Raw genomic sequence first — 57671 nt, 5'->3', positions numbered from 1 at the left:
GCGGCGCCGTGGCGGTGGTCCACGCCCGACAGGCACGAGTCAGGAGAAGTGTTTTCGGTGGGAAAACTGAGCAACAGGATGTGGCGCCTTCTGGGGTCCCAGTCGTCGCGCAACCAGTCCAAATCCGTCGCCCTGATCAAGGACGCGGACGCCCACACGACCTGGGCCGCGGAACTCGAGGACGACGCCTTCGCCGCGGAGGCGCAGAAGTTGGACATCGGGTCGAACCGCGAGGATCGTGCCAAGTTCCTGGCCCTGGTGCGTGAGGCCGCCGACCGCACGCTGGACATGCGGCCGTTCGACGTCCAGCTGCAGGGCGCGTTGCGGTTGCTGGAGAACGATGTCGTCGAGATGGCCACCGGTGAGGGCAAGACCTTGGCCGGGGCGATCGCGGCCATCGGCCATGTGCTCGAAGGACACCGGGTTCACGTCATCTCGGTGAACGACTACCTCGCGACTCGCGACGCGGAGTGGATGGCACCGTTGTTCGCCGCCTTCGGGCTGGTCGCACGGGCCGTGTCGGAGAACTCCGGTCGCGACGAGCGAAAGGCGGCATACGCCGCCGACATCACCTACGGGTCCGTCAACGAGATCGGCTTCGACGTCCTGCGTGACCAACTCGCCCTGTCACCGGACGACCTGGTCTCGCCGAAGCCGGACGTCGCGATCATCGACGAAGCGGACTCCGTGCTGGTGGACGAGGCGCTGGTGCCGTTGGTGCTCGCCGGCTCCACCGAGGCCGAGGTGCCGGATCAGGCGATCCACGACGTGGTGGCGCGGATGAAGAACAAGCACTACGACGTCGACGCGGAAGGCCGCAACGTCACCCTCACCGAGGAAGGGGCCTCGTACGTCGAGGAAGAACTCGGCGGCATCAACCTCTACGACGAGGAACACGTCGGAACGACATTGGTGCACGTCAACATCGCGATGCACGCGCACTATCTGCTCGAACGCGACATCCATTACATCGTCCGCGACGGCGGGGTGCACCTCATCAATGCGTCGCGCGGACGAGTCGCACAGCTGCAGCGCTGGCCCGACGGCGTCCAGGCGGCCGTGGAGATCAAGGAAGGTCTCAGCCAGACCGACTCGGGCGAGGTGATCGACACCATCACGGTCCAGGCGCTGATCAGTCGCTACCCGACGGTGTGCGGAATGACCGGCACCGCGCTGGCCGCCGGTGAACAGTTCCGCCAGTTCTATGAGCTGCTGGTCTCGCAGATCCCGCCCAACACGGAGAACGTTCGTGTCGATGAGCCGGACCGCGTCTACGACACGAAGGCGAACAAGGTCGAGGCGATCGTCGGATATGTGCAGGAGGTGCACGAGACCGGGCAACCGATCCTGATCGGCACCCACGACGTCGCCGAGTCCGAGGAGCTGGCCTACTTCCTGGACAAGGCCGGGGTCTCGACCGTGGTGCTCAACGCAAAGAACGACGCCGAGGAGGCGAAGATCATCGCGGAGGCCGGTGCGCGCGGCGCGGTGACGGTCTCCACGCAGATGGCCGGGCGCGGCACCGACATCCGGTTGGGCGGCTCCGCCGACGACGAAGAGGCGCGAGCCGAAGTCGTCGAGCTCGGGGGACTGTGCGTGATCGGCACCGGCCGGCACGACACCCAGCGCCTCGACAACCAGTTGCGTGGCCGTGCCGGACGGCAGGGCGACCCCGGTCGGTCGGTGTTCTTCTCCAGCCTCGAGGACCCTGTCGTCACCAAGAACCTGGCGTTCAAGCGTGATCCCGTGTCGCAGTCCGACGACGGGTCGATGGGGGCCAAGGGCATCGACCTGATCGAGCAGGCCCAGCGGGTGGCCGAGGGGGTGATGCTCGAGTTGCATGCCAACACCTGGCGCTACAACAAGCTGGTCAACCAACAGCGCGACATCGTCGTGTCGCGCCGCATGGAGGTCCTCACCACCGACATCGCCCTCGACGAACTCGCCGAGAAGGAGCCGCAGCGGTACGCCCAACTCACCGGTGACACCGATTCGAGTGCCACCGAATCGACCGACGCCGAATCTGCAACCACCGAACCCGCTGAGGGCGCATCGGAGCGCGAGTCGGTCGAGGGTGCCTCGGCCGCCGACTCGAGTCCGGTCGCACCGGTCGAGCCCGTCGACCGAGACGTGCTCGCGCAGGCCGCGCGGGAGATCATGCTGTATCACCTCGACCGCGCCTGGGCGGATCACCTCGCGTTCGTGTCCGATGCCCGGGCCAGCATCCATCTCCGGTCCATCGGCAAGGAGAGCCCGCTCGACGAGTTCCACAAGCTGATCCTCGACGAGTTCGCGAACCTGCCCACCGACGCGGTCGAGAACGCGCGCACCACCTTCCGAGAGGCGACGATCACCGCCGACGGGGTGGACCTCGGTACGGCGGATCTGCACCGTTCGACGACGACGTGGACCTACATGGTCCACGACAACCTCTTCGCGTCGGGCGGCGCGAAGACCCTGCAGGGCATCATCGGTATCTTCCGGTGACCGCCGGCGGGCCGGGCGGTCCGGGCGAGGAGGTGGGTCACGACGAGCCGGTGACCGCCGAGAGCGATCGGTGGCTGACCGTGCCGAACGCGCTGAGCATGCTGCGGTTGGCGCTCATCCCGGTCTTCCTGTGGCTACTGCTGGTCGAAGAAGCCGACGGGTGGGCGTTCGCCATCCTGATGTTCTCGGGATTCTCCGACTGGGCCGACGGGAAGATCGCCCGCTGGCTCGATCAGTCGTCGCGGATCGGTGCGCTGCTGGATCCGGCGGCCGACCGGCTCTACATCGTCATCATCCCGATCGCCTTCGGTCTCCGAGAGTTCGTGCCCTGGTGGCTGATCGCGGTGATCATCGGGCGCGACCTGGCGCTGTTCGCCACCGCGCCGCTGCTGCGGTCACGGGGACTAATGGCGCTCCCGGTCCTCTACATCGGCAAGGCCGCCACCTTCGCGTTGATGAGCGCGTTCCCGTGGCTGCTTGCCGGACAGCTGGATTCGGTCGTCGGCACCATCTGCTACCCGATCGGCTGGGCGTTCATGATCTGGGGCGTCGGGCTCTATCTGTGGTCGTTCGTGCTGTACGCGTACCAGACAGTCCTCGTGCTGCGGCAGATGCCGCCGCAGCAAAGTCCCGGCAACGTACCCTGAACACCCGGATACGTCGCCGATTCCGCACTTTCGATCAGCGCTGCAACCGACGAACACCACAGATGCGACAGACCAGAAAGGTACGACTGTGACCGAAACCAATGTTCCCGTAGGCCTGCGCTATACCCCCGAACACGAATGGGTGGAGCGGACCGGGCCGACCAGCGTGCGAGTGGGAATCACCGACTTCGCCCAGGACGCGCTCGGCGACGTGGTGTTCGTCCAACTGCCGACCGTGGATGACGCGGTGGAGAACGGTGAGTCCTTCGCCGAGGTCGAGTCGACCAAGAGCGTCTCGGACATCTACGGGCCGCTCGAGGGCACCGTCGCCGAGGTCAACGGGGATCTCGAGGCGACGCCGGAATTGGTGAACTCCGACCCGTACGGCGCGGGGTGGCTCGTCGTGATCAACGTCGCCGACGAGGCGGCGCTCGACTCGGCGCTGGCGGAGACGCTCGACGCCGACGGTTACCGAGCGGTCATCGACGGCTGATCCGCGGGACCTCTGCCGGGACTCTGGTCCCGGCACGGATCGAGCTCGGCGACACTGCGACTAAGATCATCGGTGTCCCGATCGACTCGATCGCCCGTGTGGAGGCCACGACACGGTACGGTTACTCACAGCAGATCCGGTCCGCCACGCGATGCGACAGACGGACCGGCTCCCCGAGCCAGTGGACGACGATCGGCATCGGCGGCGAGTGGGGCGCATGACCTGCGCGCTCGCCCGGGTCGACAGGGTGTTGGTGGTGTCGAGACTCTCGGCGCCACCGAAACAGACGAAGGAGAAGTGGTGAGCGAAAACGACAAGGATCTCGAGGCACCGGTGGAGACGACATCGGTTTTCCGGGAGGAGTTCATCTCCGAACTCGACTCCGGAGCGAGCACCTCGAGTGAGCCCGCCGATACCGGGGTCGAGAGGCTCTCGCCCGGCACGGCGTTGCTTGTCGTCAAGCGCGGTCCCAACGCCGGGTCACGATTCCTGCTCGACCAGCCGACGACATCGGCCGGGCGGCACCCCGACAGCGACATCTTCCTCGACGACGTGACGGTCAGCCGTCGGCATGCCGAATTCCGCCTCGGTGACAACGAATTCCAGGTGGTCGACGTGGGCAGCCTGAACGGCACCTACGTCAACCGCGAGCCCGTGGACACCGCGCAGCTGAGCAACGGCGACGAGGTCCAGATCGGCAAGTTCCGCCTGGTGTTCCTCAGCGGACCGCGCGACGGCCATACCGGCTCCTGACCCGTGACGGCGTCGTCGGCAGGTCAGCGCGGCGAGGGGTCGATGTCCATCGGCTCGGTACTCGCCCTACTGCGCGAGGATTTCCCGGATGTGACGATCTCCAAGATCCGGTTCCTCGAGTCGGAGGGTCTGATCACCCCCGAACGCGCGCCATCCGGATACCGTCGGTTCAGTTCGACCGACGTCGATCGTTTGCGTTTCGTGCTGACGGCACAGCGTGATCGGTATCTGCCGCTCAAGGTCATCAAGGAGCAGCTCGAGGCCATCGACAATGGTGACGGACGCACCGGTGCCGGCGGCACGCGCCTGATCTCCTCTGCCCGCGGCGCCGTCGCCCCGGCCACCGATTTCGGTTCGCGCGGCGGTCGCGTCTCACGGGAGACGCTCATCGAGCGGACCGGTGTCGACGCCGCATTCGTCACCGAACTGCAGCGTGCCGGTCTCCTGGCGCACGGCCCCGGTGGCTTCTTCGACGAGGATGCCGTCCGGCTGGTCGAGGCGGCGGCCGCGTTGGCGAACTACGGGGTGGAGACGCGGCATCTGCGGGCATTCAAGGTTTCTGCGGACCGCGAGGCCGGGCTCGTGGCACAGATCGCCAGTCCGATTGCCAAGGGCAAGGGGACCGGAGCGCGGGACCGCGCCGAGGAACTCGTCCGCGAGATCGCCGCCCTCTCGGTCACGTTGCACACCCAGCTCGTCAAGGCTGCGGTCCGCGACGTGCTCGACTGATCGACGTTCACCGCCCGCCGCCCCACCACATTGCGGTGTAGCGTCGTGTTCAGTGATCGGAGCGTCTCGAGGTGCCCCTCGAGTGGGCCGAGGAGTCAATCGTCCGGCGATCATGAGGAAGCGGGTGCGAGATGGGCGAAATGCGAGTCGTGGGCATTCGGGTCGAGCCGCCCCAGAGTCAGCCGGTACTGCTGCTGCGCGAAGTCGAGGGCGAGCGGTATCTGCCCATTTGGATCGGACAGAGCGAGGCGGCGTCGATTGCGTTGCAACAGAAGGGGATCGAACCCCCGCGGCCGCTCACGCATGATCTGATCGTCAATCTGATCACCGACTTCGGCAAGACACTGCGCGAGGTGCGGATCGTCGACATGCAGGAGGGCACCTTCTACGCGGAGATGATCTTCGCCGACGACCTGCGCGTGTCCGCACGTCCGTCGGATTCGATCGCCGTGGCCATGCGCGCCGGGGTGCCGATCATCGCCGACGAGGACGTCCTGACCGAGGCGGGCCTGTTGATCCCCGATGAGGATTCCGACGACGGCGCGTCGCCGGAGACCAAAGAGGACGAGGTCGAGAAGTTCAAGGAGTTCCTCGACAACGTGTCCCCCGACGACTTCAAGGCCAGCGGCGGCGCCTGAGACGGTCGCCGGAGCGTGGGACGATCGACCCAGATCACGGAACGGCCACCGCCCGGTCACCATTTGCTCGATCTCAAGTTGAGGTTGAGGTTTGTCGGGCGCGTCGCGTTGATTCGGTGCTCGCGCCCCGCCTACCGTCGACACGTCGCCCGATTTGAGCGGGGACAGAGGATGATCGTCCGTCAGGCGCGTACTGTTGAAGCAGTCCTCGAGGCCAGGCCTCGAGGTGTGATGTCTGTCGAGTCGATCCTGGCGTTGCGAGGGAGTCTGCAGTGGGCGATCAGCCGTTCGACGACGAAGTGACGTCACCCGACGGTGATGGGCACGCCGACGGTGTGACCGCGCCGACGGCCGGCACCGCGACCCAGGGCAGCCTCGACGACATCGCGCCGGGTCTGTTCCCGAACGACACCGTGCCCGACGAGTTGGTCGGCTACCGGGTGCCGAGTGCCTGCCAGATCGCCGGGATCACCTACCGGCAGCTCGACTACTGGGCCCGGACGTCACTGGTGGTGCCCTCCATCCGCAGCGCCGCCGGATCGGGCAGTCAGCGGCTGTACTCGTTCAAGGACATCCTCGTCCTCAAGATCGTGAAGCGACTGCTGGACACCGGGATCTCGCTGCAGAACATCCGCGTGGCAGTCGATCACCTGCGTCAGCGCGGTGTCGAGGACCTGGCGCGCATCACCCTGTTCTCCGACGGCACCACGGTGTACGAGTGCACCTCCGCCGAGGAGGTCGTCGACCTGCTGCAAGGTGGACAGGGCGTCTTCGGTATCGCGGTGAGCGGAGCGATGCGCGAACTCACGGGCACGATCGCCGATTTCCCCGGCGAGCGCGCCGACGGCGGCGTCACCGAGGCCGCGCCGGAAGATGAACTGGCGGCGCGGCGCAAGAGCCGGACCCGTCGCACCGGCTAGCGGCACTCCGCGCGTGGCCTGAACTGCGCTCTCGTCACCTCGACGTATACTGGACCGGCGTCGCTGCGTCGCGGGAGAGAGCCACTGATCGCGAGTGGCCGCCGAAGGAGCAACACCTCCTCGTCAAACTCTCAGGCACCCAGGACCGTGATGTTGACGGCGTCTCTGGAAAGAGAATCGGGTGAGCCCGGTTCCGCCCACGGTGAAAGGTCAGTCCGCCCGGGATGACCGAATCTCTCAGGCGTCCACGAGTCCGTACTCGGATTCCGGACATGACAGAGGGGGAGGGCCGCAGACCGCCGAGAGGTTGACCTGTCCATGCCCGCCACTTCCGCATCCGATCCGGCAGCCTTCGTCGACCGACACGTCGGGCCCGACGTCGACGAGACCGAACGCATCCTGGCCGCGATCGGGGTCTCGTCCCTCGATGAACTCGCCGAACGGGTCGTCCCGGCGGTCATCGCCGACGACGCCGACGCCAACGGGCTCGATGCGCTGCCCCCCGCCCTCCACGAACACCTCGTCCACGAGCGACTGGCAGATCTGGCCGGACGCAACGAGGTCGCGACATCGATGATCGGCCTCGGCTACTACGACACGTACACACCGCCGGTGATCCTGCGCAACGTACTGGAGAACCCTGCGTGGTACACGGCATACACCCCGTATCAGCCGGAGATCAGCCAGGGACGGCTGGAAGCGCTGCTCAACTTCCAGACCATGGTCGCGGACCTGACCGCGATGGAGGTGGCCAACGCTTCGATGCTCGACGAGGCGACCGCCGCCGCCGAATCCATGACGCTCATGCGTCGCGCCGGAAAATCACGCTCGCCCCGCCTCGTCGTCGACGCCGACCTGTTCCCGCAGACCCGTGCGGTGCTCGACACCCGCGCCGAGCCGCTCGGCATCGAGATCGTCGAGGCGTCACTGAATCCCGGCATGCCGGGATGCGGATTGCCCGACGGCGACTTCTTCGGGGTGGTCATGCAGACGCCGGGCGCATCCGGGAGGATTCTCGACGTCGGCCCTGTCATCGACGCCGCCCACGAGCGTGGCGCCCTGGTCGCGGTGGGAGCCGATCTGCTGGCGTTGACATTGATCACTCCACCCGGTGAGCTCGGCGCCGACGTGTGCTTCGGCACCACTCAACGTTTCGGTGTGCCGATGGGCTTCGGCGGCCCGCACGCCGGCTACCTGTCGGTCCATTCGGCGCACGCCCGACAGCTCCCGGGCCGCCTGGTCGGCGTGTCGAAAGATGTGGACGGCAACCTGGCCTATCGCCTTGCCCTCCAGACCCGCGAACAGCACATCCGCCGGGAGAAGGCCACCAGCAACATCTGTACCGCTCAGGTCCTGCTCGCGGTGGTGGCCGCGATGTACGCCTCGTATCACGGCGCGGACGGGTTGCGGGCCATCGCCCGACGCGTGCACGAGCGTGCCGCGTACCTCGCGGACAGTCTGACCGTTGCCGGCTTCCAGATCGCGTACTCGTCGTTCTTCGACACGATCGTGGTGCGTGCCCCCGGACAGGCCGACACCGTGATCTCGCACGCCAAACGCGAGAACGTCAACCTCCGCCGGATCGACGCCGACACCATCGGCATCGCGTGCGACGAGACCACCACACCCGCAGACATCGACGCGGTGCTCCGTGCATTCAGCGCGGAAGGCGTTCGGCAGCATGCGTTCTCGCAGCCAATCGAGACGCGGCGCAGCGAGTTTCTCACGCACCCGGCGTTCAACAGGTATCGCACCGAGACCGCGATGCTGCGATACCTGCGCAGCCTCTCCGACAAGGACATCGCTCTCGATCGCAGCATGATCCCGCTCGGGTCATGCACCATGAAGCTGAACGCGACCGCGGAGATGGAACCCATCACGTGGCCGGGTTTCGCGCGGCTGCATCCGTTCGCGCCGTCCGCCGACACGGTCGGGATCCGTGAGCTGATCTCCACCCTGGAGGACTGGCTGGTCGCGATCACCGGCTACGACCGGGTGAGTGTGCAACCGAACGCCGGGTCCCAGGGCGAGTTCGCCGGACTGCTGGCCATCCGCCGCTATCACCTCGGCAGAGGCGACGACGCCCGTGACGTGTGCCTGATCCCGTCGAGCGCGCACGGCACGAACGCGGCCTCCGCGGTCATGGCGGGCATGCGGGTGGTGGTCGTCGGTTGCCGCGAGAACGGCGACGTCGACGTCGACGACCTGCGCGCCAAGATCGACAAGCATCGGGATGCGTTGGCGGCCATCATGATCACCTATCCGTCCACACACGGTGTCTTCGAGCACGACATCGAGGAGATCTGTGCGGCCGTGCACGACGCCGGGGGACAGGTGTACGTCGACGGTGCCAACCTCAACGCTCTGGTCGGGGTCGCACGCCCCGGCCGCTTCGGTGGGGACGTGAGCCACCTGAACCTGCACAAGACCTTCTGCATCCCCCATGGTGGTGGCGGGCCGGGTGTGGGTCCGGTGGCGGTCCGTGCGCATCTCGCGAAGTATCTACCCGGACATCCGCTCGATGACGACATGCCGGACGAGGCCACGATCTCCGCTGCGCCCTACGGATCGGCATCGATCCTGCCGATCACCTACGCCTACATCGCGATGATGGGCGCCGCCGGACTGCGGCGCGCGACGCTGACCGCCATCGCGTCCGCCAACTACATCGCCCGCCGCCTCGAAGACAGCTACCCGGTGCTCTACGCCGGAGAGAACGGCTTGGTCGCCCACGAGTGCATCCTCGATCTGCGCCCGTTGACGAAGGCCACCGGGGTGACCGTGGATGATGTGGCAAAGCGGCTGGCGGACTATGGTTTTCACGCCCCGACGATGAGCTTCCCGGTCGCGGGGACCCTGATGGTGGAGCCCACCGAGAGCGAGAACCTCGACGAACTCGACGCTTTCTGTGACGCGATGATCGCCATCCGCGGCGAAATCGACCGTGTCGCAGCCGGGGAGTGGCCCGCCGACGACAACCCGTTGCGGGGCGCCCCGCACACTGCCGAGTCGCTGGTCGGGGAATGGGACCATCCGTACTCGCGGGAGGTGGCGGTCTATCCACTGGGCCTGCCGTCTGCGGGTGGTCGGGCGAAGATATGGCCGGCGGTGCGCCGCATCGATCAGGCGTTCGGCGACCGGAACCTGATGTGCAGCTGCCCGCCGATCGAGGCGTTCAGCAGCTGATCATGATCTCTACGCGGTGATCTCGATACGCCACTCACTCCGTTCGCGGCTACTCGATCCGCGGGGTGGGGGCCACTCACTCCGTTCGCGGCTACTCGATCGGCGGGGTGGGGGCCCTCACTCCGTTCGCGGCTACTCGATCCGCGGGGTTCCCCGGTGGTCGAGTAGGTACGAGCCGCCAGGCGAGGACCGTATCGAGACCACTGCGGCCGGAACCGGGTCGTCAGCCCGCGGAGGGCGGGCCGCTGTCGGGACCGTAGACGAGGCGGTTGATGGTCACCGTCGCGGCCGTCTCCGGTTGGGGCATCGGGTCCTCGGTGGTGGGGAATCCCACCGTCGCGGTCGGCTCCGGCAGGGGCGCGTCGCCTCGGAAACCGAGTCCGGTCAGACCGGCGAGTTGCTCGGGCTGACGGACGAACTCGAAGAAGTCCGCGACCGCGTCGGTCTGCTCGACGGCGACGCCGTCGCCGGTGAGCCGAATGATCGGATAGTCGGCGATCGGTGTCGGGCCGCCGGGGATCACCTCGGCGAGCCGCGGGGTGGTGTCGGTTCGGGTGAGCTGATAGAGCGATTGCTCGGTGATGGCGACCGCGTGGATCGGTGACTGGGCCGGGTCGGCGGCCTCGGCGATGGTTCGTGCAGCGCCGACGGGCGTACCGTCGGGCGACTGCGGAGCACCGGACTGCATCGCCTCGATGCTGGAAGAGACCCGCGGTGAGTCGGCGTCCTGCTCGGTCAGCGGACCCATCGTGCGGGTGACCTGCATGGCGACCGCTTGGGCTGCCAGCGCGGTGGCGTCGGACTGCGCGCCGACCGGCATCGCGAGCCGGATCGAGCCCCAGCTGCCCAGACCGAAGGCGCCGAGTGCGGCGTCCCGTTGCTGCAGGGTGGGTAGTTGCTGCCACTCGAGGTCGTCGTCGAATGCCTCGGCCAGTCGTGGCGCGGTCGCCAACACCACCGGCGAGCTGACCAGCGACGGCGGTTGGCCGTCGACGATGTCGGGGCGGGCGGACATGAGGTCGGCGGCCCAGATCGACGATTGTGGAACCCAGGCCGCGGGGCGGGTACCGAGAGCTGCGGGATCCCAGGTGCCGGCGAGGCCGTCGAGGGTCACCTTGGCGTCGCCCGGTCGTACGTCGACGACCACACAGTGGTCACGCACGACGGGCCCCGTCTCGGCGTAGGCCTCCGCAATGGTTCTCAGCGCCTCGGCGATGTCGGGATCGGCGACGATGGGAACGCTGGCCGTGCCCTCCACACAGTTCGCCGCAGCCTGTTCGCCCTGACGATCGATCCGATCACCGAGTTGCACCCAGACCACCACGACCGCTGCGACGAGAACGATCGCCAGAAGGGAACCGACCAGACCTCGACTGACGCCGCGACCACGTACCGACCCGCGGCCGCCGGTACTCCGATGGTGTGCCAACCCCCCGCCTTCCCGCTCTTGCGTCGTTCAACGTCTGGCGCCCCGGCCCGGATGTGACCGTGCATGTGACCGGGGCGACAGATGTTGACGATAGCCGACATCACTCGTGCCGACAGCGGGGTGGCGGTGGGGCGGACGATCCGAGTGCGTCCGTCAGCGGAGAAATCAGGCGTTGGCGGCCTTGAACTCGCGACGCTTGCGGTGCAGGATCGGCTCGGTGTAGCCGCTGGGCTGGGTGGTGCCCTCCAGGATCAGTGCCTTGGCGGCCTGGAACGCGATGTTGCCGTCGAAGTCGGGTGCCATCGGCCGGTAGGTCGGGTCGTCGGCGTTCTGCCGGTCCACCACCGGAGCCATCCGCTGAAGGGCGGCGACCACGTCGTCGGCGCTGACGATCCCGTGGTGGATCCAGTTGGCGAGCAACTGGCTCGAGATGCGCAGAGTGGCGCGGTCCTCCATCAGCGCGACATCGTGGATGTCGGGCACCTTGGAGCAGCCGACGCCGTGATCGATCCAGCGCACCACGTAGCCGAGGATCGACTGGCAGTTGTTGTCGAGTTCCTGCTGCTTCTCCTCGTCGGACCAGTCGGTCTTCGGGGCCAGCGGGATGGTGAGGATGTCGTCGACGCTCGCGGGGTCACGCTTGGCGATCTCGTTCTGGCGCTCGAACACGTCGACCAGGTGATAGTGCATCGCGTGCAGGGTGGCGGCGGTGGGCGACGGGACCCACGCGGTGGTGGCGCCGGCCTTGGGCTGTCCGATCTTCTGGTCGACCATGTCGGCCATCAGGTCGGTCATCGCCCACATGCCCTTGCCGATCTGGGCCTTGTGCTGCAGTCCGGCGGCCAGTCCGGTGTCGACGTTGAAGTCCTCGTAGGCGGCGATCCACTTCTGCTGCTTCATCTCGCCCTTGCGGATCATCGCGCCGGCTTCCATGGAGGTGTGGATCTCGTCGCCGGTGCGGTCGAGGAAGCCGGTGTTGATGAACACCACGCGATTCTCGGCCGCCTTGATGCAGGCCTTCAGGTTCACCGTGGTGCGGCGTTCCTCGTCCATGATGCCGACCTTCAGGGTGTTCTCGGGCAGACCGAGAACCTTCTCGACGCGACCGAAGAGTTCGACGGTGAACGCGACCTCGTCCGGACCGTGCATCTTGGGCTTGACGATGTAGATCGAGCCGGTCCGCGAGTTCTGCACCCCGCCCTGGGTGGACAGACCGTGGATGGCGGCGAGCGACGTGAACAGGGCGTCGAGGATGCCTTCCGGCACCTCGTTGCCGTCGGCGTCGAGGACGGCCGGGTTGGTCATCAGGTGACCGACGTTGCGGACGAACAGCAGCGAGCGACCGTGCAGGTCGAAGCCGGAGCCGTCGGGTGCGGTGTAGTCGCGGTTGCCGTTGAGGGTGCGGGTGAAGCTCTTGCCGCCCTTGCTGACCTCTTCGGCGAGGTCACCCTTGTTGAGGCCCAGCCAGTTCCGGTAACCCAGCACCTTGTCGTCGGCGTCGACGGCGGCCACCGAGTCCTCGAAGTCCATGATCGTGGTGATCGCGGACTCCATCACGACGTCCTTGACACCAGCCGGGTCGGTCTTGCCGATCGGCGATTCCGGGTCGATCTCGATGTCGAGGTAGAGGCCGTTGTGGCGCAACAGGATCGACGACGGCGTGGACGGCTCGCCGCGGTAGCCGGCGAAGGCAGACGGGTCGGCCAGGGTCGAGGTCTTGCCGTCTTCGAGGGTGACCTGCAAACCGGCATCCACCACCGCGAACGCGGTGACATCGGTGTAGCTGCACTGTTCGAGCGGGACGGCCCGATCGAGGAAGTCCTTGGCGTAGGCGATCACCTTGTCGCCGCGGACGGTGTTGTAGGAGGAGCCCTTCTCGGCGCCGTCGGTCTCCGGAATGACGTCGGTGCCGTACAGCGCGTCGTACAGCGATCCCCAGCGTGCATTGGACGCATTCAGCGCGAATCGGGCGTTGAGGACCGGAACGACGAGCTGCGGTCCGGCGGTCTCGGCGATCTCACGGTCGACGTTGTCGGTGGCGATCTGGAAATCGGCCGGGGGCTCGACGAGGTATCCGATCTCGCCGAGGAATTTCTTGTACGCGGCGAAGTCGAACTCCGGGTTGTCCTTGTGCCATTGATCGATCGTGGCCTGCAGCTCGTCGCGGACCCCGAGCAGTTCGCGGTTGCGCGGCGCGAGGTCGGAGATCACCGAGGCGGCGCCCGCCCAGAAGCTGTCCTGGTCTACACCGGTGCCGGGCAGCGCCTCGTTGTTGATGAAGTCGTACAGGACGGTAGCGACCTGCAGCCCGTTGACGGTGGTCCGGTCAGACATGACAGCCTTTCTCCAGGGTGAATCGACGCATTCATGCTACTCGCCGGTAATCAGTTGTTCGCGGGCATCCCGGGGAACCTGTTCCAGCAGTTGTGCGCACCTGTCGGCGACGGCGGACCGCAGCGATTCGCCGTCGGCGGCGATGGCCGATTGCTCGCGGACGTACTGCGCCCGGCCCGCCGCCGTCTCGATCGGCACCGACTGGTAGCCGAGGTCACGGAGGTCGTACGGGCTGGCGCGCATGTCCAGTTCGCGGGCGCGCAATGCGAGTTCGAAACAGGCGATCGTCAGCTCGGACTCCACCAGCGGCGCCAAGGAGAAGCACGCCCGGTACAGGTCCATCGTCGCGTGGAGGCAGCCCGGCTGTTCGTCGTGCGACTGGCGGTCACGGGTGAGCTGGGACTCGTTGCGCGGACGGGCCTCGGGCGTGAAGAAACGGAACGCGTCGAAGTGGGTGCAACGCAACGGCATGTCCTCGACGACGCGATCGGTGCCCGATCGGCCGAGCCGCAGGGGTAGGTCGTGACGGCTGTCGGTGCTCCGATACAGCATTGCCCATTCGTGTAGGCCGAAGCAGCCCAGGCGTGCCGGGCGGGCGGCGGTGGCCCGGAGCAGGGCCTCGGTCGCGCCGAGTGCACCGACACGGCTGCGCAGGTACGCCGGGTCGACGGTGATGCCGCCTGCGACCCGGTGGTAGCCGCGCAGTGCGAGGTACTCCTCGCCCGCCTCGAGCACGACACCGGGGCCGGGGTGCCAGCGGAGGACGTGTGCCGGGCGTGACGCGTAGTAGGTGAAGAGGAAGTCGATCACCGGGTGTTTCCGCCCCCGACGACGTTCCTTCAGGTACGGACCGATCAGGTCGTCCACCCGGGCGCGATGCAGGTCGCGCCGGCGCTGCCACTCGGTGCGCTGCAGGACCGTACGGGTTCCGGCGGTGATGGCGGGGAAGGTCATGTCACACCCGGTGGGTCTCGTCGCGGACGTTGCCGACGAATTCCTCCACCAGATCGGCCAGCGCGACAACGCCGATGGTCCGGCCGCTGTCGTCGACCACCGCGCCGAGATGAGCGCTCGTGCGACGTAACGCCGCCGTGGCCTCGTCGAGCGGTGTCGCCGAGGCGATGACCGGCAACGGGCGGATCTTGTCGATCCCGATGACGGTGCCGGGACCGGCGGTCTCGTCGAGGATCTCGTCGAGGACATCCTTCAGGTGGAGGTACCCGGTGAAGGTGCCGTCGGGGCCGCGGACCGGGAAGCGGGAGAAGCCGGTGTCACTGACCGCCCGCTCGACCGACCCCAACGTCGGGCCGGTGCGCCCGGTGGTCTCATCGACATCGACCGACACGCTACGCAACGCGTCGAGGGGAATCATCACCTCGCGAACAGTGCGGGTGACCGACTGCAACGCGCGGGTGAGACGTTCGTGCTCCTCCGCGTCGATGAGGCCTTCCTGCTTCGACTCGACGATCATCTGGGCGAGTTCTCCGGGCGAAACGCTCGACGCCAGTTCGTCCTTCGGCTCGACGCGCATCAGCCGCAAGGCGAAGTTGGCCAACCAGTTGTAGAACGCGATGAGCGGACGGACGAGCCGGATGAACATCAGGTGGGCGGGGACCAGGAGCATCGCCATGGTCTCCGGCCCGGCCAGGGCGATGTTCTTCGGCACCATCTCGCCGATCAGGATGTGCAGGACGACCACCAGCGACAGGGCGATGGTGAACGAGATCGGATGCAGCAGCGCATCGGGCACGTGTGCCAGGTGCAGGGGGTGTTCGATCAGGTGGGCCACCGCCGGTTCGCCCACCCGCCCCAGCAGGATCGAGCAGATCGTGATGCCCAGCTGGGCGCCGGCCAACATCAGCGACAGCTGTTCGCTCGCGCGGATCACCGTCCGGGCACGATTCTTGCCCACTTCCTCGAGCGCTTCGAGACGATCGCGGCGCGCGGAGATGAGGGAGAACTCGGCGCCGACGAAGAACGCGTTGCCGCCGAGAAGTACGACGGTGAGGAGCACCGCCCAGACGTCACCCATCGGTCCGGAAACTCCGAACTGGGTCCGACCCGAAGTCGGTCACGGTAGGCACGCTCTGCTCCTCAGTCATTCGTCGGTGTCGTGGATGGGATGGAGCGCGACGACATCGATGCGGCGGCCGTCCATCTGTGTCACGGTCGCGCGCCAGGGTCTGTCGCTGCCGGGCAGGGATTCGTCCTCGTCCTCGTCGTCGGACTCGGTGACAGGAGTACGGATCGGCAGGTCGACGACGTCGCCGACCTCCGGAATGCGCCCCAGCGAGAACATCACGAGTCCGCCGAGCGTGTCATAGGAACCTTCGGGCGCGCGGTACCCGGTCGCGTCGGCGACCTCGTCGATCCGCAGCAGACCCGAGCACAGGAAGCCGTCGCCGTCGGTGGCGACGTCGGCGCGCTCCTGGTCGTGTTCGTCGGTGACGTCACCGAGGATCTCCTCGATCAGATCCTCGGTGGTGACGATTCCGGCGGCGCCACCGTACTCGTCGATGACCACGCACAGTTCCATCCCGTCGGCGCGGATGCGTTCCATCAGGGCATCGCCGTCCAGACTCGCGGGCACGCGCGGCACACCACGGGCGATGGAGGACACCGTCGTCTGCGAGGCATGCTCGGGTGCGATGGTGAAGGCCTGCTTGATGTGGACGACGCCGACCAGGTCGTCGAGGTCGCCGTCGATCACGACCGGGAAGCGCGAGTGACCGGTGCGGGATGACGCCATGACGAGGTCGCGGATGGAGTCGTCGAGGTCGAGACATTCGACCGTCACCCGCGGCGTCATCAGGTCCTCGGCGGTCAGTTCACCGAATTTCAGCGACCGGTCGACCAGCGCCGCGGTACCCGCGTCGAGCGATCCCTGCCGCGCCGAGTTGCGCACCAGCGACACCAGTTCCTGAGGGGAGCGCGCCGACCGCAGCTCCTCGGCGGGTTCGATCCCCAGGCGTCGCACCACCCAGTTGGCGGACCCGTTGAGACCGTCGATCGCCCAGCGGAACATCGCGGAGAACAGTGTCATCGGACCGGCCGTGGCACGCGCGACGGCCAGCGGCTTGGCGATGGCGAGGTTCTTCGGGATCAGTTCGCCGAGCACCATCGACAACGACGTGGCGATGATCAGCGCGAGCGCCAATGACACACCTCCGGCGACCGAATCGCTCACCCCGAGACCGGTCAGCGCCGGCGTGAAGATCCGAGCCAGCACGGGTTCGGCGATGTAACCGGTGATCAGGGTGGTGATCGTGATGCCCAGTTGCGCACCGGACAGCTGGAACGACAGTGTGCTGTGAGCACGCTGCACGAGCCGTGACCGACGATCGTCGCGGGTCTCCACGTCGTCGGAGATCGTCGACCGCTCGAGGGCTGTCAGCGAGAACTCCGCCGCGACGAACAACGCCGTGCCCAGGGTCAGTGCGACGAAACCGACGAGACTGCCGACGAGGAGGAGGATCTCCAATCGTCACCACCCGCCCGGGAGCGGACGCCCTTCGGCGAAACCGGCCGCCGACTGCACCCCGAGCACAACGTTCTCGTGCATCTCCCGCAGGGTGCGGGCCCCGGTGTAGGTGGCGGTGCTCCGAACCCCCGAACAGATGTGGTCGATGAGGTCCTCCACGGATGGGCGCTCCGGGTCCAGCCGGATCCGTGAGGTCGAGATCCCTTCCTCGAACAGCGATTTGCGGGCGCGGTCGTAGGCGCCGTCGGTCGCCGACCGGGCGGCGACGGCGCGTTTGGACGCCATCCCGAAGCTCACCTTGTACAGGCCACCGGCGTCCTGCTGCAGGTCACCGGGCGACTCGTAGGTTCCGGCGAACCACGACCCGATCATCACGTTGGAGGCGCCCGCGGCAATGGCCAGCGCGACATCGCGTGGGTGCCGGACACCGCCGTCGGCCCACACATGGGCACCGCGGGTCCGCGCGATCTCGGCGCACTCGGCGACGGCGGAGAACTGGGGACGTCCGACCCCGGTCATCATGCGGGTGGTGCACATCGCACCGGGCCCGACCCCCACCTTCACGATGGAGGCACCGGCGTCGATCAGGTCGGCCGCACCCTGGGCGGAGACCACGTTCCCGGCCGCGATCGGCACGCCCGGGTCGGCGGCAGCGACCGCCTCCAGCGCGGTGAGCATCTTCTCCTGGTGGCCGTGGGCGGTGTCGATGACGAGCAGGTCGGCACCCGCCGCGGCGAGCGCCTTGGCCTTGCCGACCACATCACCGTTGATCCCGACCGCCGCAGCGATGCGCAGACGGCCCGCGTCGTCGACGTTGGGCCGATAGATCCCGTGGCGCAGCGCGCCCAGTCGGGTCAGGACGCCCGCCAGTCGCCCATCGGCGTCGACGAGCACCGCCAGCCCGAGGTGCATGTCCCCGAGGGCGTCGAAGACCTCGCGCGGGGCCGTCTCGACGGGCAGAGTGACGATATCCGGGTCGAGCACGTCACGAACGCGCGCAAATCGGTCGACGTCGTGGCAGCGCTTCTCCGTGACCACGCCGATCGGCCGGCCGTCCTCGATGACGACGGCCCCACCGTGGGCCCGTTTCGGGATCAACGCCAGCGCGTCGGAGACCGAACTCTCGGGAGTCAGGGTCACCGGCGTGTCGGCCACCAGGTGGCGGGACTTGACGTGGTCGATCGACGCCGCGACCGCCGGGATCGGCAGGTCCTGCGGCAACACGACGAGTCCCCCTCGGCGAGCCACCGTCTCGGCCATGCGCTTCCCGGCGACGGCAGTCATGTTGGCCGCCACGATCGGGATCGTGGTGCCACTGCCGTCGTCGGTCGACATGTCCACGTCGAACCGGGACGCCACATCCGACCGGTTCGGGACGATGAACAGATCGTCGTAGGTCAGGTCGTGATCGGGCGCATGGCCTTCCAGGAATCGCACGGTGTAGCCGAAGCTCCTCTCAGGCCGTCACTTCGGTCCGGTCGCCACTCCACAGTGTGTGGAAGGTGCCGGGTTTGTCGATGCGCTGATAGGTGTGCGCGCCGAAGAAGTCACGCAGCCCCTGCGTGAGGGCGGCCGGCAGTCGCTCGCTGCGCAGCGCGTCGTAATAGGCCAACGACGACGCGAACGCCGGGACCGGGATACCCATCGTGGTGGCGGTGGCGACCACGCGCCGCCAGCTGTCCACCGCGTCCTCGACGGCCTTACGGAAGTACGGCGCGAGCAGCAGGCTGGGCAGCTCGGGGTTCTCGGCGTATGCGTCGCGGATGCGGTTGAGGAACTTGGCCCGGATGATGCAGCCACCGCGCCAGATCGTCGCGAGATCACCGGGCGCGACGTCCCAGCCGTACTCCGCGCTGCCGGCGGCGATCTGGTCGAAGCCCTGTGCGTAGGCGACGACCTTCGAGGCGTACAGCGCCTTGTTGATGTCGTCGACGAAGGTCTTGGTATCCGTCGGCGCAGCGGCGAGGGTGCCCGATTCCAGGCCTTGGGCCTGCTTGCGTTGGTCGGTCGCGCTCGACAGTGCGCGCGCGAACACCGCCTCGGCGATGCCGGTCGTCGGGATTCCGAGGTCGAGGGCGGATTTCACGGTCCACCGGCCCGTGCCCTTCTGGCCTGCGGCGTCGACGATCACGTCGACCAGCGGCTTGCCGGTCTCGGCGTCGACCTGGGAGAGCACCTCGGCGGTGATCTCCACCAGATAGCTGTCGAGGTCACCGGAGTTCCACTCGCGGAAGACATCTGCGATCTCGGCGACCGGGAGGTCGAGCGCCTTGCGCATGAGGTCGTAGGCCTCGCCGATCAACTGCATGTCGGCGTACTCGATGCCGTTGTGCACCATTTTCACGAAATGCCCCGAGCCATCGGGGCCGATGTGGGTGCAGCACGGCTCACCATCGACATGTGCCGAGATGGACTCGAGCATCGGCCCGAGCGACTTGTAGGACTCGGCCGGTCCGCCCGGCATGATGGACGGTCCGTTGAGTGCACCCTCCTCGCCGCCGGAGATGCCCGCACCGACGAAGTGCAGTCCGCGCTCCGCGAGGGCGCGCTCACGACGGATCGTGTCGGTGTAGAGGGCGTTGCCGCCGTCGATGATGATGTCGCCGGGCTCCATCGCCGACGCCAGTTCCTCGATCACGGCGTCCGTGGCGGCGCCGGCCTTGACCATGATGAGGACCCGCCGCGGCCGCTCGAGCGCCGCGACGAACTCCTCGACCGTCTCGGTGCGGATGAATGTTCCCTCCGTACCGTGTTGCTCGATCAGCGCGTCCGTCTTCGCGATGCTCCGATTGTGCAGGGCCACCGTGTAGCCCTTGTGCGCGAAGTTGCGGGCGATGTTCGAGCCCATGACGGCCAGCCCGGTGACGCCGATCTGGGCCTTGGTCGAGTCGGTGGATTCAGTGCCGGTGGAGGCGGCGGAAGTCGTCATGGCATCAAGCCTATTGCGTCCACCGCGATGTCACGACCGGGAGGGGCCACGACCGGGGGAGTATCGCAAGCGGGGCGGAGATCGCCTCCAACGGCCCGGCGGGTCATGCAGCGGAGATCAGCCGGCTGAGTTCGGTCAGCCACGGGATCGCGACGGCGAGCGTCGGCACCACCAGGATGGTCGCGGCGGCGGCATAGGCGACCGCGGCGAGCAGCAGGGTCGGTCGTTCATCACGGAGTCGACGTACCCGGGCGAGCGTCGTCGGGCCGCCGACGGCCATCGCACCGCGTGGGGCGACCGCATCGGCGCAGGCGACGAGTGCGCGGCCCAGGGTGGTCGGTGCGGTGGCACGGACTGCCTGGTCGTCGGCGAGGGATTCCACCAGGAGCTCGACTGCGCCGAGTGCCGAACGACTGCGCACGACCCGCGGGAATGCCTCATGCAGGGCGATGAAGGCCTCGAGGACGAGGTCGTGTCGGGCCCGCAGGTGAGCGCGTTCGTGGGCGAGCACAGCGGTGAGCTCCTCGCGGGTGAGCCGTGCGACGACCCCTTCACTGACAACGACCCGTTGACGCAGTCCGGGTAGGCAGTACGCCAGCGGTTGTTGGACGTCGATCATCCGGACGTCCCGGCCGAAGAGTGGATTCGAGGCGTCGCTGTGATCGCAACGATCGAGGATGTCGATGAGCTGGCGATGAGCGTGTCGCCGGGCGCGGGTCCGGACGCCGACCCGGATCACCGTGTACATCAGCCGGGCCCCGACCATGAGCGTCAGCGCGAACACGCCGACGAGGGTGAGCCACAGCGGGAATCCGAGGCGGTCGATCTCGTGCAGGGGATTGGTGGTCGGCGCCCCGTCGGGGCCGGGAGCGAGCAGGTTCGCCGCGATCGCCAGCCCGCAACTGAAGGCGGACAGGACGCCGGCGAGCGCGATGGCCTGCCACAACGTCATCGCTGCCCGGGGGGCTCGGACCGGCCACGAGGCGCGGGACAGAGCCTCCGCGGCGGGGCCGACCAGCACCAGGGTCAGGATGCCGAAGAAGAGCGCGGTCATCGAAAACGTCCTCGGGTGGGCTGTGTGCGTGGGCTAGAGCGAATCGATGTGGTCGTGGTTGGGGCGAATCTAACCTGCCTCGCCGGCTCCGCGGGCGGCTTCGAGCTCGTCGAGGGCGTGCCGCAATGCCGCGGCCTCGTCGGCGCCGACCCGGCCGACGAACGACACGAGTGCCGCGTGTCGCGACCCGGGGGCCTCGGCTTCGCTGAGTGCATCGACCATCAGGCTCGCGACGAGATCCTCGCGTGGGTGGGTGGGTACGTACTTGTGCGCGCGGTCGTCGCGGATCTGGGTCACCAGGTTCTTCTTCGCCAGCCGCTGCAGCACCGTCATGACCGTTGTGTACGCCAAGGACCGGTCCTGGGACAAGGTCTCGTGGACCTGACGCACCGTCTGGGGGGTGGAGCTCTCCCACAAGGTGTCCATGACTGCTCGTTCGAGGTCGCCCAGCCCATTCATTCTTCGCATTTTACTTTCGCTTTCCCTGCCCGTGTACGTCGGCCATCGGCCGGTCGTGAATCAGTTCCGAACCACCCTTGACAACATTGGTAAGGCTACCCTACATTCAATGTCACGTCGGACCGCGCGAGAGTCCTGAGGGCTGCAGAGACCCCCGGTCCACGTCGCGACAGGCCCCACGTTGCAAACGCAACGTGGGGCCTGTCGGTTCCCCGGGGTCCGATCGTGGATGTACCTCGCTACACGCAGCGACGACGTGCGTGCCACTCTCTTCGTTATGAGCGTGGACAACGAAGAGCTGATCAAGGACACCTTCGGACGTGGCTTCGACGCCGCACTTGGGCTGGAACTGACCGACGTCACGGCCGATCTCGTGGCCGGCACGGTGGACATGTCCGCCAAGCATCACCAGCCGTTCGGCATCGTCCACGGCGGCGTGTACTGCGCCCTGGCCGAGGGGACCGCCAGCATCGGTGGATTCACCTGGTTGCAGGCCAGCGGGATCGGGGGCACGGCAGTCGGGGTCAACAACAACACGGACTTCCTCCGGTCGATCAGTACCGGCACCGTCGCCGTCGAGGCGACGCCAGTGCATCGCGGACGCCGACAGCAACTGTGGCGGGTGTCCATGACGGACGCCGACGGTCGGCTGGTCGCGACGTCGCAGGTGCGGCTGCAGAACATCGCGTTGCCGGAGGGTGTCGAGCCACCTGTTCCCGCCGCCGGCGCATGACCGGCAGCGCGTCACCGGCGGGCAAGTGGGCGCAGCTCGACGAGATCCTGCGCCCCGTGGACGCCGATCTCGAGGCGAACTATCCGGGTGAGCGGGCGGAACCGCAGCCCGTGCACACCGCATATGTCAGTGCCGCCGACGTGGCGGTCGACACTCCGGCGTCATGGGGTGGACAGGCCGCGGCGCTCGCGGACGAGGCGGCGGATCTGCTCGTCGAACTCACCGGCGGCGACGAGGTGGTGGTCGATCTCGCGCGGCGGCGGCTTCGCCACAATCCGATCGAGGATCTGCGGATCGATCTCGAAGACGGCTACGGGTGGCGTCCCGACGACGTCGAGGACGGTCACGCGCGCCGGGCGGGGGAGATCCTCGCGGCCTGGACGGACATGCGTCCGCACGCACCGCGCAGCGCCGGGGTCCGGGCGAAAGGGCTCGGTGCGGCCGAACGTGCACGAGGCCTGCGCACGCTGGAACTCGTCCTCGACGGCGCCGGCGGTGTCCCCGACGGTTTCGTGTTCACCGTCCCGAAACTGCGCGACGTGCGTCAGGTCGACGCGATCAACGTCGTGTGTGCCGAGTTCGAGCGCGCGCACGGATTGCCGGCACACGCGGTCCGGTACGAACTGCAGGTGGAGATCCCGCAGGCGGTGATGAGCGCTGACGGTCGGGCCACGGTCGCCGAGGCGATTCACCGGGGAACCCCCAGGCTGTCCGGATTGCATTACGGCACCTACGATTACAGCGCTGCGTGCGGGATCGTCTCGGCGCAGCAGTCGCTCACGCATCCGGTCGCAGACCACGCCAAGGCGGTGATGCAGAGTGCGGCCGCTCAGACCGGCGTGTGGATCAGCGACGGCTCCACCCAGGTCGTACCCGTCGGCGGTCCCGACAAGGTCGAGGCGGCGATCCGGCGCCATCACGCACTCGTGCTGCGTTCGCTCGAACGTGGCTTCTATCAGGGCTGGGACATGCACCCGGGGCATCTGGCCACCCGCTGGGTCGCGGTGATCGGTTTCTTCCGGTCGGCGATGCCGACCGCCGCGCAGCGACTGCAGGCCTACTTCGACCGCACGTCCGGCGACGTCGTCGACGAACCCGCCACCGCGATGTCGTTGGCCGCGGTTCTCGATCGCGGCCTCTCGGCCGGTGCGTTCACCACCGACGAGATCGTTCAGATCGCACCACTGTGCAGCCCAGAACGATTGGACGCCTTGCGCGTCGGTGGGGGCGGACTCCCCGCCTGACCGGTCACCTCGTATCGCGTGCTCGCCGGGCGGGACTCGGCTCGGCGAGCCGGGAAGCGGCGACTCGTGGCAGGATGACCTGTACGCATCGCCGGGTCTCACGGCGTGCGCCGCCCGGGTGACTCCGGTCTGGAGAGACCGGGTCCGTGTTGCGAGGAGAGGAACTGGTGCGTCTGTCGCCGCATGAGCAGGAACGTCTGCTCATTTCCTATGCTGCAGAACTGGCTCGGCGTCGGCAGTCGCGCGGGCTGCGCCTCAACCATCCGGAAGCCGTCGCCGTGATCACCGACCATGTGCTCGAGGGCGCGCGCGACGGTCGGACGGTCGCCGAACTCATGACCTCGGGTCGCGAGGTACTCGGTCGCGCCGACGTGATGGACGGAGTGCCGGAGATGCTGCACGACGTACAGGTCGAGGCCACGTTCCCCGACGGGACCAAGCTCGTCACCGTGCACGACCCGATCGATTGACCGCGAAGGGCTGACATGTCGCGAACACAGCCGTCGGTGATCCCCGGCGAGATCCTGCCCGCCGACGGAACCATCGAACTCAACGAGGGCTCCGAGGCCATCACCCTCACGGTGGTCAACACCGGTGATCGACCGGTCCAGGTGGGGAGTCATGTGCATTTTCCACAGGCCAACGCCGCGTTGGACTTCGAGCGTGTCGCGGCCCGCGGTAAGAGACTGGACATCCCCGCGGGTACCGCGGTGCGCTTCGAGCCGGGGATCGAGATGACCGTGTCACTGGTGGATCTCGGCGGCTTGCGCGAGGTACACGGCATTTCCCTCGACCCACCAGGAAGGATCGACTGATGGCGACACTCGGCCGGGACCGCTACGCACAGCTGTTCGGACCCACGGTCGGCGACCGGATTCGTCTCGCCGACACCGGCTTGCTGATCGAGGTCACCGAAGACCGTTGCGGTGGACCGGGTCTCGCCGGTGACGAGGCGGTGTTCGGCGGCGGCAAGGTCATCCGGGAATCGATGGGTCAGAGTCGCGCCACCCGCGCCGACGGGGCGCCGGACACCTTGATCACCGGTGTCGTCATCCTCGACCACTGGGGAATCATCAAGGCCGACGTCGGGATTCGCGACGGCCGTATCATCGCGATGGGCAAGGCGGGCAACCCGGACACGATGGACGGGATCCATCCCGACCTGGTGATCGGGCCGTCGACCGAGATCATCGCGGGCAAGGGCAAGATCCTCACCGCCGGTGGGATCGACTGCCATGTCCACTTCATCTGTCCGCAGATCATGGACGAGGCGCTGGGCAACGGGATCACCACGTTGATCGGCGGCGGTACCGGGCCGGCCGAGGGCAGCAAGGCCACCACGGTCACGCCGGGGGCGTGGCACCTCGCCTCGATCCTCGCGGCCACCGACCACTGGCCGATGAACATCGCGTTGCTGGGCAAGGGCAATACGGTCTCGGTCGAGGCCATGCACGAGCAGATCCGTGCGGGCGCATCAGGTTTCAAACTGCACGAGGACTGGGGGAGCACCCCGGCGGCCATCGACGCCTGCCTGCGGGTGGCCGACGAGACCGGCGTGCAGGTGGCGCTGCACTCGGACACCCTCAACGAGGCCGGGTTCGTCGAACAGACGATCGGTGCCATCGCCGGGCGATCCATCCACGCTTATCACACCGAGGGCGCCGGCGGCGGCCACGCTCCGGACATCATGACCGTCGCATCGCACCCGAACGTGTTGCCGAGCTCCACCAACCCGACGCGACCGCACACCGTCAACACTCTCGACGAGCACCTCGACATGCTGATGGTGTGCCATCACCTCAATCCGACCGTGCCGGAGGATCTCGCGTTCGCGGAGAGCAGGATCCGGCCGTCGACCATCGCTGCGGAGGACCTGCTGCACGATCTCGGCGCGATCTCGATGATCGGCTCCGACTCGCAGGCGATGGGCCGGATCGGCGAGGTGGTGTTGCGGACCTGGCAGACCGCACATGTCATGAAGGCCAAACGCGGCGCACTGTCGGGCGACGACGCGGCCGACAACAACCGGGCGCGCCGGTACATCGCGAAGTACACGATCTGCCCGGCCGTCGCGCACGGCTTCGACTCCGAGATCGGATCGGTCGAGAACGGCAAGCTGGCCGACCTGGTGCTGTGGGATCCGGCCTTCTTCGGCGTGCGACCCGACCTCGTCATCAAGGGCGGCGCGATCGCGTGGGCGTCGATGGGCGACGCGAACGCCAGCATCCCGACCCCGCAGCCGACTCTTCCGCGGCCGATGTTCGGAGCCGCGCCGAAGGCCGCCGCCGCCACCTCGGTGAGCTTCGTGGCCCAGGGCGGCCTCGACGCCGGGCTCGAGGAGGCGCTCGGGCTGGATCGGCGGCTCGTCGCGGTGACCGACACCCGCCGGGTCGGCAAGGCCGACATGGTCAACAATTCGGCCACCCCGGAGATCCTGATCGAGCCGGACACGTTCACCGTGCGGGTCGACGGCGAGGTGTGGGACAGCGAACCGGTCGCCGAACTGCCGATGGCGCAGCGGTACTTCCTCTTCTGAGCCTCCAGGCTTCGACACCGATGAGACAGCGAACATGATCCCCGCATCTCCCGACATGCACTCGCAGCTGGCAATGATGTTGACGCTCGCCGATTCCCGGTTACCGGTCGGCGGGCATGTCCACTCCGGCGGCGTCGAACAGGCCATCGCCGACCGGGTGGTCGTCGACGCGGCGAGTCTCGCGACGTTCGTGCACCGCAGGATCGCCACGAGTGGACTCGTCGCCGCGTCCGTCGCGGCCGCCGTCGCGGACGGGACCCTCGAGGTCGCCGACGCACAGCAGGAGACCGACGCCCGAACTCCGTCGGCGGCGGCACGCCGAGCGTCGTACGCGCAGGGCCGTGGGATGCTCCGCCTGGCCCGCCGGTTGTGGCCCGACCACGACTGGAGCCCCCACGCTCCGCAGACCCATCTGCCGGTGATCTCCGGGTCCGTCGGACGGGTCAGCCGGCTGTCGGGTTTCCACACCGCCCTGGTCCTCGTGTACACGACGATGAGCGGCGCCGCGACGGCAGGTCAGCGCCTCCTGGCACTCGACCCCGCCGATGTCGCGGTGGTCATCGCCGACCTCGGCGGCGAATGCGAACGCATCGCCGCCGCCGCGGCGGTGGAACTCGCCGATCTGTCGGATCCGACGCTCGACGTCTTCGCCGAACGACACGAACGGCGCGACATGCCACTCTTCGTCTCGTGACAAGACGCGCCCACCTAGGGACGAAACCAGCGGTACAACAACCGTTTTCATGATATTGAGCATCACCGAACGACTCGAGAGGACGACGACATGCCCCCGCATCTCATCGATGGAGAGCCCCACGGCCACGATCATTCCCGGCCACGGCGTCATCGCGAACCCGGAGAGGCCCTGCGCATCGGGATCGGGGGCCCGGTGGGCTCCGGCAAGACCGCACTGGTCGCCGCACTCTGCCGTCAGTTGCGCGACGAACTCTCGGTCGCGGTGCTGACGAACGACATCTACACCACCGAGGACGCGGACTTCCTGCGGCGCAATGCCGTCCTACCCGACGAGCGCATCACCGCCGTGCAGACGGGAGGATGTCCGCACACCGCGATCCGTGACGACATCACCGCCAACCTCGACGCCATCGACGATCTGGTGGCGGCCAATCCGCCACTGGATCTGATCCTCGTGGAATCCGGTGGCGACAACCTCACCGCGACGTTCTCGACCGGGCTGATCGACGTGCAGATCTTCGTCATCGACGTCGCCGGTGGTGACAAGGTGCCCCGCAAGGGCGGACCGGGCGTCACCTACTCGGATCTGCTGGTCATCAACAAGACCGACCTGGCCCAGCAGGTGCGGGCCGATCTGGGGGTCATGGGCTCGGATGCGGAGCGGGTCCGCGAGGGCCGCCCGACCGCGATGATCTCGCTCACCGAGGATCCTGCCGCCACCGATGTCCTCGCCTGGGTGCGTGCGCAGCTCGCCGAGGTCGCGGTCACCGGCTGACGTGCACACCGAGATCGACATCGTGGCCCGGCCGGGCCGTTCACCGCGGGTGCACGCGGTCGGCGGTCTGGCCGTGCGACAGACCGCAGCCCAGACCGTGCACCTGATCAGTACCGCGGCCACACCGCTCGGCGGGGACTCGATCATGGTTCGGGTCCGGGTGGAGGACGGCGCCGTCCTCCACCTCAAGACCGTGGCCGCGACCCTCGCACTGCCGGCGCTCGACCGGCTCGATTCACGGATGGACTGGGTGATCGAGGTGGGCGCCGGAGCGCGGCTGCATCTCGACCCACAGCCCACCGTCGTGGCGGGCGGCGCCGAACATCACACGTTCACGACGGTGTCGGCCGACCCCGAATCGACGCTGACGATCGCCGAGCACGCTCAGCTCGGTCGTTCCGCCGAACGTGTCGAACACCGCGCTCGCGCGCGATGGCAGGGCGCCCTGCACGTCGACATCGGGACGTCGAGAATGCTGCGGCATCGGCTCGTTCTCGGCGGGCCGGCCACGTCCGGACACCGGGCGGTGAGCAGTGTGCTGCGCTACCCGGACGCGCGGCCGGCGGCCGTGTCTGCCGACGCCTACGCGGGACGCCTCGAGCTGGCCCGTCCGGACGGCGTGGGACCGGCTACGCTCACGACCGCACTCGGGGCCTCGGCCCACCAGACCAGCACACTGACCGACGACCTCGATGTCGCATCCCTGATCAGCAGGTGATCTCCGGATGCAGGAGGTCGCGCCCTCAGCCGGCTTCCGCCTCGGCCTTGGCCTCGGATTCCGACGAGGGCACGGACGTCGACCCCGGCGCTCGGGTCGACGGGATCGCGTCCGTCGCCTCGGCGATCGCCTCCTCGGGTGACTTGCCCTCCATCGCCGACAGTGCGCCGAGCGCGGTGCGCGCGTACACCTGCTGTTCGGTGACCGCGAGCTGGGTGCGGCCACGCGTGCTGAAAGCGAAGAACCAGTTGATCAACGTGTTCAACCGGTTGCGGAATCCCACGAGATACACCAGGTGCAGTGCCAGCCAGCCGAGCCACGCGAAGTAACCCTCGGTCTCGAACTTCTTCTTCATGCCGGGAACCGGCACCTGCATGACAGCGCTGAACCGCGAGATCGTCGCCATCGAGCCCTTGTCGAAATAGCTGAACGGTTTCCGCTGCTCCTGGGTCTGGCCGTGCAGGCCGGCCTTGATCGCGTCGGCCGCGTACCGGCCACCCTGGATGGCGCCCTGGGCGACACCGGGCACACCGTCAACCGCCATCATGTCGCCGACGACGAACACGTACGGGTTGCCCGGGATGGTGAGGTCGGGCAGCACTTTCACCCGGCCGGCCCGGTCGAGCTCGACGCCGGACTGTTCGGCGAGCTGCTGTCCCAGGGGGCTGGCCTGCACGCCGGCCGACCACACCTTGCACTGGGATTCGATCCGGCGCGTGCTGCCGTCCTTCTCCTTGACGACCAGGCCGTCGTAGTCGACGTCGACGACCATCGCGTTGAGCTGGATCTCGACGCCCATCTTCTCGAGTCGGGCGGCGGCCTTGCGGCCCAGCTTCTCGCCGAACGGCGGGAGGACCGCGGGCGCGGCGTCGAGCAGGATCACCCGCGCCTCGGTCGGATCGATGTTGCGGAAGGTGCCCTTGAGGGTTTTGTCGCTCATCTCGGCGATCTGCCCGGCGAGCTCCACGCCGGTGGGTCCGGCGCCGACGACGACGAAGGTGAGCAGCTTGGCCCGTTCCTCCGGGTCGTCGGACAGCTCGGCCTGCTCGAACGCACCGAGGATGCGGCCACGCAACTCGAGTGCATGGTCGATGGTCTTCATGCCGGGGGCGTACTCGGCGAAGTGGTCGTTGCCGAAATAGGACTGGTCGGCGCCGGCCGCGACGATGAGGCTGTCGTACGGCGTCACGGTGACGCGTTCGAGCAGCCGCGAGGTCACCGACTTGCCCTCCAGATCGATCTCGTACACATCACCGAGCAGGACCTTGATGTTCTTCTGCTTGCGCATGATGACCCGGGTCGCCGGGGCGATCTCGCCCTCGGCGATGATGCCGGTCGCGACCTGGTACAGCATCGGCTGGAACAGATGATGGGTGGTCTTCGCGATCAGGGTGATGTCGACGTCGGCCTTGGCCAGGCGTTGCGCTGCGAAGAGACCGCCGAATCCGGAACCCACGATGACGACGTGGGGGCGCGTGGTGGTCGGAGTGGGGCTGCTCATCAGAGGAACATCTCCTGTCGGTGGGCTGTGGGCTGCTGCCGCGCACCACTAACGGTAGTCAATCATCGACGAAAGGTCCGGACGAGGACCCCGGCTGTGCGCGACGGGTGTCTGCGGCCCGCCCCTCCGCCCCCGTGCCGGTGTCCGATCTGTCCGAATGTGGGCTCCGCGGCGGTCAGGCCGTGAGGCCGGCGACCGCATGACGCGGGCCGTGGGCGGCCGGGACGAGCGGAGCCCGCACCGCACGCTGCCCGGACGACCAACTCATCGTCGTCGTCTCCCAATGACTGCGCAGCAGTTCGTATTCCACCTCGCCGGCACCCGACCCGAAGACGACGTCGTCCTCGCAGAGGTGGATGGCCGACAGTCGCATGCCGATCTTCTCCATCACACGTCGGGACGCGGTGTTCGCCGACATGGTGCCGGCGAAGACTCGTTCGGCGCCGAGTTCGCGGAACGACATCGTCAGCAACGCGTGCGCTGCCTCGGTGGCCAGGCCCCGGCCCCAGTGCTCACGTTGCAACCGGTAGCTCAGTTCGAGTTCGGGCCGATGACTGTGACGCGGGGTGCGCAACGCGAACCAGCCGCGGAAGTGGTCCGTGCGACGGTCGGTGGCCGCCCACATCCCGGTGCGGTGGGCTCGACGCTCGGCCTCGGCCCGGGGTAACACCCACCCCTCGATCACCTCGCGGGGCGTCGGGGCGCCGCCACTGACGAAACGCATCACGAGCGGATCGCTGTCGAGTGCCACGAGGGCGTCGACGTCGGACACGGTGACCGGGCGTAGCCGAAGCCGAACGGTCTCCAAGATCACGATCTCCCCCTCGCGTGCAGTGCTTGCGCAGAGTCTACGGTCCGGCCGGCTCCCTTCGGGTGCATCCCACCACGTGTGTCGGGATGGACCGCACAGCGGCTCCGCGTGCTGCTCGGCAGGCCGTCGGAGTCGGCGGATAGGGTTTGCGATCGTGGCCGACGAACATCTGGATCTGTCGATTCAGCTCCGCTGGGGCGACATGGACATCAACAATCACGTCAACAACGTGCAGTTCGCGCGGATCTTCGAGGAGGCCCGGGTCCGCTCGTTCGCCTCGTGGTTTCCCGAACGTCCGGAGGGCTTCTCGATGTTGGTCGCCCGGCAGGAGATCGTGTTCACCGCCGTCCTGGACTACTCGCTGGCCCCGGTGACCGTCCGGACATGCGTCAGTCGCATCGGCACCACGTCGCTGAACCTCGCGTTGACCTTGATCGACCCGAACGGGACCACATGCGCGGTCGCCGAGACGACGATGGTGTCGGTGAACGCGCACACCGGCCGCCCCACGCCGCCGCCGGACGAGGTGCGCGCGATTCTCGAGTCGCACCTCGTGGCCGACGCCGGGTTGCCGGTGCGTTCCTGAGTCGGGCCCGAACCGATAGCCGAGAAGCAGCCGGCCGAGAAGCCGGACAGCCGAGGACCAGACAGCCGAGGAACCTGAGAGCACATGTTCCACCTCCACCGGGCCGAGCGGACCGACGCGCTGGCCGACGCACTCACGGATCTCCTTGTGACCCCACTGTCCGATCCGATGACCACCGAGGTCGTCGCGGTACCGGCGCCCGGGGTCGAGCGCTGGTTGCAGCAACGGCTGGCCACTGCACTGGGCACATCCGGACTGGGCACATCCGGACTGGGCACATCCGGACTGGGCACATCCGGCGCACACGACGGAGTCGCCGCCAACCTGGATTTCTTGTCTCCGGCAGCGCTGACGGACCGCGTTCTCGATGACGCGCTCGGCGTGGTCGATGGTCGGGGTCGTCGGCGCGACGATGACGCACCCGCCGCCCAGCGGTGGCGGCCGAGCGCGATGACCTGGCCCGTGCTCCGGGTCCTCGACGACATGGTCGACGACCCGCGCCTTGCCGTCCTCGCGCGTCACGTGGGATCCGGAGGAGCAGCCGATGACCACCGTCGCGGCCGCCGGTACGCCACCGCCCGCCAGATCGCGGGCCTCTTCGATTCGTACGGCCGGCAGCGGCCGACGATGCTCGCCGACTGGGCGTCGGGTGCGGACACCGACGGCGCCGGATCGTCGGTGCCCATCGACCTCGCATGGCAGCCCGATTTCTGGCGCGCGGTGCGCGCCGAGATCGGGATCGCCCATCCCGCGGAGACTCTCGCCGCATGCTGCGCCGCGATCCGCGAGGGCCCGGAGGTCACCGACCTGCCCGAACGGTTGTCGGTGTTCGGCCCCACCCGGGTCACCGAAACCCTCCGCCAGGTGCTCGCCGCTGTGGCGGTGCACCGCGATGTCCATCTGTTCGCGCCACACCCGAGCCCCGCGTTGTGGGCAACCATCGATGCCCTCGGTCCGTCCGGAAGCCTCCGCCGCGCCGACAACCCGGCCCCTCGGTTGTCACACCCCGTCCTCGCCGGCCTGTCCCGAGACGTCCAAGAACTGCAACGCCGCGTTTCCCCGGTCGCCGATCGCGTCGAGCATCATCCGCCGGTGTCGCCGGCTGCGCGGCCGTCGGTGCTGACGACATTGCAGACCGGCCTGGCCGACGATCTCCCGCCGCAGGCGAGCCGACCGCCGGACTCCTCGGTCGAGGTGCATTCCTGCCACGGTGCCGAACGGCAGGTCGAGGTGCTCCGTGACCGACTCCTGCACCTGTTCGCCGCCGACCCGACGCTGCAACCGCGCGATGTGTTGGTGATGTGCCCCGACGTGGAGTCCTTCGCCCCGGTGATCCGCGGGGCGTTCGGCCAGCCCGGTATCGGCCACCCGGCTTTCGAACTACGGGTCAGGCTCGCCGATCGGGGTCTTCGGCACACCAACGCCGTGCTCGACGTGATCGCCGCCGTGGTCGAACTCGCGGCCGGGCGGGTGACCGCGGGTGCGGTGCTCGACCTGCTCGGACGGGCGCCGGTGCGACGTCGGTTCGACTTCACCGACGATGACCTGGAGATCATCCGGGAATGGTTGGAGGGCAGCAACATCCGCTGGGCCATCGATGACGCGCAACGTGCCCGGTACGGATTGGCCGGCTTCGGTCAGGGCACCTTCGAGTCAGGTCTCGACCGGGTGATCCTCGGCGCAGTGGCCGAAGAGGCCGACGGCGAATGGCTCGACACCGCACTTCCCCTCGCCGGGGTCGAGAGCACCGAGATCGACCTCGCCGGTCGGTTCGACGAATTCATCGACCGTCTGTCCGCCACGCTGATCGCCCTGTCCGGAACGCACCCGTCCTCCATATGGGTGGACGCCCTCGCCCGCATCGCCGACGCGCTGGTTCGCACCGACGCGGACGAGGAATGGCAACGCGCGCAAGCGCTCCGGGCGATCGCAACCGTGTTCGAGGAAGTCTCCGCCGACGCAGGGCGCGGAGGCGGTCCGGTGGAACTGCGCCTCGGGGACATCCGGGATCTCGTCGCGGGTCTCGTCGCGGCCGCCCCGACCCGCGCCAACTTCCGGACCGGGGAGCTGACGGTCTGTTCGATGGTGCCGATGCGATCGGTTCCGCATCGGGTGATCGTGCTGCTCGGCGTGGACGGCGACGCATTCCCGCGCGCCGTACGCCAGGACGGTGACGACATCCTGGGGCGCGCCCCGCTGCTCGGCGAACGCAACCCGCGCGACGAGGACCGGCAGCTGTTCCTCGACGCGATCTGCGCCGCCGAAGAACACCTGCTCGTCTTCTACAGCGGCGCCGATCCGGTTTCTGGACAACGCATCCCACCAGCCGTGGTCGTAAGCGAACTCATCGACGCGGTGGCCGCGATCACCGGGCAGCCGGACAGCTGTCTCCGGCGGCATACGCTGCACGCTTTCGACACGCGCAACTTCCGGCCCGGTGCGGTGACCGGCATCGACGGCCCCTTCTCGTTCGATGCCGGGTTGTTCGCCGGCGCTCGCGCCTCGGCGACGACACGGGAGATCGCTCCCCGGATCGCCGACCTCCGGCTCGATGCGGCCGGCGCCGACGACATCGAGCTCACGTCGCTGGTGGCGTTCCTGACCAACCCGATCGAGGGTTTCGTCCGGCAACGGCTCGGTGCCCGGATCCCCGATGAGGAACGGCCGCACGCCGACCAATTGGACGTCTCGCTCGGACCGCTCGATCGGTGGGCGATCGGTGACCGTTTCCTCGCGAGGATGCTCGCGGGAACCGATCTCGCAACCTGTCAGGCAGCCGAGTTGCGTCGAGGGACGTTGCCGCCGTTCGCATTCGGTACGCGTGAGCTGTCCGACATCTCGGCCGACGTCGAAGCGGTTTTCGGCGCGGCGACTTCGGCGCGGGTCGGTTCCTCGTCGACGATCGACCTCGTGGTGCCATTGCCGGACGGGCGGCGACTCTACGGCACGGTGGGTGACATCTACGACGGCACCGTCGTGACCGCGACCTACTCGAAACTCCGAGCCAAGCAGCGGCTCACCGCATGGATCCGGCTGCTCGCCGTGGCAGCCGCGGGAACCGTGCCAGACGACGGTGTTCGGGCCGCCGTGGTCGTAGGTCGTCGCCCGGCCCGGTCCGGCGGCGTCGCACGATCATTGCTGGCGGTTCCGGACAACCCGATCGAAATCCTCACATCGCTGATCGCGCTACGCGACGTCGGCCTGTCGCAGGTGCTGCCACTTCCGCTCGATCCGGCCGCGGAGTTCGCCGACCACCATCGGCGCTCAGGCCGGGAGGACCGGGCCCTGCCGGCCGCGAACCGCGCCTTCGGCGGCGACTTCGGAGCCGGCACCGATCGGTATGTGCGTTTGGTGTTCGGTGGTGACGTCACCATCCCGGTCGACTTCGATGTATTGCTGCGCGAAATGATCCCGCCCACAGGTACCTGGGCCGACGGCATCGACCTGCCGGGCGAGCCGGGGGAATCCGTGTTCGGGGCACTCGCCCGCCTGGTGTGGCAACCGCTGATGGACCACGAGACGGTGACCTGACATGGCCCGTTCCGATGCAGACCGGTCGGCGGACGCGCCGACCGCATTCGACATCACCGCACCGTTGCCGAGCGGGACGACCGTTCTGGAGGCCAGTGCGGGCACCGGCAAGACCTACGCGATCGTCGGACTCGGCGCGAGGCTCATCGCCGAGGGCGTGCCGATCGACAAACTCCTGCTGGTCACGTTCAGCCGCGCGGCCACCGCTGAACTCCGCGAACGCATGCGTGAGCGCGTGTCCGAACTCGTCGCGGCACTGGCCGACCCGGATGCCTGCCGGGGTCATGCGGATCCACTGGTCCGTCATCTGGCAGATGGTGACACGGCGACAGTGAACCATCGCCGGGAACTGCTGGTGCGTGCATTGTCGGACTTCGACGCCTCGACGATCGCCACGACGCACACCTTCTGCAACCGGATGCTCGACGCTCTCGGGTTTCTCGGGGAGCGCGAGTTGATCTACGAGATCGTCGAAGACGTCGACGATCTCGTCGACGAAGCCGCCCTCGATCTGTATCTGCGGGGATTCGCGGGCGCTGACGCTCCCGACTTCTCCCTGGCGGACGCGACCGAGATCGCGCGTGACGCGGTACGGCAACCCGCCACGATCCTGGCACCGGACACCGGTGACCTCGACGGGACCGTCGACTCCGGGAACGATGACGCCGCCGCAGCTCTGCGTCGCGTCCGGTTCGCCGCCCGCATCCGCGAGATCGTCGAAGGACGCAAACGGACATCCCGGCTCCGGACCTACGACGACCTGCAGATGATCCTCTACCGCATCGTCACCGACCCGGTCGTCGGGGCCTCGGCGTGCGAACGCATCCGGGCGATGTTCGAGGCGGTCCTGGTCGACGAATTCCAGGACACCGATCCGCAGCAATGGGAGATCGTCCGCCGATGCTTCCACGGACACCGCACCCTCGTGCTGGTCGGTGATCCCAAACAATCGATCTACGGATTCCGCGGCGCCGAGGTGCTCAGCTATCTGCAGGCGGTCGGTTCGGCCGATGCGCTGCGCGCACTCGACGTGAACCGACGATCCGACGGCGCGCTGGTCGCAGCGCTCGCCCGCCTCCACGGCGGTGCCGAGCTCGGACATCCGGACATCGTGGTGCACGATGTCAGCGCCTCCCGGTCGGGTACGCGGATCCCGGGTGTGCCGCCTATCCGCCTGCGCGCCTTCCCGCGACGCACCTTCACAGTCGTCAACCGCAGCGGATTTCCCACCGTGGGCACCGTTCGCGACCGGGTGATAGCAGACGTGGCGGCGGACATCGCGGGCTTGCTGGCCTCGGGGACGATGATCGAGGTGGACGGCGAGACCCGGCCGGTGGAGCCAGGCGACATCGCGATCCTGGTGACCCTCAACAAGACGATCGTCCCACTGCAGGAGCACCTCAAGTCGCATGGCGTCTCGGCGGTGATCGGTTCCGGCACAAGCGTGTTCCACACCGCGGCGGCACGCCAGTGGTTGGCGGTGATCCGTGCGATCGAGCAGCCCGCGCGCACCGACCTCGTTCGGCTCGCTGCCATCGGCCCACTCATCGGGCGACGGCCCCGAGAGGTCGCCGACGACGACGGGAGCGGCATCACCGACCTGGCGACGACCCTGCAGGGACTCGGGCGGGTGTTCGCCGACGCCGGCTTCGCAGCCATGGCGCAACGCCTGATGAGCACGATGCGTGTGGCCGAGCGAGTGCTCGCCGGAGCTGATGGGGAACGTGGTCTGACGGACCTGATCCAGGTGTCGTCGTTGTGCAACATCGAGGTGATGCAATCCGAATGCGGGTTGAGCGGGCTGGCGGAATGGCTCGCCGATCGGATCGCCGACACCACGCGTTGGCAACGGCACCAGGATCAGACGCGTCGTCTGGATCGCGACACCCAAGCTGTGCAGATCATGACCGTGCACCGCAGCAAGGGGCTGCAGTTCCCGATCGTCTACGTGCCGTTCGCCTGGGACGGCACCCGCAACTCCAACAAGGCGACCTTCACGTTTCACAACCCGGACGGTGACCGCGTCCTGGACGTCGGCGGCGCATCGGCGCCCGGCCAGAAAAGGCGATGGCAACAGCACGAGACCGAGGCGGCCGGGGAAGAACTCAGGCTTCTCTACGTCGCACTGACCCGCGCGCAATCCCAGGTCGTCGCGTGGTGGGCGCCGTCCTATCACACGCGGTACTCGGCCCTCCATCGTCTGCTGTTCGGGCGCACGCCGGGCACATCGGCGGTTCCGGACACCTGTGAGGTTCCCGACGACGACACGTGCGGTCGCGTTCTCATGGGGTATCGCGCCGAGGGCGCGATCGCCGTGGAAGTCGCGGGTCGCGACGGCGACGACCATGTCGAACCGTCGTCGGAGCCGCGTGGTCCGGTCGACATGGATGTCGCGCGGTTCACCCGACAGATCGACCAGAGCTGGCGTCGCACATCCTATTCGGCGATCATCGCGGCGAGCGGCCACGGGCACGCCGCCATCCTGGCGTCCGGCAGTGAGACCGAGGACGACCGGCTGGCGGACGAGCCGCCGCCGGTAGACGACGACGAGACCACGGCGCCGGTGGTGGCGTCGACCGGAACACCGTCGTTGATGAACGGTATGCCGTTCGGCGCAGCCTTCGGCACGCTCGTCCACGAGGTGCTCGAGTACGTCGACACCGACGCGCCGGACATGGCCGCACACGTCACCGACCTGTGTCGGACAGCGGTGGAACGGCGCATCGTCGACGTCGACGTCGAACGACTGGCCGACGCGCTGACGGGGGTCCTGACCACGCCGATCGGCTTCGGCGATCTCTGGTCGATCGGTCCACGGGATCGACTGGCCGAGATGGAGTTCGAGTTCCCGCTGGCCGACGCCGACGATCATGCGCCGGCGGATGCGGGCGTGACGATGGCCACCATCGCGGATCTGATGGACCAGCGGCTCGATTCCGACGACCCGTTGGCCGGGTACAGCGCGCGTCTGCGCGAGTTGCCGCCGCAACGGCTCCGCGGATTCCTCACCGGAAGCATCGATTCGGTGCTGCGAACCCCCGACGGACGTTTCGTCATCGTGGACTACAAGACCAATCGGCTGCACCCGGGTGAGCTCACCGCGCAGGACTTCGATCGCGCGGCGATGGCCACCGAGATGGTCGCTGCGAACTACCCCCTCCAGGCGCTCCTGTATTCGGTTGCGCTGCATCGATATCTGCGATGGCGACTACCCGGATACCGGGCCGCCGACCACCTCGGTCCGGTGCAGTATCACTTCGTACGAGGCATGGTGGGCCCCGAAACACCCGACGGCTGCGGCGTCTTCGAGTGGCGGATTCCTGCCGCACTGGTCGAAGACCTGTCCGACCTACTGGCCGGGGGAGGCCGATGACGACACCCGAGCATCCCGGTGTGGCCGCCGCCGGCTCCGTCCGCCCGCTGCACGACGCACGCTCCACTCCGTCGGCGACCGGACGGCTCGCCGAACTGAACCGCGCCGGCGTCCTCGATGCGGCCGACCTGCACGTCATCCTGCGACTCACCCGTCTCTGCGGCGAACCGGTGGACGAGATCGCCCAGGTGGGTGCCGCACTGGCCGTCCGCGCGGTGCGGTTCGGGTCGACGTGTCTCGCGCTCGCGCGCGTCGCGGAGATCGTCGGTCCCACAACCGACCAGGACAGCGACGAGGCCGAGGCGGGTGCGGACATCGTCCTGCCGTCGCCCGACGAACTGACAGAGGCGCTCACCGAGAGTGTGCTGGTCCGCGGCGCCGACACCGGACCCTTGCGACCGCTGGTGCTGGCGAGCTCCGATGACGGCCCGTTGCTGTACCTGCGCAAGTACTTTCGTCAGGAGCAGCTGATCCGGGAAGTGCTGTCGGCTCGCGAGCGGTCCCGGCCGGATGTGGATGTGATGTCACTGAACGCGGCGCTCGCGGACGTGTTCGGCCCCGCCGAGTCGGGTGGAGTCGATCGGCAACGGCTGGCGGCGCAGATGGCAGCTGTCAGCTGGAACCTCGTCGTCGCCGGTGGGCCGGGCACAGGTAAGACCTACACGGTCGCACGGATTCTGGCCGTGCTCGATCGGCTCTCGGGCGGGTCGGCCCGGATCGGGCTGTGCGCGCCGACCGGTCGGGCCGCAGCGCAACTGCAGGCGGCGGTCTCGGCAGATGAGGCTGCGCCGTCGTCGGTCCGCGCGGTCACCGTGCATTCACTGCTGGGCTGGCGACCTGGCTCCGCGCCGCGCCACGGGCGTGGCAACAAGCTGCCCTACGACGTCGTCGTGGTCGACGAGACCTCCATGCTCTCGATGACGGCGATGAGCAAGCTCCTCGACGCGGTGCGCCCGGATACCAGGGTGATTCTGGTCGGCGATCCTCATCAGCTCGCCTCGGTGGAGGCCGGCGCGGTCCTCGCCGATCTCGTCGACCGGGAGATCGGTACGCAGCCTGCCCGGCTGCCCGACGGCGTGGTGGCCGGGGACATGCTCGCCGGTCTGGCCGACCGTGACCGGATCGAGCGCGGTGTCGTCACCCTGCAGCGTGGTCACCGGTTCGGCGGCGGTATCGCCGAGGTCGCCTCGGCGATCAACCGCGGCGATCCCGATGCGGTACTCGACCTGGTCACCGGTGGCGAACTGACGGACATCGAGCTGGTGTCGCCGGATGACCTCGACGGTGTCCGAGCCGACGTGGTGGCGTGGGGGGCCGAGATGACCAGCGCAGCCGAGGACGGCGACGCGGTCCGCGCACTCGATGCGCTCGACTCCCACCGGGTGTTGTGTGCCCATCGCGACGGCAGTTGGGGGGTTCAGGGCTGGTCGCGCCGGGTCGTCGACTGGCTGGCCGACAGCCCCGGCGCGCCAACGGATCCGATGTCCACTCATCCCGGCGAGCCGTTGCTGGTGACTGCCAACGACCGTCAGACGGAGACGTTCAACGGCGACAGCGGCGTGGTCATCCGCTCGTCGGGGGGTGTGGAGGTGGCGTTGCGGCGCGGCTCCCGGATACGCCGCCTGCATCCGACCCGGCTCGCCGACGTGGTTCCCCTCTACGCGATGACGATTCACCGTAGCCAGGGCAGTCAGTTCGATGCCGTCACCGTGGTCCTCCCGCCCGCGGGTTCGGAACTGTTGACCCGGGAGTTGCTCTACACGGCGGTCACCCGGGCACGTCGGACCGTGCGCATCGTCGGCACACCCGACGTGCTGGCCGCGGCGGTGCGTCGGCGCGTGCAACGTGCGAGTGGATTGCGTTCCCCGATCAGCGTCGTCGACACCGGTCGGGCCTGAGCAGCCTGACGCTTGATCGAATAGCCGCCGCTTCCCCCCTCCGTTGATCGAGTAGCCGCGAGCCGCTTGCCCCTTCCGTTGATCGAGTAGCCGCGAGCCGCTTGCCCCTTCCGTTGATCGAGTAGCCGCGAGCCGCTTGTCCCTTCCGTTGATCGAGTAGCCGCGAGCCGCTAGGCGAGCGGTGTATCGAGATCAACTCTGCTGCAGTGGATCTCGATACGCGCCTCGCCTAGCGGCTCGCCGCTACTCGATCAGCGGAAGGGTGGGACGCTATTTGATCAGGGGGAGCGGAGGGGCGCTATTCGATCAGCGGAAGGGTGGGGCGCTATTTGATCAGGGGGAGGAGAGGGGCGCTATTCGATCAGTGGGAGCGAGCGTCACGAAGGCCCCCGCCGCTCAATCCACCCGGCAGAGGTTCACGCCACCGGCGACCAGATCGCGCCGGATGAAGTTCTCCGAGCTGAGCAGACGAGTGCGGCGCTCGGTCGGCAGTGCCATCAGCGCCTGGATCGTACGACTGCGTTCGAACTCCGTGCGGTGCGCCGCGATGGCCGCGGACTTGCGGTCGCACCAGGGGCCGACGTCGAGGGTCAGGTCGATGTCCGAAATGGGTGTGCCGGGCAGCAGATCGCGAGGAACGGCTGCGAACACATCGTCGCTGACGTCATCGGCCATCCAGTCGGGGATCGTCACGAAATAGATGGAGCGGGTCTGCCATGCCGGGCCCGCCGAGCGATACAGCCGCGGGCTGGCCGCGGCGTCCACCGCCGCGACCGCCAACCTGTGGGCATGGACGTGGTCCGGATGACCGTAGATGCCGATCGCGTCATAAGTGACGACCGCGTCGGGTCGGAGCCGGCGGATGTGGGTGGCCATCGTGCGGACCAGGGAGTCGAACCTGGCGGCGCAGAACGGTTCGGCGTCCGGCGCCGACTCCGGCACCCGGTCGTCGGCGTAACCGAGCATGATGGGTGGGCGCGGCAGACCCAACTCGCGGACGGAGTCGAGGAGTTCGCGGTGCCGTGGGGTTCCGACCGCCCAGGTGCACATCACCAGGTCGGCATCACCGCCGCCGGCCATGTGACGCGCGAGCAGACCGCCCGTCCACAGTGCTTCGTCGTCGGGGTGCGCGTGCACGAACAGCAGACGAGGAGCCGGCATTCACCTGTCTTCCGATGGTTCGGTCGCGGTGTGGGTGTCGCCCCGTCCGCCGCTGTCATATGCCGCGTATGGGGGACGACCCACTTCAGGGTAGCCAATCCGGGCATCGGTAATATGCGGCTCCGTCAGTGGCGCTCGAACGGAGGTCGTTCATGACTGGTCAGACAGAGGTTCACGAGTTTCAGGCGGAGACCCGGCAGTTGCTGGATCTCATGGTGCACTCGGTGTACTCCAACAAGGACAGTTTCCTGCGGGAGTTGATATCGAACTCCTCGGACGCCCTGGACAAGATGCGGTTGGAGTCGCTACAGGACAATGATCTAGCCGCCGACGCGAGCGATCTCCATATCCAGCTCGAGACGGATCCCGAGGCCCGCACCCTCACCGTCCGCGACAACGGCATCGGCATGTCCCGCGACGACGTCATCGGGCTGATCGGCACCCTGGCCCGCTCGGGGACCGCCGAGCTCCGCCGAAAGCTCGCCGAGGTCAAAGATGCGGCCGCGAGCGAAGAACTGATCGGTCAGTTCGGCATCGGGTTCTACTCGACGTTCATGGTCGCCGACCGCGTGTCTCTGGTGACGCGACGTGCCGGGGAGGACACCGGCACCCGGTGGTCGTCCACCGGCGACGGCACGTACACGATCGAGGATGTCGCCGACGCGCCTGCGGGCACCGCCGTCACCCTCGAGCTCAAGCCGGCGGATACCGAGGATCACCTCTACGACTACACCGATCAGACCAAGCTGCGGCAGTTGGTGAAGCGGTACTCCGATTTCATCGCGTGGCCCATCCAGATGGACGTGGAGAAACCCGTCGCGACATCCGACGACGAGTCCGACACCTCGGACGACGCCCCGGGCACCGAGATCGTCACCGAGACCATCAACTCGCAGAAGGCGCTGTGGGCCAAATCCGCCGACGAGGTGTCCGAGCAGGAATATCACGATTTCTATCGGCACGTCAGCCACGCGTGGGACGAACCGCTCGAGGTCATCACGCTCAGGGCGGAGGGCACCTTCGAGTACCAGGCGCTGCTGTTCATCCCGACGCAGGCGCCGTTCGACCTGTTCATGCGCGAGCGGACCTCGGGCATCCAGCTCTACGTCAAACGGGTGTTCATCATGGACGATTGCGAAGAACTCGTTCCCGAGTACCTTCGATTCGTCAAGGGTGTCGTCGACGCCGCCGACCTGTCGCTCAACGTCTCCCGTGAGATCCTGCAGCAGGACCGGCAGATCCGGGCCATCCGCCGCCGTCTGACCAAGCGGGTGATCTCGACGGTCGCCGACCTGCGTGATTCCCGGCCCGACGACTACCGCACGTTCTGGGAGAACTTCGGCCGCGTGTGGAAGGAAGGGCTGGTCAACGACTTTGACAACCGCGACGCCCTGCTGAAGACGTCGTCGTTCGAATCGACCCAGTCCGAGGACGCCCTGACCACCCTCGCGGACTATGTCGGCCGGATGCGCAGCGGCCAGGACACGATCTATTACATGACCGGCGAATCCCGCCAGCAGATCGAGAACTCTCCGCACATCGAGGCGTTCCGCGCAAAGGGCGTCGAGGTCCTCCTGCTGACCGATCCCGTCGACGAGATGTGGGTGACGGCCGGCCTCGAGTTCGAGGGCAAGTCCTTCACCTCGATCGCCAAGGGCGCCGTCGATCTCGATGACCTCGACGACGCGGACGATTCCGACACCGAGAAAGCCAAGGCGGACAAGGAGAAGCGGGCCGAGGACTACGCCGGGTTGCTGGCCTGGCTGGCGGAGTCATTGTCCGACAATGTCAACGAGGCGCGACTGTCATCGCGACTCACGGACTCCGCTGCCTGCCTGGTGGGCGACACGTTCTCGATGTCGCCGCAGCTCGAGAAGCTCTACCGGGCGTCCGGTCAGGAGCTGCCGAAGAGCAAACGCGCTCTCGAGGTGAACGCCGACCACCCGCTGATCGTCGGGCTGAACAAGGCGTTCGCCGCGTCCGACGACCACACCGAACTGGTGTCGACCGCGAAGCTGCTCTACGGCATGGCCGTGATCGCCGAGGGCGGCGAGCTGGGCGATCCGGCCGAGTTCGCACGACTGCTGGCGGGTACGCTCACCGAGTCACTGGACACCCAGTCCTGAGAGCGGTCGGTCACGCGCGGTGCACGTGATCGGCCAGTGGGTGCCCGGCCGGCAGGTCGAGCAGTAGGGCGACACCGTCCAGGGGTGCACCGTGAGGGGCTGCCACGGTCGCACTCGGGCAGTGGCGTCCGATGTTGTCGATGAACCGGTTCCGGATGCGGTCGTTGTGGGTGAGCACGTCGCCCATCCAACTGACCCGTGTCGGGGTGTCCGGCCGGTTCCCGCTGCGTCGGAGTGCGGTGCGTACCGATGTCGCGAGTTCGTCGGCGGCCAGGTCGATGATGTCGCCGGCGACGGCGTCGCCCGCGCGCGCGATTTCGTCCACGGTCGTGGCGAACCCCGCGATCCGCGACACACGGTCCGGGTCGGCCTGTAACTGCATGTACAGCTCGGGGAGAGGCCCGAACGCGTGGACCGCCGCTGTCTCCAGATCGGTTGTGGCGCCGCGTCCGTCATAGGACCGCAAGGCCGCGTCCAGCCCGGCTCGGCCGATCCAGTAGCCACTGCCGGCGTCCCCGACGAGGTGGCCCCACCCGTCGACCCGTGCGGTGCCCGCCGGGCCCACGCCCAACGTGACGACACCTGTTCCGACCGCGGTCACCGCGCCCGGTTCGAATCCGTTCGCAGCCAGGTACGCCGACACCGAATCGTGGGAGAGGGCAACCGAGCCGATACCCAGTTCGGCGACCGCGGAAAGCAGTTCGTCGGGCCGGGCGGCGTCCGGGGTGAGTCCCGATACGCCTGCCGCCAGCTCGCCGACGGGCTCAGCTGCGGCGGTGACGACTTCGCTTGCGGCCGCGGCGAGCTGCGGGATCACCGGCCGGTCCGTGTGGATGGGACGCGCGGCATGATCGCCGGCCGATGCGCCGGTGGTGACGCGGAGTCGCGTGCCGGTCTGACCGCCGTCGATCAGGATGCGTGGGGCGTCCATCCGATCCTTCCGTCGGTGTCCGGCCGGCGCGCCGGCCGACGAACTGGTGTCCCGACCGTCAAGCTACCCGCAGCGGCCGGATGGACCAACGGTCCCGCTCAAGCGGCCGCGTCGAGCGCGGTCGTCAATGTCACCAGGTGGACGTCGTTGGCCCGGTGGATCGGCTGGATGGGCAGCCCGTTGCGGCGGGCGGACTCGATCAGCACAGTCGCCCAGGCCTGATCCACATCGGTGACGCCGTCCCGCCCGGGACGGGAGATCAGGAATGCCACCGACGTCACCGGTAGTTGGTCCACGGCGGAGGTCAGCCCACCGGTGAGCATGTCCACCAGGTGTGCGTCGGGCTCCGGCGGGAGGGGCAACCAGTCCAGGATCTTGACGAGGCGTCGGTCGGTGCCGACGAAGGCGAACCAGATCCGGCCGGCGGAGAATCCTAGTTCGCCCATCAGTGCTCGCCATCGCTGTCGCAGGTCCTCGGTCCCGCGGATGGGGTCGTGGGCTGTCGTGATATCGGGGATGGGGGTGTCATCGGTCGTCATGGACCGATCATCACCGCGTGCCGGGATTGGCGGATTCGGCGATCCACAGGGCCGGTCGGTTGTGGATGCCCGCCTTGCCAAGCACGCCGATCCGTGCCCGTGGGCTGTCACACTGTGCACATGGGAATGCTCACGCCCCTGGCGGTCAAGATCGGTTCGATCAGCTGGCTGCCGCGGTATCTTCCCCAGATCGTCCGCGTCGACGGCGCTCTGCAGAAGCTCACCGGACAGCGAGTCGCCCTGCTCGACGTGGCCGGGCTGCCCAACATCACGGTGCGGGTCGCGGGTCGCAAGAGCGGCGTGGTCCGTTCCACCCGGCTGCTGGCGGTACCCACCCGCGGAGATGCCTGGTTGATCGCCGGATCGTACTTCGGTGGCCCGGAGATGCCGCAATGGGTGTACAACGTCCGCGCCGCGGCGACGGTGGACGTGGTGCGTCACGGCACCGGCCGTACGATGCGCCCGCGCGAACTCGACGGCGCCGAACGGGCCGATGCGTGGCGCGAGATGGTCGACGTGTGGCCGAACTTCACCCTCTACGAAACACGCACCGACCGCCGCATCCCGGTCTTCCGCCTGGAGCCGGTGGGGTGAGTCGAATCTCCGGTGCCTGAGGAGCGAGCGACGGAGGAGTGAGCGTCACGAAGGCCCCCAACCGGTGCCTGAGGGCGAGCGACGAAGGAGTGTCTTACAACCGATGCCTGAGGAGCGAGCGACGAAGGAGTGAGCGTCACGAAGGCCGCCCCTTCGTGACGCTCGGCTGGCGCCTCGCTCCTCAGGGATCGGGGATGCTCGGCCGGCGCCTCGCTCCCAGGTGTCGGGTTGGGTTCCGTTGTCCCGCTCAAGCTCCGCGGAACTCCGGACGACGCTTCTCGAACACTGCGGTCACCGCTTCGGTGAGGTCATCACTCGGCAGGAACGCGGAGTTCCACGCCGCCACATAGCGCAGGCTGTCGTCCACGCCCGCACGACGGCTGTGGTCGAGGACGGCTTTCACCCCGTGCACGACGAGCGGGGGATTGGCCGCGATCTCGGCTGCGGTGGCACGCGCGGCGGCCAACGCCGCCTCCCGATCGGCCAACACATCGTTGACCAGACCGATCCGGGCGGCATGGTCGGCGTCGATGTCCTTGCCCGTCAAGGCGAGCTCGCGCAGATGACCGTCGCCGATGATCGCGGGCAGGCGGGCGAAGCTACCCACATCGGCCACCATCGCGACCCTCACCTCGCGGACGCTGAACTTGGCATCGGCGCTGGCATAGCGGATGTCGACGGCGCTGATGAGGTCGACGCCACCGCCGATGCACCAGCCGGACACGGCCGCGATCACCGGCTTACGGCAGTCGGCGACCGACGAGATCGCCGCCTGTAGTCCGCGCAGGTTGTCGTGGAAACCGGTGCGCGCGCGAGCTTTCGCGCCTTCGGAAAGAACCGGCGCGAGGTCACCGCCCATCGCGACGAGGTCGAGGCCGTAACAGAAGTGGTCCCCGGATCCGGTCAGGACGACGGCCCGGACGTCGTCGTCGCGGTCGAGCTGGGCGAAGATCTCCGGCAGCTCACGCCAGAAGTCGGGCCCCATCGCGTTTCCCTTGCCGGGGCCGGTGAGGACGACCTCGGCGATGTGGTCGGAGATCGACACCTCGAATGCTTTCCATTGATCGCTCATCTGGCACAGGCTACCCGGCGCACCGTCCAGCGAATTCGTCACCGGGCCCGGCGATGGCGTGCGTCGACGAGCCCTGCCCGTCAGTTCCGGCGACGGGGGTTGGGTCTGGCCAGCCGACGCAACGGCTGCGACGCGAGCATCCGGTAGGTGCGCTCGAGGATCGGTGGCCGCGCCGACGACTCGGGGTCGACGAGATCGTTCTCCGCCAGCGCACTGGTCTCGTCGTCGACGGTCTCACGGTCGAACTCGCGCAGCGTCTTGCCGTCGCCGGCGAGTGCGCCGACGGTGGCGACGAGTGAGCCGCGCGCATCGAGCTCGGCACCGAAGCGCTCCACCCCGACGTCGAGGTGCTCGGCGACCAGCCGGTCGCGCACACCACGGATGGCCTCGCGGTGGTCGGCGCCGGTCGCGTCGCCGGCGGCCTGGACCGCGATGTCGCACTCGCTGTCGAGGCCGAGCGAGCGGTTGTTCAGGTTCGACGACCCGACCCGGAGCAATGTGTCGTCGGCGATGAGGATCTTCGCGTGGACATAGATGGGTTGTCCCGACACGGTGACCGGGTACAGGGCTCGGAATCGGCCGTGATGATCGGCGCGCCACAGGAGGTGGAGGAGCCGCTCGCGGGCACCGTCCATGGCCTGTTGCTCCAGCCAGCCGTCGGCGTGACGCGGCAACACCACCACGATCTCCGGGCCGTCGGGTTCTTCGAGTCGGACGGCCATCGCCTCGGCGAGGGAGCGCGCCGCGAGGTACTGACTTTCGATGTACAGGTATCGCCGGGCGCTGCGGATCGCAGTGAGGTACAGCTGTTCGATCTCGCGGACTTCGGCTCGGTCGTCGAGCTGCGGAAGCGTGCGCGACACCGCGACGTCGACCGACCGCATGGTCGGTTCGAGATCCTCGGGCCACCGATCGCCGGCCGGGGTGGGGACCGGGTCGAGTGCCTGTCCGGTCGCGCTCAGCCAACGGCTGCGGGCGATGGCGCCGACGGCGCGTGCCGCGGCTCCGTCGACCGCGGTGGTCGCGTCGTGCCACGGACCGTAGGACTTGCCGGTGGGGGTGACCCGGTGGGTGTCGCGATCGGCGTGCCCGGATCGATCCCACCGGTCGACGGTCATGTCGATGCCGCCGCAGAACGCGACGGCATCGTCGATGACGACGATCTTCTGATGGTGCGCTGCCCGCAGCGGATGGCGGGTGTCGATCTGGAGGTGCACGCGTGGATGGTTCAGCCAGTTCAGCACGAAGATCGGCGCCATGCCCCGGGTGAGTGCGGTGACCGCCCCGACACTCCACTTCAACAAGTAGATCTCGAGGTCGGGACGGTTCTTGGGTAACCAGTTCAGGAAGTCGCCCAACGTGTTGGGGCCGTCGAGTGTCGCACCATCGGGTTCGAGTTCGATGCGGGTGTCGAAGTCCCAGCCGATCAGCATGATCCGTCGTCGAGCACCCAGCATCGCGGACTTGGCGATCCGAAAGTAGTCGGCGGCGTCGATGACGCAAGCCAGTCGGTCCGCGTGTGCTATCTCGCAACAGTTGACGCCGGGAACGAACAGGGAATCCGCTCTGAGCTGCTGATCTTCGTGTTCCACGCGCGACGTCCCGCCTTCTGTGTCACGACCGCCCACCACGGCGGTCTCGCCCCGAGCAGCCTAATGGTGCGTCCGGTGTCCCGCGCCCGGACATACACTGGCCCCGTGAATGACACCGTCTTGCGCCTCGGCGATGCCGACGGTTCCGTCACCATCCGTACCGACGTGGCTGGGCGCGCGGCACGCACTGGACATCGGCTGACCATCGAGATGCAGCGATGGTTGGCCATCGTCGACTGGCGTGACGATCAACCGGTCAGGCTGGCGGCGACCCTGGCCACCGAGGGACTGCAGGTCCGTGCCGGCGAAGGCGGTCTCACCCCAATAACCGGGGCCGAAAAGGCGCTCGCCCGAACCAACGCACTGAAGTCCCTGCACTCCGGCGAGTTCCCCGAGATCGCCTACGAATCAACGACTCTGGCACACGATGCCGACGGTTACCGCGTTCATGGCGCCCTGACGATCCATGGCCCGCCGCGCCCACCCGCTCGACCTCCGTGTGGTCGACACCGCGGACGGGCACGAGGTCGCCACCGAGACAACCATCAGGCAAACCGATTTCGACATCAAGCCGTTCTCGCTGATGATGGGAACACTCAAGGTCGTCGACGAGGTGGTCGTCGCCATCACGGTGCGTGTTCCGCACCAGAGGTGACGCACGCCCGGGCGATATCGCCGGCACAGGTGACTATCGTGGACTGAGGCATAGTTCGACGATGGCCTTGTCTGATCCGGTCGGCGCATCGATCCACAGTCGCCCATCGGTGGTGAGCGCGGCAGAGATCCGTCGCAGGGCAGCGTGGAAGATCTCGGGGTGGCGTCCGTCGAGGGCGCCGACACGGACTGCCACCGCGACGTCGAACGGAGGTTCGTCCGCCGACAGCGCGAAATCCTCGATCGCCGCGCAACTGAAGTCGAGAACTCCCGAACCGATCAGCTCTGCCGACCCCGCGATGGCGATGTCGATCGCTCTCGCGGAGCGGTCGATGCCGAGGACGCGACCGCCCGGAGTCACGCGCGTCGCCATCTCGCGTGCGGCACTGCCAGGCCCGCAACCGATTTCCAGGACCCGGAGTCCGGGGCGGAGCGGCAAAGCATCCACGACACGCACGAGCCGTGGGGAGAGCCGCGCGGTCATGCTCACCCGACGCCTCCGGATCGGTGCCGGTGCCACATGATGGGGTCGGGATCGGCGGCGGTGGTGTCGACACCGGCATCGGCGAGCATCCACCGGGCGATCTGCCGGCGATGGGCGGAAAAGGTCAGCACGTGCGCCCAGATCTGGGACAGGAGAAAAGATTCCGGCGGATCGCAGATCGCGTCGACGATGCTGTCCGACCACGCGGCCCGTCGTTCCACGTCGCGGGTCAGTGCAAGCCAGCGCGGCGCGATCTCGGCATGCAGGTCGGCCAGGGTGGCCACGTCGGCGACACCGGGGACATCCGGCTCGTCGTCTCCCTCGATACTGGCCAGCCACGGTAGCTTGCCGATCACGAGCTGGGTGAGGACCGCTGCGATGGACTCCTCTGGGCCGCTCCACGTGATCGGCCGGTGACCGGGCAGACGCGGGGCACGATAGGCGCTATCGTCGGCGCCCTTGGCGATGTCGATCAGTGCGGCGATGTCATCGAGATCGTGACGCACCATCAGGGCGACCACGTCACCTGCGGATTCCTCGGATGGCGCGTCGTTGTCGATGTAGAGCACGGTGGGTGAGTGGAAGTGGACTCCGTTGGGCGACGGCAGCCAATGCCCGCGCACGGCGCGTGATCCGAGTCGGCTGGGCGGGTGCCCGAATGCCCGGGCGAATGCCCTGGCGAACCCCTCGACCGAGTCATAACCGGCGGCGAAGGCGGCGTCGGTGACCGACGACCCGCGTTGCAGTTGCCAGGCGGCGCGCTCCAGCATCACCCGGCGACGCAGCGCGACCGGGGACTCGCCGACATGCTTCGTGAACTGCCTGCTGAAGTGAAACGCCGAGACGTGCGCACCGGCGGCCATCTCGTCGAGGGAGTGGTGGTCGGCGGACAGCACGGCGTCGAGTAGCTCACGTATGCGGTCACGTCCGGTGTCCTCGCCCATGGACTCAGTATCCGCCGCGGGAGCATGCACGCACCCGACCGTTCTTGCTGACTCCGCATCGCGACTGACATCGGCGACGGCGAGTGGGTCGAGTGTACAGATCTGAAAAAATGTCTACCGATTCGTTGACACTGATGGCGACGCATGTCTCTAATGATCGAGTGACCTACGACACAATCATTCGGGACGGGCTGTGGTTCGACGGGACGGGCACGCCGCCGGCGATCCGCTCCATCGGAATCCGGGACGGTGCGGTGGCGGTGGTCTCCGCAGATCCGCTGGACGAGAGCGGATGTGACGATGTCGTCGACGCCTCGGGCAACTGGGTCATGCCCGGGATGATCGACATCCACACCCACTACGACGTCGAGGTGCTTGCCCAACCTGCGCTCGCGGAGTCGTTACGCCACGGGGTGACAACGGTTCTGGTGGGGTCATGCTCGCTGTCCACGATCCACGTGGACGGCACCGAGGCGGGGGATCTGTTCGGGAGGGTCGAGGCGATTCCGCGTGAGCACGTGATCGACACCGTGGACCGCCACAAGACGTGGTCGGCGCCGGCCGACTACATCGACGCTCTCGACGCCCGCCCGCTCGGCCCGAACGTCGCCGGCTTCATCGGGCATTCCGACATGCGCACCGCGGCCATGGGCCTCGATCGGGCGACCCGGTCGAATGTCCGGCCCACGGCATCCGAGCAGGCCCAGATGGAGCGGTGGCTGGCGGAGGCCCTGGACTGTGGATTCGTCGGGATGTCGTCGCAGCAACTCCTGTTCGACAAGCTCGACGGCGACACCTGCCGGTCGCGCACCCTTCCATCGACCTACGCCAAACCCCGTGAACTCCGTCGCCTCAAGTCGTTGCTCCGCAAGACCGGACGGATTCTGCAGGCCGGACCCGACATCTCCAATCCGGCGAACGTGGGTTCGCAGGCCTTCACCTCGCTGGGTATCGGACGCCGCACACTCAAGACCAGCCTGCTCTCGGCCGCCGACATCAAGGCCAACCCGTACGCGATCAAGATCATGGGTCCCCTTGCGGGCCTGGTGAACCGGCTCGGCGGCGACTTCCGCTGGCAGCATCTACCAGTGCCCTTCGAGGTGTACGCCGACGGCATCGATCTGGTCATCTTCGAGGAGTTCGGTTCCGGTGCCGCGGCACTGCATCTCAAGGAGCAGCTCGCCCGCGACGAACTGTTGCGCGACGAGGCGTACCGGCGCCGGTTCCGCAAGGATTACGAGTCGAAGTTCGGGACCCGGGTGTGGCATCGAGACTTCTTCGACGCCGAGATCGTCGCCTGCCCCGACCGGTCGGTGATCGGGAAATCGTTCGGACAGGTCGGACTCGACCGGGGCGGCCTGCATCCGGTCGATGCGTTCCTCGACCTCGTGCTCGAACACGGGACCGACATCCGCTGGCGAACCACGATCTCCAATCACCGACCCGAGGTCCTCAGGCAGATGGCCCGCGAACCGGGAATCCAGCTCGGCTTCTCCGATGCCGGGGCACACCTGCGCAACATGGCGTTCTACAACTGCGGACTTCGGCTGCTCAAGCATGTGCACCTCGCCGAACAGAGCGGGGAACCGTTCATGACCGTCGCCGAGGCGGTACACCGCATGACCGGCGAGCTCGCTGATTGGTACGACATCGACGCCGGCCATCTGCGTCCCGGCGACCGTGCCGACCTGATGATCGTCGATCCGGAGCATCTCGATGACTCGCTCGAGAAGTACGCCGAGGCAACCGTTCCCGCGTTCGGCGGCATGTCACGCATGGTGAATCGTAACGACGACACCGTCGTGGCGGTGTACGTCAGCGGTCGCCGGGTGGTCGACCGCGGGGTGCCGACCGAGATGGTGGGACAGCAGCGGACCGGACAGTTCCTGCGGGCCGGCCGCCGTGGCGCGCCGGTGGCCGCGGACGCGGCAGGCGTCACCGGCCCGCAGACGCGTGGAACTGCCCTCGCCGAGGCGGGGGTGTCCGAGTGACGACCTCGGCAGCCGATATCGTCCTCGGGCTGTGGCGCGCTCTCTCCGACCGCGATTGGGATGCGGTCGCAGGTTTCGTGACCGACGACTGCGTGTACGTCGACGTGCCGTTCGGGCCGGCGCTCGCCGCGCGCGGCCCCACGGACATCGTCAAGCGACTCCGGGTGGGGCTCGAACCCCTGGCGGAATACTCGAACCACGACGGACTGATCGTCGCAAACGGTGATGACGTCATCTACGAGCATTCCGAGACATGGAAGTGGCGCACCGGCGAAGTGGCGGTGCTGCCGTTCGTGACGGTGCATCGTCTGCGCGACGGCAAGGTGACCTTGTGGAAGGACTACTGGGACTCGGCCACACTCATCAACAACGGCCCGCCGACCTGGATGGACGACCTGACCACCGCCGACACCAGCTGGATCTACGACGCCACCGGCCAGATCTGAGGTCAGTCCCGGTGCAGCCGCGGCAGTAGCGCCACGGTCTTCGCGTCCGTCCACCCCGGAGGCTGCAGGATCTGGGCCCACGCATACGGGATCGACGACTTGTAGTCGTGCCCATGCCCGTCCGGCACGTTCACGGCGACCGCCATGTCGGCAGAGACCTGCAGGAACGTCACGAACGGAATCCACCGCGTCGACGACAGCACATCGCGCCCTCGCGGCTCGTCGAGCCAGTCCGGTTCGTTGAGGATCAGTCGCGGGCTCCACCACGTGATGGGGTCACTCGAGTGTTGGAGATAGACGAGCCGCGACTGCTCCCACGGTGCATCCGGGCGCGACAGATCGGTCTCGTCGGCGATGAAGCGGACGTGGGTGCCGTCGTCGTACACGGGCAACACCTGCGGTGACCCCGGATCGCGATTGCTGACCGTGTCGTTCCACAGGGTGTTGTTGAACGTCGGGCCGCTGAACAGGGCGCCGTCGGTGCGTGCGGCCAACGCCGGGATGGTCCCGAACGCCGCTTCTCCCGCAAAGGAGCCCAGACTCTCCCCGAACACGATGAGCTTCGGGCGCTCGGCCTCGGGAATCGCGCGGACCCGCTCGGACACCGCCTCGAACAGTGCGCGACCGGCCTGCCGGGCGCGTTCCTTGTCCACTAGGAACGACAACCAACTCGGCAGGTAGGAGTACTGCATGCTGACGGTGGCGATGTCGCCGTTGTACATGTACTCCAGGGAGTCGACCGTCGCCTTGTTCACCCAGCCGCTTCCGGTGGTGGACGCGACGGCCACCACCTCCCGTTCCAGCCCGCCGGTGCGGACGAGTTCCTCGGTGGCGAGTTCTGCTTCCTCCCGGAGACTGTCGGCGGACTCCAGTCCCGCGTAGACCCGGATGGGTTCCTGGGCGGGCGAACCGTTGAACAGTGACAGCGCACCGACATCGGGCCCCTTGGAGACGAACACCCTGCCTTCACGGCCGAGTGAATCCCACGTGACCAGCGATCCCGGGCCGCCGGAGCGCAACGACGAGGTCGGCGGGGAGGTTTCGGCCTTCGTTTCCTCGTTCGCCGCGGCGAAGCTCGCATTGAGCCACTGCATCGAATATTTCGCGACCACGCCGTTGAGGATGAAGATCGTTAAGGCGACCACCACGATCGCACCGACGGCGGCCGAGACCCGGGGCGGTGCAATGCGATTGAGGTGGCGAACCGACCACCGCACGGCGAAGGCGAACAAACGGCCGAAGGTCACGAGCAGTAGGAACACGATGACGGCGGTGATCGCGATGAGCGGATACGACGTCCAGGGCAGCCCGTCCACATCCATGATCGAGCGAATTTCGGTCTGCCAGTTCGCGAACCACAGCAACATGAGGACGGTCCCGACGAGAGCCACGATGCCCAGGACTGTCCACAGCCGGCGCGAAGCCGGGCGCCAGGGCTCGTCGCGCGACATCATGAACCTGATGAACCAGCTGACGAACACCCCGAGGCAGTAGCCGACGGCGGCCGATGCACCGCTGACGACGCCCTGGAAGAACGCGCCGCGAGGAAGCAGCGACGGAGTCATGGCCAGCCAGACGAAGACGACTGCGACGGCCATCGGCGCGAAGGGATACCGGGTCAGGTGCCTGCGCCACCATGGAGTTGCCTTGGTCGAATCATCTTCGGCACGGCCGTCAGCATCGACGACGGTGGTCGCGTCGGCCGGGTGCTCTCCCGGCGTCTGTTCACCGTCGGTGGGGGATGTGCCGCTCTCGGATGTCACCGGTGCTCCTCCGCTGTGGTTGGCGCAACAACCGTATCAGCGGGTGAGGAGTATTCGGCAGATTCCGGGTGCTGCCGACCGACGTGCGTCAGCCGCCCAGGCGGTCACCGCTCGCCGGGTCGAACAGGTGCACCGCGCGATCGATCTGGTGTAGCCGCACAGAATCTCCCGCCTTGGCCGGCGACCGGTGCGCCGACCGCGCGACCAGCGTCACCGGGTCCCCGTCGAGCGTCTCGATCGACGGGTCGTCGACTCGCGCGTAGATGTAGCTCTCGCTGCCGAGTTCCTCGAGCAGGGCGACGTCGGCGTCGATGCCCTGGTCGGCCCCGATCTCGAGGTGTTCGGGTCGGATACCCACGATGACCTTGTCGAGCCCGGAACCGCGTAGCAGCGCTTGCGATTCGTCGTCGAGATCGACAGAGGACCCGGCGATCTCGATCGAGGAGTCCTTGACCGGCGCGACGAACAGGTTCATCGCGGGGGAGCCGATGAAGCCGGCGACGAAGGCATTGACCGGGCTGTCGTAGAGGTCGGCTGGGGTGGAGAACTGCTGCAGGACGCCGTTGCGCAGGACGGCGACGCGGTCGCCCATCGTCATGGCTTCCACCTGGTCGTGGGTGACGTAGACGGTGGTGGTGCCGAGTCGGCGCTGCAGGGCGGCGATCTGGGTGCGGGTCTGCACACGCAGCTTGGCGTCGAGGTTGGACAGCGGCTCGTCCATGCAGAACACCTGGGGTTCACGCACGATCGCTCGGCCCATGGCGACCCGTTGGCGTTGGCCGCCAGACAGTTTGGCGGGTTTGCGGTCGAGGAAGTCGGTGAGGTCGAGCAGGCGGGCGGCCTCGGCCACCTTGGCCTTGCGTTCCTCGGTGGAGATGCCGCGCATCTTCAGGGCGAAGCCCATGTTCTCCCCGACGGTCTTGTTGGGATAGAGCGCGTAATTCTGGAAGACCATCGCGATGTCGCGGTCCTTGGGGGCCACGCCGACCATGTTCTGCCCGCCGATGCGGATCTGGCCGGAGTCGATCTCCTCGAGTCCGGCGAGCATGCGCAGCGCGGTGGATTTCCCGGAGCCCGACGGGCCGACGAGGACGACGAACTCACCGTCGGAGATGTCGAGGTTGAGGCGGTCGACGGCGAGTTTGTCGGCGCCGGGGTAGACGCAGCATGCGCCGTCGTAGGTGATGGAAGCCATGGTGTTCTCCTGTGATCGAAGAGGTAAGGGGGCTACTTGATTGCGCCAAACGAGAGGCCGCGGACGAGTTTGTTCTGAGCGATCCATCCGCAGATGACGACCGGGAGTGCGGCCAACACGGACGCGGCGGACAACTGGGCCCAGTACAGACCCTGACCGGACATGAACCCGGTGAGGAACACCGGCATGGTCTGGGCGTTGACCGCGGTCATGTTGACGGCGAAGAAGAACTCGTTCCACGAGAAGATCACGCAGATCAGTGCTGTCGCCGCGATTCCCGGCGACACGAGCGGCAGGATGACCTCGCGGACCGAGGTCCACAGGCTGGCACCGTCGATGCTGGCGGCCTCCAACAGTTCTGCGGGTACCTCCAGAAAGAACGAGCGCATCATCCACACGGCGATGGGAAGGTTCATCGCGGTGTAGAGGATCACCAGGGTCCAGATGTTGTCGAGCATGCCGATGCGTCCGACGATCACATACAGCGGGATGATCGCGGCCACGATCGGCAACATCTTGGTACTGATGAAGAAGAACAGTGCGTCCTGGGTCTTGCGCACGGGCCGCAGCGACAGCGCGAACGCGGCCGGAACTCCCAGCGCGAGTACCAGAATCGTGGAGACGATGGTGGCGAACAACGAGTTCAGCAACGGTGTCGCGATACCGGCGTCGAAGACCTCGCGGAACTGATCCAGCGTCGGCGCGAAGATGAACGTCGGTGGATCGGTCGCCGCCTCGCTCTCCTGCTTGAACGCGGTGAGCACCATCCACAGCACCGGGAAGAAGAAGCCCAGGGCCAGGATCCAGGTCACCACCGTGAGCAGCGCGCCGCGGGTGTCTCTGCGTCGGGTGATCTCGACGCCTCCGACGGTCTCGGTCGACCGATGGGTGGGGGACGTGGTGGTCATCAGGCCGCCTCCTCGTTTCCGGTGAAGGTCTTGAAGATCAGACGTAGGGCGAGCGAGGCGACGACGATCGTCCCGATCACCGTGACCACGCCCATCGCCGCGGCCTGACCGATGTCGAAGCCCAGGAAGGCGCGTTGGTAGATGTAGAACGGCAGATTGGCGCTGGAGACGCCGGGCCCGCCGGAGGTCATCATGTAGACGGCGTCGAAGGTGTTGACCAGGTAGATCGCGCCGAGGACCGCGCCGAGTTCGATGAACCGACGCAGATGCGGCAGGGTCAGCTCACGGAAGAGCCGGAAACTGGTGGCGCCGTCGACCCGCGCTGCTTCCTGGATGTCCTGCGGCATCGACTGCAGGCCCGCCAGGATGAGAAGCATCATGAACGGCGTCCATTGCCACACGAGTTCGGCGATGACGCTCATCAGTGGGAACTGGCTGAGCCAGTCGGTCTCCACACCGAACGGCCCCAACATCCAGTTGACCAAGCCGTTCGTCGGTGACAGCAGGCTGGTCTTCCACAGCAACGCCGCGGCGACCGGCGTCACCAGGAACGGCGTGATCAACAGGGTGCGAACGATACCGCGTCCCAGAAACTTCCGGTCCAGGAGCAGGGCGAAGATCAGGCCGAGGATCACCGACGCGAGCACAGTGCCGGCGATCAGGACGATGGTGTTGAACGTGACACGCCAGAACTGCGTGTCGGTGAACACCGCCAGATAGTTGTCGATGCCGACGAAGCTCCGGGATCCGGGTCGGACCAGGTTCCAGGACTGCGTCGAGTAGAAGAGGGTGAACAGGAACGGAACCTGGGTCACCACGAGCATGAAGATCAGGGCGGGCAGCAGCGGGCCGCGCCGTCGCCACCCTTCGGCACGCGATATGTGGTCGCGCCGCGAACTCGGCGCCGCCGGTTGTGGCTGGGGTTCGGCCCCGGGCTGGGCGAGTGTGGTGGCCACGGCTCACCTCTCCTTCTGGTAGGTCTTGCCGACCGTCTCGGCGTACTCCTGGCTCTGTTCGAGCGCTCGATCGACACTGATCTGTCCGGCGATGGCCGCGGAGATCTGTTGGCTCACCCGGGTCCCGAGATCCTGGAACTCCGGGATCGCGAGGAACTGGATCCCGGTGTAGGGGACCGGTTGCAGTGTCGGGTCCTGCTGGTCGGCGGTGGTCATCGCCGACAGCGTTGCGTCGGCGAACGGTTCCGAGATCTCCTGGTATGCGGGCAGTTCGTAGGTCGACATCCGACTGCCGGGCGGTATGTTCGCCGCACCCAAGGTCTCGGCCACGTACTCGATGTAGTCGCGGTTGGTCATCCAGTTGATGAACTTCC

The 57671-nt window shown here is 67.6% G+C and carries 48 protein-coding genes and 1 riboswitch (1 of these 49 running past the window's edge); of the genes, 25 read left to right on the top strand and 23 right to left on the bottom strand.

Features of this window, described 5'->3' with window-relative positions; all coding sequences use genetic code 11:
• Positions 1 to 57 precede the first annotated feature (57 nt).
• From secA2 to gcvP, 8 genes are all read left to right on the top strand, one after another.
• On the top strand, positions 58 to 2487 hold the full coding sequence (gene secA2, locus V1Y59_RS16210; RefSeq protein WP_330505984.1) for an accessory Sec system translocase SecA2: 2430 nt from the start codon (positions 58 to 60) through the stop codon (positions 2485 to 2487).
• A 32-nt stretch (positions 2488 to 2519) separates the two neighbouring features.
• The gene (locus V1Y59_RS16205) at positions 2520 to 3134 is read left to right on the top strand and encodes a CDP-alcohol phosphatidyltransferase family protein (RefSeq protein ID WP_330506040.1); all 615 of its coding nucleotides are present in this window, start codon (positions 2520 to 2522) and stop codon (positions 3132 to 3134) included.
• 88 nt (positions 3135 to 3222) lie between these two features.
• Positions 3223 to 3627 (top strand): glycine cleavage system protein GcvH, encoded by a 405-nt coding sequence (gene gcvH, locus V1Y59_RS16200; RefSeq protein ID WP_330505983.1) that lies wholly within the window; start codon positions 3223 to 3225, stop codon positions 3625 to 3627.
• A gap of 297 nt (positions 3628 to 3924) precedes the next feature.
• A complete protein-coding gene (garA, locus tag V1Y59_RS16195; RefSeq protein ID WP_330505982.1) occupies positions 3925 to 4380 on the top strand; it encodes a glycogen accumulation regulator GarA in 456 nt (151 codons plus the stop codon).
• A 3-nt stretch (positions 4381 to 4383) separates the two neighbouring features.
• Positions 4384 to 5109 (top strand): transcriptional regulator FtsR, encoded by a 726-nt coding sequence (ftsR, locus tag V1Y59_RS16190; RefSeq protein ID WP_488803375.1) that lies wholly within the window; start codon positions 4384 to 4386, stop codon positions 5107 to 5109.
• A gap of 131 nt (positions 5110 to 5240) precedes the next feature.
• Positions 5241 to 5747, top strand: coding sequence for a bifunctional nuclease family protein (locus V1Y59_RS16185; RefSeq protein WP_330431752.1), 507 nt, complete (start codon positions 5241 to 5243; stop codon positions 5745 to 5747).
• A 272-nt stretch (positions 5748 to 6019) separates the two neighbouring features.
• Complete coding sequence (locus V1Y59_RS16180; protein ID WP_330505980.1) at positions 6020 to 6667, top strand: MerR family transcriptional regulator; 648 nt, start codon at positions 6020 to 6022, stop codon at positions 6665 to 6667.
• Positions 6668 to 6728: 61 nt separating this feature from the next.
• Positions 6729 to 6825, top strand: a riboswitch (glycine riboswitch).
• A gap of 160 nt (positions 6826 to 6985) precedes the next feature.
• Positions 6986 to 9853, top strand: a complete 2868-nt coding sequence (gene gcvP, locus V1Y59_RS16175) for an aminomethyl-transferring glycine dehydrogenase (RefSeq protein ID WP_330505979.1) — start codon at positions 6986 to 6988, stop codon at positions 9851 to 9853.
• Between the two features lie 223 nt (positions 9854 to 10076).
• On the opposite strand, the gene V1Y59_RS16170 is transcribed toward gcvP, so the two are convergent.
• From V1Y59_RS16170 to V1Y59_RS16130, 9 genes are all read right to left on the bottom strand, one after another.
• Positions 10077 to 11282, bottom strand: coding sequence for a hypothetical protein (locus V1Y59_RS16170; RefSeq protein WP_330505978.1), 1206 nt, complete (start codon positions 11280 to 11282; stop codon positions 10077 to 10079).
• A 165-nt stretch (positions 11283 to 11447) separates the two neighbouring features.
• Complete coding sequence (locus V1Y59_RS16165) at positions 11448 to 13616, bottom strand: malate synthase G (protein ID WP_330505977.1); 2169 nt, start codon at positions 13614 to 13616, stop codon at positions 11448 to 11450.
• A gap of 36 nt (positions 13617 to 13652) precedes the next feature.
• Complete coding sequence (locus V1Y59_RS16160) at positions 13653 to 14570, bottom strand: 3-methyladenine DNA glycosylase (protein ID WP_330505976.1); 918 nt, start codon at positions 14568 to 14570, stop codon at positions 13653 to 13655.
• A 1-nt stretch (position 14571) separates the two neighbouring features.
• Complete coding sequence (locus V1Y59_RS16155) at positions 14572 to 15648, bottom strand: hemolysin family protein (protein WP_330505975.1); 1077 nt, start codon at positions 15646 to 15648, stop codon at positions 14572 to 14574.
• Positions 15649 to 15714: 66 nt separating this feature from the next.
• Positions 15715 to 17097 carry a hemolysin family protein gene (locus tag V1Y59_RS16150; RefSeq protein ID WP_330505974.1) on the bottom strand — a complete coding sequence of 461 codons (1383 nt, stop codon included), beginning with the start codon at positions 17095 to 17097 and terminating at the stop codon, positions 15715 to 15717.
• Between the two features lie 3 nt (positions 17098 to 17100).
• Positions 17101 to 18534, bottom strand: a complete 1434-nt coding sequence (gene guaB1 / locus V1Y59_RS16145) for a GMP reductase (protein ID WP_330505973.1) — start codon at positions 18532 to 18534, stop codon at positions 17101 to 17103.
• Between the two features lie 19 nt (positions 18535 to 18553).
• Complete coding sequence (gene gndA, locus V1Y59_RS16140; protein ID WP_330505972.1) at positions 18554 to 20026, bottom strand: NADP-dependent phosphogluconate dehydrogenase; 1473 nt, start codon at positions 20024 to 20026, stop codon at positions 18554 to 18556.
• A 103-nt stretch (positions 20027 to 20129) separates the two neighbouring features.
• Positions 20130 to 21080, bottom strand: coding sequence for a M56 family metallopeptidase (locus tag V1Y59_RS16135; RefSeq protein WP_330505971.1), 951 nt, complete (start codon positions 21078 to 21080; stop codon positions 20130 to 20132).
• Between the two features lie 69 nt (positions 21081 to 21149).
• Entirely contained in the window at positions 21150 to 21548 is a 399-nt protein-coding gene (locus V1Y59_RS16130) for a BlaI/MecI/CopY family transcriptional regulator (protein ID WP_330431762.1), read from the bottom strand.
• Between the two features lie 268 nt (positions 21549 to 21816).
• On the opposite strand from V1Y59_RS16130, the gene V1Y59_RS16125 reads away from it, so the two are divergent.
• The 8 genes from V1Y59_RS16125 to V1Y59_RS16090 all read left to right on the top strand — a co-directional run bounded on the left by V1Y59_RS16125 (position 21817) and on the right by V1Y59_RS16090 (position 28241).
• Positions 21817 to 22272, top strand: coding sequence for a PaaI family thioesterase (locus V1Y59_RS16125; protein WP_330505970.1), 456 nt, complete (start codon positions 21817 to 21819; stop codon positions 22270 to 22272).
• The gene (locus tag V1Y59_RS16120; protein ID WP_330505969.1) at positions 22269 to 23516 is read left to right on the top strand and encodes a DUF6986 family protein; all 1248 of its coding nucleotides are present in this window, start codon (positions 22269 to 22271) and stop codon (positions 23514 to 23516) included. Before V1Y59_RS16125 ends, V1Y59_RS16120 begins: the two co-directional genes overlap by 4 nt.
• A 167-nt stretch (positions 23517 to 23683) precedes the next feature.
• Positions 23684 to 23986, top strand: coding sequence for an urease subunit gamma (locus V1Y59_RS16115; RefSeq protein ID WP_330431765.1), 303 nt, complete (start codon positions 23684 to 23686; stop codon positions 23984 to 23986).
• Between the two features lie 15 nt (positions 23987 to 24001).
• Positions 24002 to 24331: an urease subunit beta gene (locus V1Y59_RS16110; RefSeq protein WP_330505968.1), complete on the top strand. Its 330-nt coding sequence runs from the start codon at positions 24002 to 24004 to the stop codon at positions 24329 to 24331.
• A complete protein-coding gene (locus V1Y59_RS16105) occupies positions 24331 to 26052 on the top strand; it encodes an urease subunit alpha (protein ID WP_330505967.1) in 1722 nt (573 codons plus the stop codon). The genes V1Y59_RS16110 and V1Y59_RS16105 overlap by 1 nt, the downstream gene beginning before the upstream one ends.
• A 34-nt stretch (positions 26053 to 26086) precedes the next feature.
• A complete protein-coding gene (locus V1Y59_RS16100) occupies positions 26087 to 26746 on the top strand; it encodes an urease accessory protein UreF (protein ID WP_330505966.1) in 660 nt (219 codons plus the stop codon).
• A 90-nt stretch (positions 26747 to 26836) separates the two neighbouring features.
• Positions 26837 to 27523 carry an urease accessory protein UreG gene (ureG, locus tag V1Y59_RS16095; RefSeq protein WP_330431769.1) on the top strand — a complete coding sequence of 229 codons (687 nt, stop codon included), beginning with the start codon at positions 26837 to 26839 and terminating at the stop codon, positions 27521 to 27523.
• A gap of 1 nt (position 27524) precedes the next feature.
• Positions 27525 to 28241, top strand: coding sequence for an urease accessory protein UreD (locus V1Y59_RS16090; protein ID WP_330505965.1), 717 nt, complete (start codon positions 27525 to 27527; stop codon positions 28239 to 28241).
• Positions 28242 to 28266: 25 nt separating this feature from the next.
• On the opposite strand, the gene V1Y59_RS16085 is transcribed toward V1Y59_RS16090, so the two are convergent.
• Both V1Y59_RS16085 and V1Y59_RS16080 read right to left on the bottom strand, forming a co-directional pair.
• Positions 28267 to 29742 (bottom strand): NAD(P)/FAD-dependent oxidoreductase, encoded by a 1476-nt coding sequence (locus V1Y59_RS16085; RefSeq protein WP_330505964.1) that lies wholly within the window; start codon positions 29740 to 29742, stop codon positions 28267 to 28269.
• A gap of 175 nt (positions 29743 to 29917) precedes the next feature.
• Positions 29918 to 30556 carry a GNAT family N-acetyltransferase gene (locus tag V1Y59_RS16080; RefSeq protein WP_330505963.1) on the bottom strand — a complete coding sequence of 213 codons (639 nt, stop codon included), beginning with the start codon at positions 30554 to 30556 and terminating at the stop codon, positions 29918 to 29920.
• 151 nt (positions 30557 to 30707) lie between these two features.
• On the opposite strand from V1Y59_RS16080, the gene V1Y59_RS16075 reads away from it, so the two are divergent.
• The 4 genes from V1Y59_RS16075 (at position 30708) to recD (ending at position 39941) form a co-directional block, all read left to right on the top strand.
• Positions 30708 to 31139: an acyl-CoA thioesterase gene (locus V1Y59_RS16075; RefSeq protein WP_330505962.1), complete on the top strand. Its 432-nt coding sequence runs from the start codon at positions 30708 to 30710 to the stop codon at positions 31137 to 31139.
• A gap of 84 nt (positions 31140 to 31223) precedes the next feature.
• Positions 31224 to 34670, top strand: a complete 3447-nt coding sequence (gene recC / locus V1Y59_RS16070; RefSeq protein WP_330505961.1) for an exodeoxyribonuclease V subunit gamma — start codon at positions 31224 to 31226, stop codon at positions 34668 to 34670.
• Between the two features lies 1 nt (position 34671).
• Positions 34672 to 38043: a UvrD-helicase domain-containing protein gene (locus tag V1Y59_RS16065; RefSeq protein ID WP_330505960.1), complete on the top strand. Its 3372-nt coding sequence runs from the start codon at positions 34672 to 34674 to the stop codon at positions 38041 to 38043.
• The gene (gene recD, locus V1Y59_RS16060) at positions 38040 to 39941 is read left to right on the top strand and encodes an exodeoxyribonuclease V subunit alpha (protein ID WP_330505959.1); all 1902 of its coding nucleotides are present in this window, start codon (positions 38040 to 38042) and stop codon (positions 39939 to 39941) included. The genes V1Y59_RS16065 and recD overlap by 4 nt, the downstream gene beginning before the upstream one ends.
• Positions 39942 to 40337: 396 nt before the next feature.
• Here recD and V1Y59_RS16055 read toward each other — a convergent pair whose 3' ends face one another.
• Positions 40338 to 41102 (bottom strand): PIG-L family deacetylase, encoded by a 765-nt coding sequence (locus tag V1Y59_RS16055; protein WP_330505958.1) that lies wholly within the window; start codon positions 41100 to 41102, stop codon positions 40338 to 40340.
• 152 nt (positions 41103 to 41254) lie between these two features.
• Between V1Y59_RS16055 and htpG the strand changes: the two genes are divergently transcribed.
• The gene (gene htpG / locus V1Y59_RS16050; protein ID WP_330505957.1) at positions 41255 to 43228 is read left to right on the top strand and encodes a molecular chaperone HtpG; all 1974 of its coding nucleotides are present in this window, start codon (positions 41255 to 41257) and stop codon (positions 43226 to 43228) included.
• Between the two features lie 10 nt (positions 43229 to 43238).
• On the opposite strand, the gene V1Y59_RS16045 is transcribed toward htpG, so the two are convergent.
• A complete protein-coding gene (locus V1Y59_RS16045) occupies positions 43239 to 44159 on the bottom strand; it encodes an N-acetylglucosamine kinase (protein WP_330505956.1) in 921 nt (306 codons plus the stop codon).
• A 98-nt stretch (positions 44160 to 44257) separates the two neighbouring features.
• Complete coding sequence (locus tag V1Y59_RS16040; RefSeq protein WP_330505955.1) at positions 44258 to 44698, bottom strand: hypothetical protein; 441 nt, start codon at positions 44696 to 44698, stop codon at positions 44258 to 44260.
• 120 nt (positions 44699 to 44818) lie between these two features.
• On the opposite strand from V1Y59_RS16040, the gene V1Y59_RS16035 reads away from it, so the two are divergent.
• Complete coding sequence (locus V1Y59_RS16035; RefSeq protein WP_330505954.1) at positions 44819 to 45292, top strand: nitroreductase family deazaflavin-dependent oxidoreductase; 474 nt, start codon at positions 44819 to 44821, stop codon at positions 45290 to 45292.
• 247 nt (positions 45293 to 45539) lie between these two features.
• Here V1Y59_RS16035 and V1Y59_RS16030 read toward each other — a convergent pair whose 3' ends face one another.
• Both V1Y59_RS16030 and V1Y59_RS16025 read right to left on the bottom strand, forming a co-directional pair.
• The gene (locus V1Y59_RS16030) at positions 45540 to 46364 is read right to left on the bottom strand and encodes a crotonase/enoyl-CoA hydratase family protein (RefSeq protein ID WP_330505953.1); all 825 of its coding nucleotides are present in this window, start codon (positions 46362 to 46364) and stop codon (positions 45540 to 45542) included.
• Positions 46365 to 46444: 80 nt separating this feature from the next.
• On the bottom strand, positions 46445 to 47956 hold the full coding sequence (locus tag V1Y59_RS16025; protein ID WP_431309191.1) for a phospholipase D-like domain-containing protein: 1512 nt from the start codon (positions 47954 to 47956) through the stop codon (positions 46445 to 46447).
• A gap of 466 nt (positions 47957 to 48422) precedes the next feature.
• On the opposite strand from V1Y59_RS16025, the gene V1Y59_RS16020 reads away from it, so the two are divergent.
• Positions 48423 to 48611, top strand: a complete 189-nt coding sequence (locus V1Y59_RS16020) for a hypothetical protein (RefSeq protein WP_330505952.1) — start codon at positions 48423 to 48425, stop codon at positions 48609 to 48611.
• A 33-nt stretch (positions 48612 to 48644) separates the two neighbouring features.
• Here V1Y59_RS16020 and V1Y59_RS16015 read toward each other — a convergent pair whose 3' ends face one another.
• Together V1Y59_RS16015 and V1Y59_RS16010 are read right to left on the bottom strand one after the other, a co-directional pair.
• On the bottom strand, positions 48645 to 49094 hold the full coding sequence (locus V1Y59_RS16015; RefSeq protein WP_330506038.1) for an SAM-dependent methyltransferase: 450 nt from the start codon (positions 49092 to 49094) through the stop codon (positions 48645 to 48647).
• A 2-nt stretch (positions 49095 to 49096) separates the two neighbouring features.
• Positions 49097 to 50038, bottom strand: a complete 942-nt coding sequence (locus V1Y59_RS16010) for a helix-turn-helix transcriptional regulator (RefSeq protein WP_330505951.1) — start codon at positions 50036 to 50038, stop codon at positions 49097 to 49099.
• A 134-nt stretch (positions 50039 to 50172) separates the two neighbouring features.
• On the opposite strand from V1Y59_RS16010, the gene V1Y59_RS16005 reads away from it, so the two are divergent.
• Positions 50173 to 52029 carry an N-acyl-D-amino-acid deacylase family protein gene (locus V1Y59_RS16005; protein ID WP_330505950.1) on the top strand — a complete coding sequence of 619 codons (1857 nt, stop codon included), beginning with the start codon at positions 50173 to 50175 and terminating at the stop codon, positions 52027 to 52029.
• Positions 52026 to 52475, top strand: a complete 450-nt coding sequence (locus V1Y59_RS16000; RefSeq protein WP_330505949.1) for a nuclear transport factor 2 family protein — start codon at positions 52026 to 52028, stop codon at positions 52473 to 52475. Before V1Y59_RS16005 ends, V1Y59_RS16000 begins: the two co-directional genes overlap by 4 nt.
• A gap of 2 nt (positions 52476 to 52477) precedes the next feature.
• Here the strand turns inward: V1Y59_RS16000 and V1Y59_RS15995 are convergent, their stop codons facing one another.
• From V1Y59_RS15995 to V1Y59_RS15975, 5 genes are all read right to left on the bottom strand, one after another.
• The gene (locus tag V1Y59_RS15995; protein WP_330505948.1) at positions 52478 to 54238 is read right to left on the bottom strand and encodes an alpha/beta hydrolase; all 1761 of its coding nucleotides are present in this window, start codon (positions 54236 to 54238) and stop codon (positions 52478 to 52480) included.
• A gap of 88 nt (positions 54239 to 54326) precedes the next feature.
• Positions 54327 to 55433, bottom strand: coding sequence for an ABC transporter ATP-binding protein (locus V1Y59_RS15990; protein ID WP_330505947.1), 1107 nt, complete (start codon positions 55431 to 55433; stop codon positions 54327 to 54329).
• Between the two features lie 32 nt (positions 55434 to 55465).
• Positions 55466 to 56341 (bottom strand): carbohydrate ABC transporter permease, encoded by an 876-nt coding sequence (locus V1Y59_RS15985; protein ID WP_330505946.1) that lies wholly within the window; start codon positions 56339 to 56341, stop codon positions 55466 to 55468.
• Positions 56341 to 57297: a carbohydrate ABC transporter permease gene (locus V1Y59_RS15980; RefSeq protein WP_330505945.1), complete on the bottom strand. Its 957-nt coding sequence runs from the start codon at positions 57295 to 57297 to the stop codon at positions 56341 to 56343. The genes V1Y59_RS15985 and V1Y59_RS15980 overlap by 1 nt, the downstream gene beginning before the upstream one ends.
• Before the next feature lie 3 nt (positions 57298 to 57300).
• On the bottom strand, positions 57301 to 57671 hold the 3' portion of the coding sequence (locus tag V1Y59_RS15975; protein ID WP_330505944.1) for an ABC transporter substrate-binding protein. 1018 nt of this gene lie beyond the right edge of the window; only the last 371 of its 1389 coding nucleotides appear in the window; its start codon lies beyond the right edge, outside the window; the stop codon is at positions 57301 to 57303.

Source organism: Gordonia prachuapensis (assembly GCF_036350515.1).
GTDB classification, from domain to species: domain Bacteria; phylum Actinomycetota; class Actinomycetes; order Mycobacteriales; family Mycobacteriaceae; genus Gordonia; species Gordonia prachuapensis.
Note: the sequence above shows the minus strand (reverse complement) of the source record. Positions and strands in the feature narration are given on the sequence as shown.

Excerpts from the sequence above, each read along its gene's own strand:
- V1Y59_RS16165 (WP_330505977.1), bottom strand. The coding sequence starts at position 13,616 with ATGTCTGACCGGACCACCGTCAACGGGCTGCAGGTCGCTACCGTCCTG.
- ureG (WP_330431769.1), top strand. The coding sequence starts at position 26,837 with ATGCCCCCGCATCTCATCGATGGAGAGCCCCACGGCCACGATCATTCC.
- V1Y59_RS16045 (WP_330505956.1), bottom strand. The coding sequence starts at position 44,159 with ATGGACGCCCCACGCATCCTGATCGACGGCGGTCAGACCGGCACGCGA.
- V1Y59_RS16005 (WP_330505950.1), top strand. The coding sequence starts at position 50,173 with ATGGCGACGCATGTCTCTAATGATCGAGTGACCTACGACACAATCATT.
- recD (WP_330505959.1), top strand. The coding sequence starts at position 38,040 with ATGACGACACCCGAGCATCCCGGTGTGGCCGCCGCCGGCTCCGTCCGC.
- V1Y59_RS16105 (WP_330505967.1), top strand. The coding sequence starts at position 24,331 with ATGGCGACACTCGGCCGGGACCGCTACGCACAGCTGTTCGGACCCACG.
- V1Y59_RS16100 (WP_330505966.1), top strand. The coding sequence starts at position 26,087 with ATGATCCCCGCATCTCCCGACATGCACTCGCAGCTGGCAATGATGTTG.
- V1Y59_RS16120 (WP_330505969.1), top strand. The coding sequence starts at position 22,269 with ATGACCGGCAGCGCGTCACCGGCGGGCAAGTGGGCGCAGCTCGACGAG.
- V1Y59_RS16030 (WP_330505953.1), bottom strand. The coding sequence starts at position 46,364 with ATGAGCGATCAATGGAAAGCATTCGAGGTGTCGATCTCCGACCACATC.
- V1Y59_RS16035 (WP_330505954.1), top strand. The coding sequence starts at position 44,819 with ATGGGAATGCTCACGCCCCTGGCGGTCAAGATCGGTTCGATCAGCTGG.
- htpG (WP_330505957.1), top strand. The coding sequence starts at position 41,255 with ATGACTGGTCAGACAGAGGTTCACGAGTTTCAGGCGGAGACCCGGCAG.
- V1Y59_RS16040 (WP_330505955.1), bottom strand. The coding sequence starts at position 44,698 with ATGACGACCGATGACACCCCCATCCCCGATATCACGACAGCCCACGAC.
- V1Y59_RS16065 (WP_330505960.1), top strand. The coding sequence starts at position 34,672 with ATGGCCCGTTCCGATGCAGACCGGTCGGCGGACGCGCCGACCGCATTC.
- V1Y59_RS16125 (WP_330505970.1), top strand. The coding sequence starts at position 21,817 with ATGAGCGTGGACAACGAAGAGCTGATCAAGGACACCTTCGGACGTGGC.
- V1Y59_RS16160 (WP_330505976.1), bottom strand. The coding sequence starts at position 14,570 with ATGACCTTCCCCGCCATCACCGCCGGAACCCGTACGGTCCTGCAGCGC.
- gndA (WP_330505972.1), bottom strand. The coding sequence starts at position 20,026 with ATGACGACTTCCGCCGCCTCCACCGGCACTGAATCCACCGACTCGACC.
- V1Y59_RS16110 (WP_330505968.1), top strand. The coding sequence starts at position 24,002 with ATGTCGCGAACACAGCCGTCGGTGATCCCCGGCGAGATCCTGCCCGCC.
- V1Y59_RS16020 (WP_330505952.1), top strand. The coding sequence starts at position 48,423 with ATGGCCCGCCGCGCCCACCCGCTCGACCTCCGTGTGGTCGACACCGCG.
- V1Y59_RS16010 (WP_330505951.1), bottom strand. The coding sequence starts at position 50,038 with ATGGGCGAGGACACCGGACGTGACCGCATACGTGAGCTACTCGACGCC.
- V1Y59_RS16135 (WP_330505971.1), bottom strand. The coding sequence starts at position 21,080 with ATGACCGCGCTCTTCTTCGGCATCCTGACCCTGGTGCTGGTCGGCCCC.
- gcvP (WP_330505979.1), top strand. The coding sequence starts at position 6,986 with ATGCCCGCCACTTCCGCATCCGATCCGGCAGCCTTCGTCGACCGACAC.
- V1Y59_RS16015 (WP_330506038.1), bottom strand. The coding sequence starts at position 49,094 with ATGACCGCGCGGCTCTCCCCACGGCTCGTGCGTGTCGTGGATGCTTTG.
- V1Y59_RS16055 (WP_330505958.1), bottom strand. The coding sequence starts at position 41,102 with ATGCCGGCTCCTCGTCTGCTGTTCGTGCACGCGCACCCCGACGACGAA.
- recC (WP_330505961.1), top strand. The coding sequence starts at position 31,224 with ATGTTCCACCTCCACCGGGCCGAGCGGACCGACGCGCTGGCCGACGCA.
- V1Y59_RS15990 (WP_330505947.1), bottom strand. The coding sequence starts at position 55,433 with ATGGCTTCCATCACCTACGACGGCGCATGCTGCGTCTACCCCGGCGCC.
- V1Y59_RS16155 (WP_330505975.1), bottom strand. The coding sequence starts at position 15,648 with ATGGGTGACGTCTGGGCGGTGCTCCTCACCGTCGTACTTCTCGGCGGC.
- V1Y59_RS15985 (WP_330505946.1), bottom strand. The coding sequence starts at position 56,341 with ATGACCACCACGTCCCCCACCCATCGGTCGACCGAGACCGTCGGAGGC.
- V1Y59_RS16130 (WP_330431762.1), bottom strand. The coding sequence starts at position 21,548 with ATGCGAAGAATGAATGGGCTGGGCGACCTCGAACGAGCAGTCATGGAC.
- V1Y59_RS16185 (WP_330431752.1), top strand. The coding sequence starts at position 5,241 with ATGGGCGAAATGCGAGTCGTGGGCATTCGGGTCGAGCCGCCCCAGAGT.
- V1Y59_RS16085 (WP_330505964.1), bottom strand. The coding sequence starts at position 29,742 with ATGAGCAGCCCCACTCCGACCACCACGCGCCCCCACGTCGTCATCGTG.